This is a genomic window from Microbulbifer rhizosphaerae (assembly GCF_014191725.1).
GTDB classification, from domain to species: Bacteria; Pseudomonadota; Gammaproteobacteria; order Pseudomonadales; family Cellvibrionaceae; genus Microbulbifer; species Microbulbifer rhizosphaerae.
The window spans coordinates 257,406-315,076 of the sequence record NZ_JACHWZ010000002.1 but is presented as its reverse complement, the minus strand read 5'-3'; the positions used below and the strand labels follow the sequence as shown (position 1 = coordinate 315,076).

At 59.0% G+C, this 57,671-nt stretch carries 37 protein-coding genes and 1 pseudogene (2 of these 38 cut by a window edge); 12 read left to right on the top strand and 26 right to left on the bottom strand.

All coding sequences use genetic code 11. From position 1 onward, the window contains the following. Both FHS09_RS03085 and FHS09_RS03080 read left to right on the top strand, forming a co-directional pair. A protein-coding gene (locus FHS09_RS03085) for a LysR substrate-binding domain-containing protein (protein WP_183456575.1) crosses the window boundary here: on the top strand, positions 1-122 show its 3' portion. 769 nt of this gene lie to the left of the window's left edge; 122 of the gene's 891 nt are visible here — the last part of the coding sequence; the start codon falls outside the window, past its left edge; its stop codon occupies positions 120-122. Positions 123-331: 209 nt separating this feature from the next. Further along, entirely contained in the window at positions 332-2,551 is a 2,220-nt protein-coding gene (locus FHS09_RS03080) for a S46 family peptidase (RefSeq protein ID WP_183456573.1), read from the top strand. A 77-nt stretch (positions 2,552-2,628) separates the two neighbouring features. Here the strand turns inward: FHS09_RS03080 and FHS09_RS23345 are convergent, their stop codons facing one another. From FHS09_RS23345 to FHS09_RS03025, 11 genes are all read right to left on the bottom strand, one after another. Further along, positions 2,629-2,844 (bottom strand): DUF3299 domain-containing protein, encoded by a 216-nt coding sequence (locus FHS09_RS23345; RefSeq protein WP_183456571.1) that lies wholly within the window; start codon positions 2,842-2,844, stop codon positions 2,629-2,631. 85 nt (positions 2,845-2,929) lie between these two features. Continuing rightward, entirely contained in the window at positions 2,930-4,165 is a 1,236-nt protein-coding gene (locus FHS09_RS03070; RefSeq protein WP_183456569.1) for an MFS transporter, read from the bottom strand. Then, complete coding sequence (locus tag FHS09_RS03065; RefSeq protein ID WP_183456567.1) at positions 4,162-4,959, bottom strand: cyclase family protein; 798 nt, start codon at positions 4,957-4,959, stop codon at positions 4,162-4,164. Before FHS09_RS03065 ends, FHS09_RS03070 begins: the two co-directional genes overlap by 4 nt. Beyond that, positions 4,956-5,972 carry a fumarylacetoacetate hydrolase family protein gene (locus FHS09_RS03060; RefSeq protein WP_183456565.1) on the bottom strand — a complete coding sequence of 339 codons (1,017 nt, stop codon included), beginning with the start codon at positions 5,970-5,972 and terminating at the stop codon, positions 4,956-4,958. Before FHS09_RS03060 ends, FHS09_RS03065 begins: the two co-directional genes overlap by 4 nt. 19 nt (positions 5,973-5,991) lie before the next feature. Beyond that, on the bottom strand, positions 5,992-8,436 hold the full coding sequence (locus tag FHS09_RS03055; RefSeq protein WP_183456563.1) for a TonB-dependent receptor: 2,445 nt from the start codon (positions 8,434-8,436) through the stop codon (positions 5,992-5,994). A 51-nt stretch (positions 8,437-8,487) separates the two neighbouring features. Further along, complete coding sequence (locus FHS09_RS03050) at positions 8,488-9,132, bottom strand: TetR/AcrR family transcriptional regulator (protein WP_183456561.1); 645 nt, start codon at positions 9,130-9,132, stop codon at positions 8,488-8,490. A gap of 725 nt (positions 9,133-9,857) precedes the next feature. Then, positions 9,858-11,711 carry a DUF885 domain-containing protein gene (locus FHS09_RS03045; protein ID WP_183456559.1) on the bottom strand — a complete coding sequence of 618 codons (1,854 nt, stop codon included), beginning with the start codon at positions 11,709-11,711 and terminating at the stop codon, positions 9,858-9,860. 83 nt (positions 11,712-11,794) lie between these two features. Further along, positions 11,795-13,738 carry a 1-deoxy-D-xylulose-5-phosphate synthase gene (gene dxs, locus FHS09_RS03040; RefSeq protein WP_183456557.1) on the bottom strand — a complete coding sequence of 648 codons (1,944 nt, stop codon included), beginning with the start codon at positions 13,736-13,738 and terminating at the stop codon, positions 11,795-11,797. A gap of 217 nt (positions 13,739-13,955) precedes the next feature. Next, positions 13,956-14,861 (bottom strand): (2E,6E)-farnesyl diphosphate synthase, encoded by a 906-nt coding sequence (gene ispA / locus FHS09_RS03035; RefSeq protein ID WP_343057389.1) that lies wholly within the window; start codon positions 14,859-14,861, stop codon positions 13,956-13,958. Then, the gene (locus FHS09_RS03030) at positions 14,862-15,140 is read right to left on the bottom strand and encodes an exodeoxyribonuclease VII small subunit (protein WP_425487757.1); all 279 of its coding nucleotides are present in this window, start codon (positions 15,138-15,140) and stop codon (positions 14,862-14,864) included. A gap of 34 nt (positions 15,141-15,174) precedes the next feature. Further along, positions 15,175-16,620: a DUF7133 domain-containing protein gene (locus FHS09_RS03025; protein WP_343057388.1), complete on the bottom strand. Its 1,446-nt coding sequence runs from the start codon at positions 16,618-16,620 to the stop codon at positions 15,175-15,177. A gap of 802 nt (positions 16,621-17,422) precedes the next feature. Between FHS09_RS03025 and FHS09_RS03020 the strand changes: the two genes are divergently transcribed. Continuing rightward, complete coding sequence (locus tag FHS09_RS03020) at positions 17,423-17,995, top strand: HNH endonuclease (protein WP_183456552.1); 573 nt, start codon at positions 17,423-17,425, stop codon at positions 17,993-17,995. A gap of 31 nt (positions 17,996-18,026) precedes the next feature. Here the strand turns inward: FHS09_RS03020 and FHS09_RS03015 are convergent, their stop codons facing one another. Beyond that, on the bottom strand, positions 18,027-19,046 hold the full coding sequence (locus FHS09_RS03015; protein ID WP_183456550.1) for a D-alanine--D-alanine ligase: 1,020 nt from the start codon (positions 19,044-19,046) through the stop codon (positions 18,027-18,029). A 93-nt stretch (positions 19,047-19,139) separates the two neighbouring features. Then, positions 19,140-19,994 carry a penicillin-insensitive murein endopeptidase gene (mepA, locus tag FHS09_RS03010; protein ID WP_183456548.1) on the bottom strand — a complete coding sequence of 285 codons (855 nt, stop codon included), beginning with the start codon at positions 19,992-19,994 and terminating at the stop codon, positions 19,140-19,142. Positions 19,995-20,134: 140 nt separating this feature from the next. On the opposite strand from mepA, the gene FHS09_RS03005 reads away from it, so the two are divergent. Both FHS09_RS03005 and FHS09_RS03000 read left to right on the top strand, forming a co-directional pair. Further along, a complete protein-coding gene (locus FHS09_RS03005) occupies positions 20,135-20,950 on the top strand; it encodes an SH3 domain-containing protein (protein ID WP_183456546.1) in 816 nt (271 codons plus the stop codon). A 687-nt stretch (positions 20,951-21,637) separates the two neighbouring features. Next, positions 21,638-24,100 (top strand): exo-alpha-sialidase, encoded by a 2,463-nt coding sequence (locus FHS09_RS03000; protein ID WP_183456544.1) that lies wholly within the window; start codon positions 21,638-21,640, stop codon positions 24,098-24,100. Here the strand turns inward: FHS09_RS03000 and FHS09_RS02995 are convergent. Further along, entirely contained in the window at positions 24,066-24,476 is a 411-nt protein-coding gene (locus tag FHS09_RS02995) for a hypothetical protein (RefSeq protein WP_183456543.1), read from the bottom strand. The genes FHS09_RS03000 and FHS09_RS02995 overlap by 35 nt on opposite strands. 613 nt (positions 24,477-25,089) lie before the next feature. Between FHS09_RS02995 and FHS09_RS02990 the strand changes: the two genes are divergently transcribed. From FHS09_RS02990 to FHS09_RS02970, 5 genes are all read left to right on the top strand, one after another. Beyond that, complete coding sequence (locus FHS09_RS02990; protein ID WP_183456541.1) at positions 25,090-25,947, top strand: M23 family metallopeptidase; 858 nt, start codon at positions 25,090-25,092, stop codon at positions 25,945-25,947. A gap of 142 nt (positions 25,948-26,089) precedes the next feature. After that, positions 26,090-28,441, top strand: a complete 2,352-nt coding sequence (locus FHS09_RS02985) for a metallophosphoesterase (RefSeq protein WP_183456539.1) — start codon at positions 26,090-26,092, stop codon at positions 28,439-28,441. Positions 28,442-28,929: 488 nt separating this feature from the next. Next, complete coding sequence (locus tag FHS09_RS02980) at positions 28,930-30,591, top strand: N-acetylmuramoyl-L-alanine amidase (RefSeq protein ID WP_221191761.1); 1,662 nt, start codon at positions 28,930-28,932, stop codon at positions 30,589-30,591. 207 nt (positions 30,592-30,798) lie between these two features. Further along, complete coding sequence (locus tag FHS09_RS02975) at positions 30,799-32,133, top strand: helveticin J family class III bacteriocin (protein ID WP_183456536.1); 1,335 nt, start codon at positions 30,799-30,801, stop codon at positions 32,131-32,133. A 107-nt stretch (positions 32,134-32,240) separates the two neighbouring features. After that, complete coding sequence (locus FHS09_RS02970; protein WP_183456534.1) at positions 32,241-33,563, top strand: glycoside hydrolase family 6 protein; 1,323 nt, start codon at positions 32,241-32,243, stop codon at positions 33,561-33,563. 267 nt (positions 33,564-33,830) lie between these two features. On the opposite strand, the gene hisC is transcribed toward FHS09_RS02970, so the two are convergent. The 9 genes from hisC to FHS09_RS02925 form a co-directional block, all read right to left on the bottom strand. Beyond that, positions 33,831-34,904 carry a histidinol-phosphate transaminase gene (hisC, locus tag FHS09_RS02965; RefSeq protein WP_183456533.1) on the bottom strand — a complete coding sequence of 358 codons (1,074 nt, stop codon included), beginning with the start codon at positions 34,902-34,904 and terminating at the stop codon, positions 33,831-33,833. Then, complete coding sequence (locus FHS09_RS02960; RefSeq protein WP_183456531.1) at positions 34,901-35,962, bottom strand: FHA domain-containing protein; 1,062 nt, start codon at positions 35,960-35,962, stop codon at positions 34,901-34,903. Before FHS09_RS02960 ends, hisC begins: the two co-directional genes overlap by 4 nt. Continuing rightward, complete coding sequence (locus FHS09_RS02955; protein ID WP_183456529.1) at positions 35,953-37,233, bottom strand: S1C family serine protease; 1,281 nt, start codon at positions 37,231-37,233, stop codon at positions 35,953-35,955. The genes FHS09_RS02960 and FHS09_RS02955 overlap by 10 nt, the downstream gene beginning before the upstream one ends. A 185-nt stretch (positions 37,234-37,418) precedes the next feature. Further along, positions 37,419-39,203 (bottom strand): PLP-dependent transferase, encoded by a 1,785-nt coding sequence (locus FHS09_RS02950; RefSeq protein WP_183456527.1) that lies wholly within the window; start codon positions 39,201-39,203, stop codon positions 37,419-37,421. Between the two features lie 1,031 nt (positions 39,204-40,234). After that, positions 40,235-40,882, bottom strand: a complete 648-nt coding sequence (locus tag FHS09_RS02945; protein WP_183456525.1) for a DUF4197 domain-containing protein — start codon at positions 40,880-40,882, stop codon at positions 40,235-40,237. 220 nt (positions 40,883-41,102) lie between these two features. After that, positions 41,103-41,351 carry a hypothetical protein gene (locus FHS09_RS02940; protein ID WP_183456523.1) on the bottom strand — a complete coding sequence of 83 codons (249 nt, stop codon included), beginning with the start codon at positions 41,349-41,351 and terminating at the stop codon, positions 41,103-41,105. 64 nt (positions 41,352-41,415) lie between these two features. Then, positions 41,416-43,542: an ATP-binding cassette domain-containing protein gene (locus FHS09_RS02935; protein WP_183456521.1), complete on the bottom strand. Its 2,127-nt coding sequence runs from the start codon at positions 43,540-43,542 to the stop codon at positions 41,416-41,418. Then, complete coding sequence (locus tag FHS09_RS02930) at positions 43,532-46,255, bottom strand: cysteine peptidase family C39 domain-containing protein (RefSeq protein ID WP_183456519.1); 2,724 nt, start codon at positions 46,253-46,255, stop codon at positions 43,532-43,534. Before FHS09_RS02930 ends, FHS09_RS02935 begins: the two co-directional genes overlap by 11 nt. Continuing rightward, a complete protein-coding gene (locus tag FHS09_RS02925; RefSeq protein ID WP_183456517.1) occupies positions 46,256-47,440 on the bottom strand; it encodes an HlyD family secretion protein in 1,185 nt (394 codons plus the stop codon). Between the two features lie 7,180 nt (positions 47,441-54,620). On the opposite strand from FHS09_RS02925, the gene FHS09_RS02920 reads away from it, so the two are divergent. Then, positions 54,621-55,985 (top strand): IS4 family transposase, encoded by a 1,365-nt coding sequence (locus tag FHS09_RS02920; protein ID WP_183456515.1) that lies wholly within the window; start codon positions 54,621-54,623, stop codon positions 55,983-55,985. Between the two features lies 1 nt (position 55,986). Here the strand turns inward: FHS09_RS02920 and FHS09_RS02915 are convergent, their stop codons facing one another. The 3 genes from FHS09_RS02915 to FHS09_RS02905 all read right to left on the bottom strand — a co-directional run bounded on the left by FHS09_RS02915 (position 55,987) and on the right by FHS09_RS02905 (position 57,103). Further along, positions 55,987-56,247 (bottom strand): hypothetical protein, encoded by a 261-nt coding sequence (locus FHS09_RS02915; protein WP_183456513.1) that lies wholly within the window; start codon positions 56,245-56,247, stop codon positions 55,987-55,989. Positions 56,248-56,395: 148 nt separating this feature from the next. Further along, positions 56,396-56,575, bottom strand: coding sequence for a hypothetical protein (locus tag FHS09_RS02910; protein WP_183456512.1), 180 nt, complete (start codon positions 56,573-56,575; stop codon positions 56,396-56,398). A gap of 6 nt (positions 56,576-56,581) precedes the next feature. Beyond that, the gene (locus FHS09_RS02905) at positions 56,582-57,103 is read right to left on the bottom strand and encodes an SMI1/KNR4 family protein (RefSeq protein ID WP_183456510.1); all 522 of its coding nucleotides are present in this window, start codon (positions 57,101-57,103) and stop codon (positions 56,582-56,584) included. A 295-nt stretch (positions 57,104-57,398) separates the two neighbouring features. Here FHS09_RS02905 and FHS09_RS02895 point away from each other — a divergent pair. After that, positions 57,399-57,671: pseudogene (locus FHS09_RS02895) on the top strand (IS3 family transposase) (it continues 1,282 nt past the right edge of the window).

Sequence of the window (57,671 nt, the reverse complement as noted above, 5' to 3'; positions counted from 1 at the left end):
GCGAGGCCGACGACGGCATCTGGGCCCTCTATCCCCATAATCGCCACCTGTCGCCGAAGGTGAGTCTGTTGCTGGATTATTTCAGTGAGTACCTTGGCGATTCGATCGTCCCTGATCAATAAGCTCCCCAATGGTGTGATGTTACTGACGGACCGGCGCTACATAATGATACCTTGTATCATTATGTTGGCAGCAAGGAGAAGGCTGTGGTGTGCTTGCAAAACTGTCGCGAAAAGGTGAAGTGCCGGAGTTCAGTCCGCTCAATTCGCCGGCCAACCCCGTGCATGATTTCGTTGATTCTGGATAAGTGCTTTTAAAAACTGGAGTACCCATGAAAATAAAATATCCCTTCGCCCTGGTGGCTGCGGTCCTGCTCGCCGGCTGCGCCGAGTCCAGCGACCCCGCGCCGGTGGCAACCGATTCCACCGAGGGCATGTGGCAACCGCACCAGTTGCCGGAACTGGCGGATGAGCTGCATCGCCTGGGCCTGGAGCTGGACCCGGCGGGTATGACCAAGCTCACCGACTTCCCGATGAACGCGGTGATCAGCCTGGGCGGCTGCTCCGCCTCATTCGTTTCCGCCAAGGGGCTGGTGGTTACCAACCACCACTGCGCCTACGGCTCTATCTCCTACAACTCCACCGAGGAGCGGGACCTGCTCGCCAACGGCTTTCTCGCTGGCGATCTCAGCGAGGAACTGCCCGCGGCTCCCGGCTCGCGTGTCTATGTGACCGTGGCCATGGATGAGGTGACCGACAGGGTGAACGAGCGCCTGTCCGACGATATGGACGGCGCCGCGCGCTTCAAGGCCATCGAGGACGCGGAGAAATCACTGGTGGCCGAGTGCGAGAAGAACCCGGGCCACCGTTGCGAGGTGTACAGCTACTACGGCGGCCTCGACTACTACCTGATAAAGCAAATGGAAATCCGCGACGTGCGACTGGTGTACGCGCCGGCATCCTCCATCGGCAAGTTCGGCGGCGATATCGACAACTGGATGTGGCCGCGCCACACCGGCGACTACGCCTTCTACCGCGCCTACGTAGGCAAGGATGGCAAACCCGCCGACTACGCCGAAGATAATGTGCCCTATAAACCCAAGCATTACCTGCCGGTGGCGGCGAAGGGACCCGAGGAGGGGGACTTCGTGATGGTGGCCGGCTATCCCGGGCGCACCAACCGCTACCGCACCGCGCAGGAAGTGGAGAGCAATTTCGACTGGTACTACCCCACCATGCAGCGGGTGCTGGCGGAGTGGTCCCGGACCATCGCCGAAGCCACCGACGGCAACAAGGACGCGGAATTGAAGTACGCCAGCCTGGTGGCGGGGCTGAACAATTACGCCAAGAATTTCACCGGCATGATGGAGGGCTACGGGCGCAGCGACCTGCTGGCGCGCAAGCGCAAACTGGAGGTGGACCTGCAGGCCTGGGTGGAGGCGGACGACGCGCGCCGGGGGAAATACCAATCCACCATCGACGACCTGGATGCACTGGTGACCGAGCAGCAGTCCACCCGCGAGCGGGACCTGGTGCTCAACTACATGGACCGCTCCGCCATGCTCGGTGCGGCGCGAAAGCTGTACCGGCTGGCGGTGGAAAGTGAAAAACCGGATGCGGAGCGCGAACCGGGTTACCAAAAGCGGGACCTGACCCGCTTTACCGAGGGCATGCGACGTATCGAGCGCAGCTTCCATCCGGCGGTGGACAGGCAGATATGGATCTACTTCCTTCAGCGCTACCTGGCGCTGCCGGAGGAACAGCGCATTGCCAGCTTCGACGATTTCCTGAAAATCGACGGCGAGGATGCCGACCTGGAGGCGGTGCTCGACAAGATGTATGCGAACACCCGCCTGGGGGAAACGGACGAGCGCCTCGCCTGGATCGGCAAAGCGCCCGCGGGCTTCGCCGACAGTGATGACCCGTTTATCCAACTGGCGGTGGCCGTGCACGAGGACATGCTCGCCCTGGAGCAGCGGGAAAAATCCATGGAAGGACGCTTCGCCGAATTGCGCCCGCAGTACATGGCGCTGCTGATCGATTACTACCGCCAGCAGGGCAAACCGGTCTACCCGGATGCCAACAGCTCCCTGCGCGTCACCTATGGCCTGGTGAAAGGCTACACCCCTCCCGCCGGTACCGTGACTGCGGCGGCGGACGGCAACGACGGTGCGGACAGCTTTGTGCCCTTTACCACCCTGCGCGGCGTGGAAGCCAAATACACCGGCGAGGAACCCTTCGACGCCCCTGAGGCGCTGCTCAGCGCCATCGACAAGCGGGACTTCGGCCGCTACTACGACGAGCGGCTGGATTCGGTGCCGGTGAACTTCCTCAGCACCGTGGATATCACCGGCGGCAACTCCGGCTCGCCCACCATGAACGGCCGCGGTGAACTGGTGGGGCTGGTGTTCGACGGCACCTACGACAGCATCAACGCCGACTGGGACTTCACCGACAGCACCCGTGCCATCCACGTGGACGTGGGTTATATGTTGTGGGTGATGGAACACGTGGATGGCGCCGGGCACCTGGTGCGGGAGATGGGGTTATAGTTTTCGGGACCCGGGTCCCGGGTCCGCGGGGCTGTTTTTATTGGGCGCTGAAGGCTTTTATGGAACGCTGAATACTTTTATGGAACGCTGAAGGCTCCAGCTCCGCAGGCCGGAGGCCCGCCCCCCTGGGAACGCCGAGCCCCAGCTCGGCATGCGGACCGCAGGCAGAAACTCCACCTGCATCCCCTTGGGAAAGCTGGCGTGGATGATCTGGTTCGGTGGCGGTGGCGCAGGTGAAGACAGGCGCCGAAGTAGGGCACCAGGAAGAAGCTTGAGGTGTCCGATGAATGCACCAGTCGCGCAACTGGCGCAAACCCTTTTCGGCAAGAGCCAAGCGCACTTTCTGGGAGCAAGTGGAGATCGGGCTGTGGTAAAGAGTCAGAGGCATGGAACAGTTTCTCCGGCTTGTTGTTGAACTTGGAACCGGGAAAACGCGGGCAGTCGTGTAGCCAGAAAACCCGCCGACGCGAGCAGGATCGCCGCGCCGATCAGGGCGAAACCATAGTCACCGCGGGCGTCGTAGGCCGCGCCCGCCAGCAGCGGACTGGCGGCCAGCCCGATCATGAACATGGCGTATTGCCAACCGTAGATCGCCCCGTAGGCCGTCAGACCGAAATAGCGCGCCACCAGATAGCCGATCAGATCGACCTCCGCGCCCATGGCAAAACCGATGGCGAAGGCGGCAACGACGGCCATTTCCGGCCCTCCCACCGCGAGCGCGATGCAGCCCGCCGCCGCAATACTGAACAGCAGCGTGGCAATACGCGGCGCGAAAAACCGGTCGATCAGCGCACCGGTCACGACCCGCCCCAAAATCACCGACACCCCCAGCACGCCGGCCGTGGTCGCCGCCCGGCTCAGGGTGACGCCGGCATCGGTCAGCATGGGAACGAAGTGCACAATCAGCCCGCCGACGCCGAGCGCGACGCAAAAGAAAAGCGCCGCCAGCAGCCAAAAGGTCGCGGTTTTCCTGGCCTCGACAAGCGTCATGCCGTCGAGTGGCGGCCTCGTCACTTCTCGACTCAGCGGACGCGGACGCTCCCGGATCAGGAGCACGATAACCGGCGTGGCGATCAGTATGACCATCGCCAGGGCTTCATAGCCGCCGCGCCAGCCGTGGGTTTCGATATAGCCGGAGACAAGTCGCGGCGCCAGCGCACCGGTAATGCCGGTGCCTGCGAGGGCGATGCCGAGCGCCAGGCCCCGCGCCTTGTCGAACCACAGGTTGACCAGTCGCGTGAACACCACCGGCGAGGTGCCGGCGGCAAACAGGTGCACGGCGGCATTGATCAACAGAAATTGTGTCAGGTCGGAAGACAGGGTCGATACCCACCAGAACCCGCTGGCGAGCCCGAGCAGGGAAACCCCCGCGACGCGTCGCACACCGAAGTGATCGGCGAGCCGGCCGAGCAGCGGTGCCGTCACCGCCAGCGTCAGGGCGCCGATCAGGGGCACGGCGGAAAGCCCGGTTCTGGACCAGCCGAAATCGGCCTGCATTGGCTTCATGAACACGCCGAGTGTGTAAAAATACAGCGAGGATATGCCGAAGGACACACCGAGAAAGGCGGCAATGAGTGCCGGTGCCCCCTGCCTTAATTCCGTACGCACACTCATGACCTGTTTTCCTCGACAATGGCGACGGCGCGAATCCAGCCCGCCGAAGCCGCTTTGATCTTGACTGGGAAACAGGCCAGCGTGAAGCCGCTGGATGGCAATTGCTCCAGCCCGTTGAGTTTTTCTATCTGGTAGTAGCCGATAAAGCGTCCGGCCTTGTGGCCTTCCCAGATAACGTCGGGATCACGAGTTTCCGCGAAGCGCTTTGCGGTATAGGAAAAGGGCGCATCCCAGGACCAGGCATCGGTGCCCACCACGCGCACGCCGCGCTCGGTCAGATACAGGGTCGCTTCCCGACCCATGCCACAGCCGGTGTCGACGTAGCCGGGCCCGCCGTAGGCGGCCCCCGCCGCGGTATTGACCAGCACGATGTCGAGCGGTTGCAACTCATGGCCTATGCGCGCAAGTTCATCTTCGACATCGGCGGCGGTGGCCACGTAGCCGTCGGGAAAGTGCCGGAAATCGAGCTTGACCGCGGGGCGCAGAAACCAGTCGAGCGGCGCCTCGTCAATACTCGGCGCGCGCTCACCGCCCGAGGTCGAGTGATAGTGCCAGGGGGCGTCCATGTGCGTGCCGCTATGGGTGGTAAGCTGGACAGTTTCCACGGCCCAGGCTTCACCGTCGGGCAAATCGCTCTGCTTCAGGCCCGGGAAAAACGGCGCCATCTGATGAAAGGATTCTTTATGGGTGACGTAATCGATATTGGGCCGCAGCGGCTCGGGATCGGATACAACGTCATTGCAAATCGGTATGGACAGATCGATGAAGCGGCGGGTCCTGGTTTGGCGGATCATAGTTTCTTCTCTGATTTGGGGAGGTGGGGCGCCAATACCCGGTTGCGGAGGACACCGATGGGCGGAATCTCCAGCTCGACGAGATCGCCATGATCGAGAAAACGCATATGCTCCAGGCCACAGCCATTGCCGACGGTTCCCGAGCCGAAGATTTCGCCGGGATAGAGGGTTTCGCCCCGGCTGACGTGGGCGATCATGTCCTCGAAGGTCCAGTGAATTGAACCTGAGTTCCCATCGGTCCAGGTTTCACCGTTGACCCGCGCGCGCATGGGCAGGTTGTAGGGGTCGCCGATCTCATCGGCGGTGACGATACAGGGCCCCATGACATTGGCGCCGTCAAAGTCCTTGCCTTTGGCCGGCCCCAGGGGGCCACCCATTTCCGCCGCCTGGGCGTCGCGGGCGCTGAAGTCGTTGTAAATGGTGTAGCCGAAAATATATTTTCCGGCCTCTGCCTTGGGGATATCGCGCCCCTGCCGCCCGATCACCACAGCCAGTTCCAGCTCGAAGTCCATCAGGCTGGAATAAGCGGGCCAGTGCAGATCGGTGTCGGTGCCGGCCATGGCGAAGCGGTTGCACTTGTAATAAAGCGGCTGGCGGAACCAGGCGTCCATGGGTTTGGGCGGACCCGCCCGTTCGATTTCGGCGAGGGCTTCGGTATCGCCCCGTGCCTTGGCCTGCAGGCGCATCACACTATGGCCGGCCTGACGCACATGGGTCTCGAAGCCCATAAAATCCCGCAGTTGCATCGGCACCGGCAGTGGCGCGAGCAAGTGTGGCTGTGCTTTCCCGGGGCTGATTTCGATGTGCGCCGCGGCGGGCATAGACTCGACCAGTTCACGCGCCAGATCAAGGGCGGGCGGGCCGGCCTCGATCAGGTTTTGCATGGAGGCATATACCGGGCTGTTGCCGCCGAACCTGGCACGGTGCGCGGCGGCGAGATCGCATATACTGCCGTCGGCGGCGAGCGCGCCCAGGAGCGGCCCCGTGCCACTGTCAAAGGTTACGAGTTTCATGTAGCTCCCTTAACACTAACTAGTGGCGGGATAATGAAAAGGATACGCCTAGAGTGCGTGGTGCATTCAGTGTCGCGTTTGGCAGGTTGAAGAAAGGTACTATCTGGGTGGCGTGGCGATCATCAAAGATATTCCTGGCAAACAGGGCGATCTCCCACTTTTCATCGTCCGGTCCCACCGCGAGCCGCAGGTCCACTTCCTCCCAGCTTTCGCCAATGAATTGATCGAGGTCCTGGTTGGTTTCGGTGAAATGGGTCTCCGACTGCATGCGCAGTGTCGCTTGTCCGCTGATATAGCCAAACGATGTGGGGTACCGATAATCGGCAGAGAAGTTCCCGATCCATTCGGGCGAGCGCGTCATGCGATTGCCGGATACATCCACCGCCGCGGGTGTCTGCAGCGAACCCATGGTGATGGTACCGATGTCGTCGGGAAATCCGAACAGCGTGCCATCGAGGATTTCCGTATCCAACCAGGAGCCATTCAAGGTCAGGGTCAGATTCTCCGTTGCACGCAACAGGCCCTCAAATTCGATACCCCGTGTCCGGGCTTCGGGCACGTTGATGATCGCCACCCCGCCGGTGTTTACCGCCTGGCGAATCTGGAGGTCGTTGTAATCGGACCAGAAGGCACTGATATTCAGCCGCGCGCGTCGGTTGAAGAGCTCGTGCTTCGCGCCGAGTTCATAGTTGGTGATGGTTTCCGAACCCACTTCCAGCGGCCGATCCGGCAGGGTGCCGCCAATGTCGCCGAAGTTGTTGAAACCACCGCTGGTAAATCCGCGGGAGTAGCTGGCGTAATACATGCCCGAGTCCGTCGGCGCGAAGTTCAACACCACGCGCGGCGTGACTTTTTCGAAGCTCGCCTCACAGTCATTGGTCGCGCCCGGACAAGCGACGGTAGTCCCCGCGTCCAGCGGCGGTACCACACTGGTTCTCAAGGTTTGCACCGTATTGGTGACCGTGGCCTCTTTTTCGTCGCGGCTGTAGCGCAGCCCGCCGGTTAACGACCAGGTATCGCTCAGATCGAGTGTTCCATCCGCGAAGACCGCGTAGGAATGGGTCTCCTGCGTGGTATTGAAGCCCAGATCCAGGCCGGCGGCACTGCCAGGCACCAGGGGTGGGATGCCGGGAGCGGCCATGGGCGGGCCGCCCTGTTCGTTGACGATGCGAATGAAGCCGTCAACTTCCTCGTAGGCGTAGTAGAGCCCGGCGGTCCAGCGGAAGGAGCCGCTGTCCGAGGCGAGCCGCAATTCCTGCGACCAGGAGGTGTAATCCTGATCAGAGGTGTTCCAGCCAAGGGAGAAGGCGGAATTGGCGGGGTTGATCAGCCGGCTGTTCTCCCGGTTGTTCGGGGGAGGCATGCCGGTCAGATTGTTCCAGAACTCCGCACCGGGTGTTCCCGGCAGGGCCCCGGTGACCCAGGGTGTCGAGTCCTGGAATCCGCTGACGTTGAAATGGCGGTATCCGGTCACGGACGCAAGCGTCACAGCTTCACTGAGTTGCCAGTCGGCCAGCAGGGTGACGTTTTCCGATTCCGTTTCCGTGTACTGTTTGCCGATAATCTGAACTTCCCGGTCATCGAGAGTCTCTTCGTAATCGGAACGGCGGACGTGTGGGGACCCCTGATAGAGCTGCAGGGGCAGGCCGGGGATCACCGGGCCGAGTTCGAGAGTCGCCAACTGCAGTGTTGCGGGTCGATCCTCGCCGCGCGCGATCTCACCGATCAGGTCGACCGTCACATCGCTGTTTGGCGTAAAACGCAGGGAAACACGACCGGCGGTGCCGCGCCCACCACCGAATTCGCGACCGTCAATGATGTTCTCCGCCCAGTCGCCGCCCGATCGGTGGGAGATGGCGGCGCGCATCGCCAGAACGTCCTCAATGAGCGGTAAGTTCACCGCACCAGAGACCTTTGCGTTGTCGTAGCTGTCGTAGCTGAAGCGTGTATAACCGCTGAATTCGCCGCTCGGCCGCCTGGTGTCGATGAGGAGAGCGCCGGCGGTGGAGTTGCGCCCGTAGAGCGTCCCCTGCGGGCCACGCAGCACCTGGATGTTGTCGACATCCAGAAAATCCGCTACCGATTGTCCGAGCGCGCGGACATAGACGCCGTCGACGTAGACGGCAACGGGCTGTTCGGTCAGCAGGCTGCCGCTGCCGGCGGGACCGCCGATGCCGCGGATGGCGACGGGCGCCAGGCCGTAGCTTACGCTGTCCGAAACCACAAGGCTGGGTACCGCACCGGCCAGATCCTGGATCGAACTGTAGCCGGCCCGGGTTAGCGCATCTCCCTGAATCGCCGAAACCGAGATCGGCACGTCCTGCAGATTTTCCGACCGTTTTTGCGCGGTAACGACAACTTCTTCAATTTCTCTGGCTTGCTGCGCAATGCCGGGCTGGCCCCATAAGACCAGAGTCAGATTACCCGCCAGCCCGATCGCCAGGCTCAGTTGCTTTTTCTTCATCGCTTTCTCTCCATTACGGATTGTTATTATCAAAGCCTCAAGCAAAAACCTTCATCCCAGCTTGCCAATCCCGGCGCCCGACGCCTCGGCCAGGTCGGCAATGCCCGCAACGGTAAACCCGACAATTTGGTCGATCAGGTCTTCGGGTTCTTCCGGCCAGGCGTCGCGGCCACTCATGGTGCGATAGCTGCCGTCAAACGGCGCCGTAATCATCAACATGACGGCAAAACTAAACACCCGCACTACTGCATCAGTCGATATGTTGGGAGCCGTCTCCCGCAGGGCGAGAAGATACTGGTTGCGTATCGGCATCAGCAGTTCGGTGTAAATGCTGTCGGTCAATGAATGGCTTTCCATCACGAAGCGGGCCAGCAGCCTCACATAGGCGTGGGCTTTCTCATCACCGCACAACTCCAGATGCGGCGATATATACCCCCGAATCAGCGCCTCAATGCGCCGCTTGCCTTTCAGATTGGGATCGATGCGGCGCAGGTTCTCAAGCCGCTGCTCGTTCAGGGCTTTCAGGTACCGGCTGATGACCTCCCGATACACCGCTTCCTTATTGCCAAAGTGATAATGAACCAGCGCCGCATTGAGTCCGGCATCGCGGGAGATTTCCCGCAATGACACGCCGTCGTAGCCCTTTTCGGCAAAATGGCGAACTGCGTGGTCGAGGATCAGCGTTTTGGCATCCATAGTCAGGCTCTATCTATTTTGGGTTTGTTATTGCAGGCTTGAATCGCTGGTTTAACTTTCGTGTGACTTTTAAATTTAACCGCTTGATTTAACCATCTGATTTAACTGGTTGATTAAATCCGACTGTAGCAGTTCCGATGCGGTCTGCCAAGAGTATTTGCAAGCAGGATTTTTCGTAGGGTGTCGAGCAGCGAACCTCTCAATAACGCCGCAGGATGAACGGTTACCCCGCGCCATTCACGTGGACGTGGGTTACATGTTTGTGTGTGATGGAGCACGTGGATGGTGCCGAGCACCTGGTGCGGGAGGTGGGGTTATAGTTTTCGGGATCCGGGACCGCGGAGCTGTTTTTATGGAACGCTGAAGGCTTTTATGGAGCGCTGAAGGCTCCAGCTCCGCCATCGGGCCGCAGGCCCGCCCCCTGGGAACGCCGAGCTCCAGCTCGGCATGCGGACCGCAGGTCCGCCGAGGGCGAATACAAGGTTCGTCCTACAATGCGCTCTCGTCATTCCGGCATGACGTTCCTACGCCGGTATGACGAGTCGATGAATTCAGTAGGATGGGCAAAGGAGCGAAGCGACGTGCCCATCTTTCGTGGCTTTGATGGGCACGCTTTGCCCATCCTACGAATGCTATTTCTGACGTTTAGTCTTCATAAACGTAAACCCCCTCCACCTGCATACGGTAAGCCGTCGTACCCGGTTCGCTTAAAGGAAGCTTAGGCGTCAGCCTGCGCTGGCCTGGCCCGCCAGAACCGCCTTGGCCGGGGTGCCGGCGGCCTTTGCATTCTGCGCCTCTATCCAGCCGCTCATGCGCGCTTCCAGCACATTCAGCGGCACTGCGCCGCTGGACAGCAGCTGGTCGTGGAAGGCGCGGATATCGAAGCGCTCGCCCAGCCGCTGCTCCGCTTTGGCGCGCAGTTCCTTGATCTTCATTTGGCCCAGTTTGTAGGCCAGGGCCTGGCCTGGCCACACCAGGTAGCGATCGATTTCCACGGTGATGTCGTGCCTGGGCTTGGCGCTGTTGTTCATAAAGAACTCGATGGCCTCTTCGCGGCTCCAGCCCAACTGGTGCATGCCGGTGTCCACCACCAGGCGCACTGCGCGCCACATATCGTAAGTGAGAGCGCCGAACTCGCTGTAGGGGTCCCGGTACAGGCCCAGGTCCTTGCCCAGGCTCTCGGAGTAGAGGCCCCAGCCCTCCACATAGGCGGTGTAGCCGGCGTTGCGGCGCAGCGGGTGCAGGCCTTCCTGCTCCTGGGCCAGGGCGATCTGCAGATGGTGGCCGGGCATGGCCTCGTGCACCGTCAGTGCTTCCATCTCCCATTTCGGGCGGCTGGGCAGGTTGTAGGTGTTGGCGAAGAAGATCCCGGCGCGGCCGGCTTCATTGGAGCCGGGCATGTAGTAGGCGGTGGTCTGGGACTTCTCCGAGTAGCTGGGGATCGGTTTTACCCCGTAGGGCAGGCGCGGCAGGGTGCCGAACAGGGCCGGCAGCTCGCCGTCGATGCGCTTGGCGATATCCCGGTAGCCCCGCATCAGTTCTTCTTTGCTGGTGTGGTAGAACTGCGGATCGGTGCGCAGGAATTTGGTGAATTCCTCAAAACTGCCGTCAAAGCCGGTCTTCTCAATGACCGCCTGCATCTGGCCGCGGATGCGCCTCACCTCGGCCAGGCCGATACGGTGGATTTCCTCCGGGCTCAGGGTGGTGGTGGTGTTTTCGCGCACCAGGTGCGCGTACCAGCGCAGGCCGTCGGGCATGCTGGTGAAGGCGGTGTCCACCCTGGCGCCGGGGATATATTCGCGCTCGACGAATTCCGCCATGTTCCGCCAGGCGGACACCAGGTCTCTCTGGTACAGCGCATGGGCCCGCTGTTGCAGGCGGCGTTGCTGGGCGGAGGAGATGCCGGCCGGCATTTCGTTGAAGGCTTTCAGCAGTGGGCTGTCCTTCGGCTCCTCGGGCACCAGGGCGCGGATCTGGCCGGGCAGGTCGCGGAGGGTGATCTGCGGCGGAGTGATTTTCTTTTCCAGGCCCTCGCGCATCAGCGCCTGGGTCTGCTGTACCAGCGCCGGCAGTTTCTCCAGGCGGGTGAGAATGGTTTCGTAGTCGGCGACGGTGCCTTTGGCCATGCTGTTCAGCACACTGGGCACGTTGCGCTGGATGCCGTCCATATGGCTGACCGGCAGCAGGTGGCCCGGGAACTGGAAGCCTTTTACCTCCATCAGCAGGTCCTGGTACAGCAGCTGGTAATCCAGCTGTTTCTCCTCCGGGAGGCTGTTGCGGTCAAGATGGCGGCTGGCGGCCAGCAGGCTGCGGGTCTGTTCCCGGCGGCGCTCGATGCCGTCCATGGAGGTGTCGGTCCAGCGGTTGTCCTGGCCCCGGTAGCCTTCGTAGGTGGCGTTCTCCGGGAAGCTCTCCATGATCCAGCGGTAGCGCAGGTCCTGCAGGGCTTTCAGCTGGGCGCTGGAATCGCTCTTGGGTAGGGCGTCGAAGGCTTTGTCAAAGGCATTCTGCTCCATGGCCGAGGCGCTGGCGGCGAGCAGGGCGGTGGAGAAAAGTAGGGATTTGGCGAGGTTGGTCATGGTGCTCCCCGTGTAATTGGTAAAGCTGAGGCGCGGGCTGTGCCCGCGGTGCGGAGCTGGAGCTCCGCGGTCCCGGGGATGGTCTACAGCAGTTTATGGATTTGGTATTCCGGGTCCCGGGTTCCGGGTTCCGGGGCCCGCTTTTTCAGCCGTCGGCGAATCTGCCTTTCGATGCCCGCTGCGTCCAGGCCGAGGCCGGCGAGCAGGTCTTTGTGCTTGCCGTGCTCAATGGTGCTGTCAGGCAGGCCCAGTTGCAGTACCGGCACCTGGGTGCCGCGGTGGTTCAGGTATTCCGTCACCGCGCTGCCGGCGCCGCCGGCCACGGTGTTCTCTTCCAGGGTGACCAGCAGGTGGTGGCTCGCGCCGAGTTCGTCGATCAACTGCTCGTCCAGTGGCTTGACCCAGCGCATATCCACCACCGTGGCGCCGAGCTTCTCCGCCGCGGCCAGCGCCGGGGTCAGTAGGGTGCCGAAGCTGAGGATGGCCACGCCGGCACCCTCGCGCACCAACTGCCCTTTGCCCAGCGGCAGTTCGGTCATCTGTTCTTCGATCTGCGCCCCGGTGCCGGTACCCCGCGGATAGCGCACCGCTGCCGGCCCGCTGTGCCGGTAGGCGGTGTAGAGCAGTTGGCGGCACTCGTTCTCGTCGCTGGGGGCGGCGATCACCAGGTTCGGCAGGCAGCGGATATAGGTGAGGTCGAAGCTGCCGGCGTGGGTGGGACCGTCCTCGCCCACCAGGCCGGCGCGGTCTATGGCGAAGGTAACGTCCAGGTTCTGGATGGCCACATCGTGCACCAGCTGGTCGTAGCCGCGCTGCAGGAAGGTGGAGTAGATGGCCACCACTGGTTTCTGTCCCTCGCAGGCGAGGCCGGCGGCCAGGGTGACTGCGTGCTGTTCGGCGATGGCCACGTCGTGGAAGCGCTCCGGAAAGCGCTCGGCGAATTCCACCATGCCCGAACCTTCGCACATGGCGGGGGTGATGCCCACCAGCCTGTCGTCCCGCTCGGCGGTGTCGCACAGCCAGCGGCCGAACACCTCCTGGTACTTGGGCGGCTTGCGCTCGCCGCCCCCCTCGCTCGGGGAGGGGGCCACCTGCACCTTGGGCTCTGGTTCCAGCTTGTTCAGCGCATGGTAGCCCACCGGGTCTTCCTCGGCGGGGCCGAAACCCTTGCCCTTGGTGGTGACGATATGCAGAAGCTGCGGCCCGCGCTGACTGCGCAGGTTGCGCAGGGTCTGCACCAGGTCGTGCACATTGTGGCCGTCCAGCGGGCCCACGTAGTTGAAGCCCAGTTCCTCGAACAGGGTGCCCGGGGTGATCATGCCCTTTACATGTTCTTCGGTGCGCCGTGCCAGCTGCCAGGCCTTGGGAATGACGGAGAGTATCTTGCGGCTGCCCTCGCGCATGGACAGGTAGGTTTTGCTGGCCAGGATCTTGGCGAAATAGGTGGCCAGGCCCCCGACGTTTTTCGAGATGGACATGCGGTTGTCATTCAGCACTACCAGCATGTCTTTGCCGGTGTGGGCGGCGTGGTTCAGCGCCTCGAAAGCCATGCCGGCGGTCATGGCGCCGTCGCCGATCACCGCGACGACCCTGCGGTCGTCCGCAGAGCCCAGCGCCATGCCCAGGGCGGCGCTGATGGAGGTGCTGGAGTGGCCCACGCCAAAGGTATCGTAGGGGCTCTCGCTGCGTTTGGGAAAGCCGGACAGGCCGCCCTGCTGGCGCATGCTGAGCATCTGCTCGCGGCGCCCGGTGAGAATCTTGTGGGGATAGGTCTGGTGGCCCACATCCCACACCAGCCGGTCTTCCGGGGTGTTGTAGATGTAGTGCAGGGCGATGGTCAGTTCCACGACCCCCAGGCCGGCGCCGAAGTGACCACCGGTCTGGCCGACGCAGTACAGCAGGTACTCGCGCAGCTGGCTGGCCAGTTCCGGCAGTTGGCGCTCGTCCAGGGCGCGCAGCTGCGCCGGTTCGTCGATGGCGTCGAGCAGTGGCGTCTGCGGGCGTGTGCGTGGGATTTCGTCGAACATCAAACGTATCAATTGCAACGGATAGGTAAGAGGGGGATTGTATGCCTGTGGCGGGGAGATTGCATCCTGTGGGGGACTCGGGACTCGGGACTCGGGACTCGGGACTCGGGACTCGGGACTCGGGACTCGGGACTCGGGTTGTGGGAGCCTGCCTCGCAGGCGATGGGGCGAGCCCCCGGCCACTCCGCTTCGCCAGCAGGGCTGGCTCCCACAGGAATTAGTGACTGCGTTGGACTATGTAGTCGGCCAGCTGTCGCAGCAGGTCGCTGTCGCCATCCACTTCGGCCAGGGTGTCCAGTGCCTCCCGGTGCAGGCCCTCAAGCTTGGCGCGGGCGCCGTCCAGGCCCAGCAGGGAGACGTAGGTGGGTTTGTTGCGCGCGGCGTCGGCGCCTTGGGTCTTGCCCAGGGTGGCGGTGTCGGCGGTTACGTCGAGAATGTCGTCCTGTACCTGAAACGCCAGGCCGATGGCCTCGGCATAGCGGCTGACCGCCGCCAGCCGGGCTTCGTCGGCACCGCCGAGCAGGGCGCCGATGCGCGCGCTGGCGCGGATCAGGGCGCCGGTCTTGAGGCGGTGCATCTGTTCGAGCCGGGGCAGGTCGAGGCGCTTGTCCACCGAGTCCAGGTCGATGGCCTGGCCCGCTACCATGCCCCGGCTGCCGGCGGCACAGGCCAGTTCGCGGATCAGGCGCAGTTTGAGTTCGGCGGCCGCTTCGCTTTGCAGCAGTAATTCGAAAGCCAGGGTGTGCAGGGCGTCGCCGGCGAGGATGGCGGTGGCTTCGTCGAACTGGATATGGCAGGTGGGCCGGCCCCGGCGCAGGTCGTCGTCGTCCATGGCCGGCAGGTCGTCGTGTACCAGGGAGTAGGCGTGGATGCACTCCAGGGCCGCCGCGGCCGTGTCGCAGCTTTCTGCGGAGAAGCTATCCGCAAAGCTGTGGGCGCAGGCATAGACCAGTGCCGGGCGCAGGCGCTTGCCCGGCCCCAGAGCGGCGTAGCCCATGGCGGCGAAGAGTTTTTCCGCACCGGAGGTGGCCGGGGCCAGCGCCGTCTGCAGGCGGGCCTCCACACGTTCGGCACTCCATCGCAGGAAGTTCGACAGTTCCGCGGGAAAGGATGTGTCGGACACTCAGGCTTCTTCCTCTTCGCCCGCGGTATCCTCGTCGAAGGGCAGTTCGCGGATGCTGCCGCTCTCCTCCATCAGGACCTTGACCTTCTGCTCGGCGCTGGCCAGTTTCTGCTGGCACTCGCGGGTGAGCTTTACCCCGCGTTCGAAATCCGCCAGGGCCTCCTCCAGGGGCAAGTCGCCCGCTTCCAGGCGCTCCACCAGTTCTTCCAGTTCTTCCAGTGCCTGCTCAAAGGTTGCCGGCTTCTTTTTTACCGCCATGGGATATTCGCTCCAACTCAATGCGCGGCAACCTTAGCCGCTGGCGCATAAGGGGTCAATTGCTCGCCTCCAGGGACAGCAGATAGTGGGCCAGGGCGCGCTTCTGCGCGCTGCTTAAGCCGTAGTTGGGCATGGGCGGCGTGGGAGCGTCGAAGTAACTCGCCAGGCTCTGCAGAGTGTATTTTTTTGCCAGATTTTTCAGCACCAACTGTTCAGCGTGGCATTGGGCGCAATTGTGTTGCCGATACAGTTCCTCGCCCCGCTGCGCCGCGCCGCTGTCGATGGCCAGGGGCTTGTGGGGGGCTTTTATCCGCGGTTTCCGCTCCACGGCGGCGGAGGCATTTTGCGATCCGGTAGTGACGCGGTAGACGGCGCCGGCGTAATCATCGGAGATATAGATGTTGCCGTTGGCGTCCTCGGCGATGGCCACGGGTCGGCCGCTGACTTCGTCGCGCTTGCGATCCAGGAAGCCCCAGAGGAAATCCCGCTGTTCGATGTTGCCGCGGTCGTCCCAGTGCAGGGAGACCACCTTGTAGCCGTCCTTGGTGCTGCGGTTCCAGGAGCCGTGCAGGGCCACCAGCGCCGCGTCACGATAGTCCCGGGGCTGTGCCGGGCTGCGCAGGAAGCGGATGCCCAGCGCGGCGTTGTGGGCGGGGAAGTTGTGCACCGGCGGGCGCGAGTTCTCGATCTTGCGCTGGATTTCCTCGCCGGCGTCGGCACTCCCCTCTCCGCCTTTGGTGAAATGGGGGTCCGGGACCCGGTCGCCGTTGGCGTAGGGCCAGCCGTAAAAAACACCTTTTTCCACCAGGTTCAGCTCGTCGGGTGGAAAGTCGTCTCCCAGCCAGTCGCGGCCGTTGTCGGTGGCATAGAGACCTCCGTCCATCGGGGACCAGTCGAAGCCCACGCTGTTGCGCAGGCCGGTGGCGTAGATTTCCAGGTCGCTGCCGTCGGGTTTGAAGCGCATGATGGTGGCGCGCTGCGGGTCCTTCTCCTCGCAGACGTTGCAGGTGGAACCACTGGAAAGATAGACCCAGCCATCCGGTCCCATGGCGATGGTCTTGGTCCAGTGATTGCCCTCGTCCCCGAGGCCGCTGACGATTTTCTGGTAGCTGCCGGCCAGGCGGCCGTCGGAGTGGTCGAAAGGGACGCGACCGACGCCGTTGCTCTCGGCGATATACAGCCAGTCCTCATGCAGGAACAGGCCGTGGGGGCGGCGCAGGTCGTCGATGAGTACCCGTTGGCCGTCGCTGCGGCCGTCCCCGTCGCGGTCCGCCCGGAGCAGGCTCACCTGTCCGCGCCGGGGTTGGGAAACGATTACGTCGCCACGGCGGGTGACGGTCAGCCAGCGGGCGTTGGACACAGTGTCGGCAAAAAGCTCCACGCGAAAACCGGCGGGAGTGTGTAACCGTCTGTCCACCGTTTGGGGATCAGTTTCAGCGCCCCCTGTCAGTTGTTTCCAGGGCACGCTGACGCCCGGCGCGAAGAATATAATGGTGGACACGCCAGCGCCCAACGCTACAAGAAAAATAAGCGTATATTTCAACAGGCTTTTCACGATTTGAGATTGATCTCGTAATATTTGTGGCTATAGTTGTCGCTCTTCCCATGCCGCGCCAGTTTTACCACAACAGGCGCCTCCCGTCTCCGCCGCTTATCCCCCATGGGATATATCGCAGGCTTGTGAGATATCTCGCACAAAAAATTCAGCCGATTGCCTCTACTTTTTTTTCCGTCCCTGACCATAATGAAAGTGCAGGGATGCAAAGGGACTGCAAACCGCGGCAAAGGATAAAAGGATTGTGCCGCTCGCCCGAGGGACACGGGCACCATCCTGTGAGACGCACCGTTCGGGCGGGATTGCCCGGACGGTGTTTTATTTGGGCAACGATTTGCCGCATCCCTACGGCTCGACCTTCGGTCAGCCGAGGGTGCCAATCCGCGTCCTGTGGACTTTTCCCTGACCCTTCTTCGAGCAGCCTCCGGCTGCACAAAACGGCGGAACCGCCGTTTTGTTATTTTTTTACCTGTTTCACCGGGGCAATTCCTGTCTGGAAAATGTAACAATTTTCCGCTTTAATCAGTGCAATCCGGCCATATTTTTCCTCTGAGCCGGTGGAGGATGATGCATTCAGTAAGTCAGCTCTGCATATACCTGCCCTGATACAGCCCCCACACCGCTGGCGGGTATGCTGTTCGACACTCGTGAATTTCTACAGAAGGCCCTGCCGGATTGCCGGCAGGGCCTTTGTTTTTGGGCGAACAGAAGATTCGCCCCCAGGGTTTCAAGAAGGGGAGATGAGCCGATGCAAGCGAGAATTCTGCGCCTGAATCTGGCGGGGCAGCCGCTGGAGTGGTTGAGTTGGGAGGAGGCCGCCTGCCTGTATGTGCGGGAATTGGTGACCTGGTCCCTCGGTGGGGTGGTGCTCACTGTGCGCGGTGGCATCAACCGCCTCGGCGAACGATCCAGTCTGGATCTGGCAGCGATTATCGCCTGCGGCGGCGAGCGCATGGCGCGGCCGCGCCGACGCCCGCCACTGACCAATAGCGCGCTCTTTTCCCGCGATCTGCACACCTGTCTGTACTGTGGCAACGGATTCCCCAAGCGGGAGCTGACCCGCGATCACGTGCAGCCGGTATCCCGCGGCGGCCGTGATGTCTGGGAGAACGTGGTTACGGCTTGCCGGCGCTGTAACCAGCACAAGGGCAACCGGTTGCTGCAGGAGATCGATCTGGAATTGCTGGCACTGCCCTTCTGCCCCAATGCCGCCGAATACCTGGCGCTGATCAACAACGAGCGGATTCGCGGCGACCAGATGGAGTTTTTGCGCGGACAGTTTTCCCGCCGGCGCCAGGAGGGGTGGTTGCAGGCGGGCTGATCAATGACCAATGATTAATGTTTGTCATTGGTTATTGATCATTGGTCTTCATCGCTTTGTGGATCAAACTGCTCAGGTAGTGGGAAAAGTCGTGGCCGGCGTTTTCCATCATTTTGGGGAACATGGAAATGGACGTCATGCCGGGAAAGGTGTTGACCTCGTTGAGGTAGATATCGCCTTCCTCGGTGAGAAAGAAATCGATACGTGACAGGTCCTTCAACTGCAGGCCGATAAAAGCGCGGCAGGAGGCCTCCCTGATCCAGCCCCGCTGCGCGTCGCTCAACCCCTGTGCCTCCACATGGGTGACCGCGCGGCTGGCGTCGTTGTATTTCTCCTCATAGCTGTAGAAGGCGTCCTCCGGCGGGCACACTTCCCCCGGCGGGGTGATCACCAGTTCGCCGTCGTAGGGGTAGACCGCGACTTCAAGTTCGCGCACGCGCAGGCATTTCTCCACCAGCACATAGGGGGAATAGCGGAAGGCTTCATCCAGCGCCCGCTCCAGTTCCTCCGTCGAGCTCACCTTATAGCAGCCCACTGACGACCCCTGATTGGAGGCCTTGACGAACACCTGTCCCCACTCCTGCAGTGCCATGGTGGCCTTGGCGGTTTCCTCCGCCTCACTGCTGCACAGGAACTGATAGGGCGTGTTGTCCACCCCCAGGGCGCTGAGCCAGAGTTTGGTGGTGATCTTGTTGAAGCAGATCTTGCTCGCCTCGGGCCCGCAGCCGTAGTAGGGAATGCCGAACAGGCCCAACTGGGATTGCAGGTCGCCGGTTTCACCGGGGTAACCGTGAATCGAGGGGATCACGTAGTGCACCGGCTGGGTTGTGCCGTCTTCTCTATACAGCTGGCGGTCCTGGTGCAACTGGTAGATTTCGCCGTCGCTGCCTGTGAGGCGTCCGTTGGCGTCCATCTCTACACGAGTCAGGGCGATATCCGGTACCACGGCCAGACGATGCTGGATAAAGTCCGCGGTGCGCAGGGAGACTTCATGCTCGCTGCCGCCACCGCCGCAGATCAAAAGGGTGTTGATGGGGATTGGGGAATTCATACCTTTCTCGTCTTGTAAGGTGCGCCGCGCACGGTTTTGGCGTGCGCTCTCAACGGCGCGCGCGGCCCATCCCAATGATAAATCAGTTTCTTCTCAGGGGGCCGCAAGCACGCGCTCGCACTGCCGAGGCATGGGCGGTTTCTCCGGTTCTTTTCCCGGCTCTTTCGGCGGCGGCGTCTCGCCCCGCAGCAGTGTGTAGAACTCGTCGCTGAACCACCAGTCCAGGTCGTCGCCACAGGGGTCGCCCCGCACCGGCCGCTGGGGTTTGCAATATTCATCGCCCTCGGGGCAGGTCAGGCGCACATGGAAATGATAGTTGTGTTCCCACCAGGGGCGCACCTTGCGCAGCCACTCGTTGTCATCGCCGGCGATGCTGCACAGCTTTCGCTTGATGGTGGGGTGGACGAAGATGCGCTCCACCCGCGCGTCTTCCGAAGCCAGGCGCAGTATCCGCGGAACCCTGTCGTCCCAGTTCTTTTCGATCAGCCGGTGATTGCGGGCGTCCGCGAGCGGTTTGGCGGAGATATTGTCCCGCTCCCAGGGGCTCAGCGGGCGCTCGGCGGCGCGCCAGTCCTGGGAGTACCAGATGTCGATGTCCAGCCCCATCTGGTGGCTGCGGTGGCCGGAGCTGAAGGGCCCGCCTCGGGCCATGGACATATCGCCGATCTGCACGCGGCCCAGGCCGTTGTTCGCAACCCGGGCGGAAAAATCCTTGAGGAACTGGATGGTAGCCGGGTGGCCGTAGTGCCGGTCGCGGCCTGTGCGCACCAGTTGGAAGCCCTTGCCGCGCAGGGGCATCTGTTCGGCGCCGCTCAGGCAGCCGTTGGTGTAGGTGCCGATGCTGGCGGAGACCTGGGAGGAGGGGCGTGAGACTTTTTCCCAGGGGTTGGCGGTGGCGCCGGAGGCCAGCGCGGTGGTCAAAAGGATAGCGGCGAGGGATCGATACATTGGTACTCTAACTGCAACTTCATGGGGGTGCGCGGTGCGCACCGTTCGGGTTTGGCGGTGCACTGGGCGCACCTCGTGCCTCTTTCGAGTCCCGATAATTATAGGGGGTTCCCTTCTCTGCCCGTGAACCGGGTATCTCCGTGCAGGCGGCCGTCTCTGAGGCGATGCCGATGGAGGTGCGCAGGTACTCCGATGCGCCGTTTGTTGAAGTGGTGCAGGATATCGCGCCGGTGCAGTTCCGCCTAGGGCTGCGGCACCATCGTGACTGTGAAAAGCGTGATAGAGTGAAAAGACTGTTCACTGAAAGTGAAGGCTTGGTCATGTCGCGTCTACCCCCGATCGTTCCGGCTGTTCTCATCTCATGCTGGGCGGCAACCGCCGCCTTCGCCCAGCCCATCCACACCGATCCACGCTATTACCGGGTTACCGGGGTGGCGGCGGACGACGTTCTCAATATCAGGTCGGCGCCGACTGCAAGCGCGGAGATCGTTGGTAAGTTCGAACCGGGCGCACAGCCTGTGGAGGTTCTCGACACCGACAAGGGCTGGGCCCGGGTGATCATTGGCGAGGGCATGGGTTGGGCCTCTGCCGATTATCTCGAACCCATCCAGATGTCGCCGATTGGTGACTCGACGCTCCCCGCGGGGCTCTTGTGCGCTGGCACCGAGCCGTTCTGGAGTCTCCATATTGACCGGGAATCGGTCACCTACAGTGCCGCCGGCGCTGAGGACCGTGTCATGAGCGTCGTCAAAGCGGACGGCTTCGCCGGTGCTGGACCGGGTACAAACTTTGTCATCGCCTCGGGGGAGGGTAGCAGTATCACCGCCGTGGTTTCCAACCAGCGCTGTTCGGATGGGATGAGCGATCGCGACTATCCGCGTCGGATCGATGTGGTGCTTTCCGGTGCCGACGGTGTGACCGGGCTGACAGGGTGTTGTCGTGTGCCGGTGAATTAGAGGTCCGGGCACTCGTTCAGATCGGGGCACCATGCCGCTTGGTCGTGTGCAGTGTTTGCTGTGGGGCCTGCCCCGCAGGCGAAAAGACGGCGCTAAACGGCAATGCCGTTATTCGCCAGCAGGGCTGGCTCCCACTGGCGGGTCCCATCCTCAAGAGTACTAAGACTGGTTCTGCAAACTCCGAAACTTGAGTAAGAAAGTATAAGCTCCTCCCTTGTCCAGGCTTGCCTTGGCTCCATCCACCCCTGCCGCCTGAAACTTACCCGTTTCCTCCCGCGCCTTATGGCCCCCGCCGGTTGAAATAGTCGCCATTCGCCCAATTCACGAACGGATTGCAAAGTCACTCCTTTCCGGAGAGGTGGCGGGTAAAGACACAAAAAGAATTGCTGTGCAAAAAAATCGGCAGATCCACTCTAGAGGGAATAAAATATTTATTTTTGAATAAATTATGCCATTTATGCATTGATTTACGAAATAAATTATTCTACGGTATGGCTGCAAATGTCTGGCTGCATCAAGAAGTAAGGCGGTAACCAGGAGGGGATGCAATCCGCCACAACTTCGCCGAAAGAGCGAGATTACTGCATCGCGCCGCGCAGGTCGGTCAAGCAATTGCAACACGCTCGGCCGATGTGCAATCCGTAGGTGCCAGTAGGGCACATCTCCAAAAATAATAAGGAGAACACCATGTTACGAATCACCATGTTACGAACCACTATGCTGGGAGCACTGGCGGCCGGTTTGATGTCATTGCCGGCTGCCGCCGCAATCCACAAGAGCCCGTCCAATTGCGGCGAGACCTTCAATGCCAACAACTGGATTGGCCCGCCCAGCCGCGACCACTGTCCGTTCGGTTCGATCGACTGGCAGAGCTTCGGCGGCGATGCGATCAACAGTGAGCCCGTGCGGGCCACTGCGGACGGCACTGCCTACGCCCACAACGCGGGCAGCGCCAACTATGGCCGCTCCCGCACGCGGTACGCGCACCTGTCGACCCAGGTGCGCAGCCCCGGCCAGTCGATGTCGGTCAGCCGCGGCACCCAGATCGGCACGGTTGGCTCGACCGGCGGCGCCAGCGCGCCGCACCTGCACTATGAGCAGAGGTTCGCCAACGGCACGGTGGAAACCTCGCCGACTGTTGAGGGCGTCACCGTTTCTCAGGGCCAGAAGAAGCCCATCACCTGCTCGAACAATTGCGACGGCGGAGGTAACCCCTACACGCTGACCGATGTCGGAGATAACCCCTACACGCCGACCGATGTGTGCGGAAGCGGCTTCAGCGTGATCAACTCGCACGGGCTCAGCGGCGGGACTGTCTACCTGCTGTGGAACGGCAGCAGCGGCCAGAACTGCGTGGTGACAATAAAGACCTCCAACACCGACTCACCGTCATCGGTATCGGCGTCCCTGCAAGTCAAGGGCGGCACCAAGGTGACCGACTCCGGCAGCTTCAACTATTACGCCGGACCGGTCAAAGAGTCCGTGTCGAACCAATGCGTGAAATGGGGCGGCTCGGTCGGGAGCAGTTCTTGGGAGAGTCCGTTCGAACATTGCCGCAGTAACATCACCACTAAAGATTGGGGCAACTTGTACCAGTGGAATACGAGGGGGAGTGCATCCGTAAGTGGGGGAATTTTGACATTGCAGTCTACGGGTAATGTATCTAATGTCCATAAGATCAATTTTAATATACCTCAAACCTACCGGTTGGCTTTCAGGGCAAAAGTGACTGATTATGGATCTATTAACAATGACGCTACCTTGGGAATCAAAGTTGTAGACGGTAAATACAGATTGATGTTCAAAAGACAAGCCGATGGTATCTATTGTATCACGGCGGACAGTAATGGCTGGAAGAAGATTGTCTCGGACTCGGCATCCACTGCCTGGACGGAATACAGAATTGATGTCAGCGAGGGTGAGGCCTCGTTCCAATACAAGCCGGACGGCGGGAGCTGGAGTGATTGGCATACCGTTTCATTAGCTGAAAACACGAATGCAGACAGGCTTGAACACTGGACAAATTCAAATTCATCAACTGTAAAATTTGATTGGACAAAAATTATTGTGGATGATTATTCCACTGCAAATTCCCCGTATGTATTCCATAGAACCTATCCGGTTATTAACGGAGGGAATCAAAATGTTTCTGATTTTATCGTAATACCGGGAACACCAACTACAATAAGGAACTTATATAGGGATAGCCTTACCAATGGGGAATTCAGGATGTATTGGACGGAGTCTACGGATGACGGCTTTACATGGTCTACCCCGGTGCGAGCTGCTTTTGCAGGAGAGGATGACGATGCAAACAATATTTTCAGGACGTCACAGGGAACCATCATCAGACAGAGAAGATCAATCTATCCGGATAATAAAAAAGAGATATGGATTGAACGGTCCAGCAACAATGGAGCAACTTTTTCCGGACGTATAACGCTTGGCTATTTTATTAATCCGATGCCCGGGAAAATTATGCAAACCAGTACAGGCAGAATATTCATATGCACTGCGTCTGGTAACGGAAAAGGTGATGGAGATGAAGGCGCCAGGATCTTTTATAGCGATGACGATGGCCAAACGTGGACCATGACGTACCATTTTAACGCGGTACAATTAAATGTGTCTTTTGGGGAAGTGGACATTATTGAATTGCCTAACGGAGACATACGGGCTTATGGAAGATCATATTCAGGCCACTTGTATACCTCCGTATCGACAGATGCCGGTACTGTGACAGGTGCTTCTACCTGGACTGCACCGGTTGCCTCCTCTTTACAGTCGCCGAATAATTCATTCGCGTTGGAGGAGGATCCATACAATGAAGGGACATATTATATGGTATGGACACATAATACAGTCGGTGGTTCTCCATGGGCCAACAGGAACAATATTGCATTGGCGAAGAGTGCGGACGGAATAAACTGGTCCTGGGTGGATTTTATCTCTCGTACGCCGCTCAATTATCCGAAAGGCTGGTTTAAATATAATAATACAAACATGGAGATAACCCCGACTGCTTTGCTGATCTCAGCGCAGAGGGATGAGGATAATACAGGGGAAAAGGACTTTAAATTACATTACTGGAGGGTAAACAAAGCTGCTATAAAGACTAAGGGCCGTTTTCCGAAGGTTCCAAATCCATAGGAATCCTGTTGCCGATTGAAGTGGAAGATACTAATGGGCTGCCGGCAACGAAATGCTTGCCGACAGCCCACTTTAGATGGATGTCTTGATCGAGATTTTTCTTGATGGTTGCCGCTACTCTTGTGGATATGGTGATAAACATTCGCGGATTTAATTTATAGCGTTCATCCCGAATCATCGTCGCATGAATGGGCGGATCGAAATAGGTACGTTGATGGCACACGTCCGTGTTTCGATACATACAAACGGCGTGGGCAATGACCTGGAAGCGCGCGGCAAAATGCTTCTCGGTGCCCGCTCGCCGGCCAGACCTTTGCCAATGCGCCCATGACCGCGGTGCATGCCCTCGCCTATCCCCTCGGGCGACCACTTCCATATCCCCCATCCCCCGCAGCCGCGAGTCAATATGCGGAACTGGCGCCTATCAGCATGGGCGACGATTTCCACTCCGGTTCCGGCGAGGAAGTCACCACATAGTTGATCGGATGAGTCGAAAAACTGATAGAAAAAAACCGTTGAATTGCCCAACCTCCTCGTGACTGCAGGGTGTCGGAAGGCGCCCTGAAACGATTTCCCGATGGGGCTGCGCACTTGGTTGAAATGGCCGTCATACGCTGGTTCGCGGACGGATTGCAGGGTGTTCTATTCCGGAAAAATGGCGGGTAAAGACACAGAAGGGATCACTAATAGTGCAAAAAATCGGCAGCAGTTCACTTCCGGGGAATAAAGCATTCAAAATGTGAATAAATTATGCTTTTTTCTATTGTCGTTTTTGATAAATTATTCTACGGTGTTCCTGCAAATGGCTGACTGCGTCAAGAAGTAAGGTGGTAAACAGAGATGCAGATCCGCCACAACTTCGCCGGGAGAGCAAAATTGCTGCATCACGCCGCGCACGTCGGTCAAGCAATTGCAATGCGCTCGGCCGGCGTGCAATCCGCAGGTGCCAATACGGCACATCTCCAAAAAATAAGGAAAAGGAGAACACCATGTTACGAACCACCCTACTGGGAGCACTGGCAGCCGGTTTTATGTCGATGTTATTGACGACTGCCGCTACTGCAGCAACCCATAAGAGCCCATTCAATTGCGGCAAGACCTTCAACGCCAACAACTGGACGCCGGGCCACAATCCGAGCGGTTCGATCGACTGGCAGAACTATGGCAGCGATGCGATCAACGGTGAACCCGTGCGGGCCACGGCGGGCGGCACCGCCTACTTCAAAAACGCGGGCAGCACCAGCTATGGCCGCTGGGTCGAGATTCGCCACGACGACGGCACCCGCACGCGGTACGCGCACCTGTCGACCCAGGTGCGCAGCCCCGGCCAGTCGATGTCGGTCAGCCGCGGCACCCAGATCGGCACGGTCGGCTCGACCGGCGGTTCCAGTGCGCCGCACCTGCACTATGAGCAGAGGTTCGCCAACGGCGCGGTGGACACCTCACCGACCGTCGAGGGCGTTACCGTCTATCGGGGCCAGAAGAAGGCCATCACCAGCTCGAACAACTGCGGCGGCGGAGACAACCCCTACACGCCGGACGAGGTGTGCGGGAACGGCTTCAGCGCGATCGACTCCCACGGGCTCAGCGGTGGGAGGGTCTACCTGCTGTGGAACGGAAGCAGCGGCCAGAATTGCGTGGTGACGATAAAGTCCTCCAAGGTCGGCTCACCGTCATCGGTGTCGGCGTCCTTGCAAATCGAGGGCGAGAGCAAGGTCACCGACTCTGGCGATTTCAGCTATTACGCCGGACCGATCAAGGGGGCCGCGGCGAACCAATGCGTGAAGTGGGGCGGCTCGGTCGGGAGCAGCTCTTGGGAGAGCCGTTTCGGGCATTGCGGCAGTTAGGCCTGTACCGCAGGGAAACAGGCGTGGCGGGGCATCGTCCCCGCCGCATCCTTCCAGAACTCGGCACCTCGCGCAGTCAATTGTTCAGTCTGGGCGCAGGTGAATCGCAGGCCACCGTGCATAACCAGCAGACAAGTTCTATATGAAATCTATTAAATTTCTATTTCCAGATATCTGTATATTCCTGTTATTTGCAGCAAGTGCGATTTGCGCACACGCCTCTGAAGACTTTTCTATCGTGCTGCTTCCGGATACACAAAACTATGCCGAAAAACCCTCATACGGCGTTTACCGGCATCAAACCCAATGGATCGTTAACCAAAAGCAGGCGCGCAATATCCAGTTCGTCGCGCACCTGGGCGACATTACCCAACACGATGTCATGGAACAATGGCAGGTTGCGGATCAGGCGCACGCCCTCCTGGATAACGCCCAGATACCGTTCAGTATGACCCCGGGCAATCACGATTTCTATCCGAGCAAGGCAATACACGCAAGACAATCCATGTTCGTCAATTACTTTGGCCCACAGCGATATGCCGGCAAGTCCTGGTATGGGGGTGCATTTAATTCCACCAACGAAAACAACTATATGTATTTCAGTGCCAATGGAATGGATTTTCTGGTGGTCAGCCTGGAATTTGCGCCGCGTAAGGATGTGGTAACCTGGGCAAACAAGGTCATTCAACATCACCCCAATCACCGCGTTATTGTGGCCACACATTGCTATCAAAATTCCTATGGCGATCACACAACGGGTTGGGCTGATCACTACAATGTGGAAGGCCGGGAAGGGATCGACCTATGGGAAGAACTCTTGCAGCGTCACAGCAATATTTTCTTAATGGTCAGCGGTCATATTCAAGGCACATCTTACAACAAGAGGGTCGGTCAGAACGGCAATGTGGTTCATGAGATATTAACTGACTTTCAATCTGAGCCTGTACTTGGCAATGGGACTGCCCTCGGCAATGGCTGGTTGCGGATGCTCACGTTCAAACCTGATGAAAATAAAATCAGCGTAGAAACGCTGAGTGTGGAAGCTGGTAATACCAGTATTTTCTCCGGGGGAAGGCCGCAGTTTTACCTGAATTACAATAGAATTTCCAACCCCACTGCCGACAGACACAATAAAATGAATTTTGATCTGTCGTATGATATGCAAACCATTCCCGGCTATTCCTATAGTATAGGCGACCCGCAATACAAAGATCGCAAAGCCCACACCAGTCTTCAGGGGAACCATGTTCGCCCGCAAATAGTCTCCCTGGAGAATGGAAATTCAATTGTGGTGTGGCAGGACGACCGCGACAACAACGGCTATTATCAGATCCATGCGCGCGCCTTCGACAGTGACGGCAATGCTCTGTTCAATGATATTACCGTAAACTATACTGCCAGCGGACAACAACTCAGCCCTTCGGTGGCCTCGGATGAGAACGGTAATTTTGTTGTTGTCTGGGAAGATGACCAGGACAATAACGGAAATTATCAAATATATGTGCGCGGCTTCCATGCAAATGGAAGTGAACGGTTTTCTGACATGGCGGTAAGCGGTATCTCCGCGGGGCAACAACGCGCGCCGGCGATAGCCATGGATGCAAGTGGTAATTTCGTTGTTGCGTGGCAGGACGACAGGGACGGCAATGGTTATTTCCAGATCAAGGCGAAAGGTTTTAGTCCTGAAGGAGGTCAGCGGTTTTCAGACCGCACGGTGAACTCGGTAGCTGCCGGTCAGCAGTATAACCCTGCTGTCGCCATGGGGGAGGATGGAGATTTTGTGGTTGTTTGGGAAGACGACCAGGAAAATGATGATAACTTCACTATCCTCGGCCGTGGTTTCAATCCGTCGGGCACCGAACGTATCAGCGACTTTAACGTTAACAGCGTTACCACTGGTGATCAAGGCGCGCCCGATATAGCCATGGACTCTTTCGGACGCTTTATCGTGGCCTGGGAAGATGACAAGGACGGCAACGGCTATTACCAGATCTATGCCCGGGCCTTTAATGCCGACGGCAGAGAGCGGCTTCACGACTTCACGGTCAATTCCACCGCTGACGGGCAACAGCGGGCCCCGGGTGTAGGCGTGGATGCCGTGGGTAATTTTGTCATTGCGTTTGAGGATGATAATGACGGAAACGATTACAACCAGATTTACGCACGCTCGTTCAACAGCAGCGGGTCCCAGCACAAAGCTGACTTTACCGTTAATAGTGACGGCACCGGACATCAATATCGGCCCGCAGTAGAGCTTAAGGGTTCCAATATAACGGTAACCTGGGAGGATGATATGGACGGTGACGGCGGATATGCTGTACTGATGAGAAATTTTCCGTGGCAAGAAAGCGGGATGGCAAAAGTCGCCACGGACAGCGAACCGTTAAGCAACTACACCGTTTCAGATCAGCAAGACGTGCTAACCGGAAAGGAATTGATAGCGGTTTACCCTGATTCCCCGGGAGGAGATTATAAAAATCCAAGCAGGCAGTAAATATCGGGAGTAAAGGGGGCGAGAGCTCCCTTTTGCCCCGCTCGTGTTGGCAATCGTTCCCGATGCCTGTCTCGTCCAATAAATCTCGGCATTTTCCTGCTTTGCCCGAGCTTTGATTTTCCGAGGACAGTCGCCTGTCTTCGACGCCTTGCCGCAATTCCGCGATGCAGCCGCGCGTTTGTTGAAATAGCCGCCATCCGCTCCAATGCAATGAATAAAATATTCAAAATGTGAATAAATTATGCTTTTCGGCATTGTCATTGCTTATAAATTATTCTACGGTGCTTGCTGATGGCGGACTGCGTCAAGAAGTAAGGCGGTAACAGGAGAATGCAGATCCGTCACAACTTCGCTGGGAGAGTAAAACTGTTGTGTCACGCCGTACGCGCCAATATGCAGGCGTCGGTCAAGCAGTTGCAACGCGCTCGGCCGGCGTGTAATCCGTGCCAGTACGGCACGTCTCCAAAAATAAGGATAAGGAGAACACCATGTTACGAAACACTATGCTGGGAGCGCTGGCGGCCGGTTTGATGTCATTGACGGCTGCTGCATCGGCGCAGGAGATGAATCGCGAATTGGCCGAGATGGCGGCGCTCGAGGAACAGCAACTCGTCGAAGCGCGTGCCGCCTACCCGCAGTATTTTGCCGAAGCCTACGCGCGGTACCCGGAAATTCCACGCGGCATACTGGAAGCAATTGCCTGGTCCAAAAGCCGGTGGCAGCATCTGGTGCCGGCGGAGAAACAGGAGCCACATCACCGTATGCCATCGGCCTACGGCGTGATGGGTTTGTATGGCGGCGATGGCTTTGTCGATCAGGTCGGCGAGGCCGCGCGCCTGCTCCTGGTCGATCGGGCCGCGATCATCGCCGATCCGCGGATGAACATTCTCGCCGCCGCGGCGCTGTTGGCCGATGAAATCTACTGGCAAGCCGCGGTGATCAAAACCCCGGAAGACATGGCGCCGATACTGGCACGCTTTGCCGGTTTTCCTTCCGAGAAAGAAAAATCTGCAGTTGATGACTTCGCCCGTGACAGCTTCGCTTTCGATGTGCTGCTGTCGCTGGAGCGCGGCGTCAAGGACAAAGGCGCCGTGGTGCCGAAAATTCCAGTGGCCTGGAAACAGGCGTTTGACCGCAGCACGCTGGTAAGAATGCGAGCGCCATTCGTGCGCCTGGATGTGAGCCGCGACCATATCGAGGCCAGCGGTGCCACCATTGACCCGACAACCGGTATCGTGAAGCGCGACACCGAGGGCGAGTTGGCGGTACAAAGCACCGACTACGGCCCGGCAATCTGGAACCCGGCCCATACATCCAATTTTACCGCCACGCGCAACAGCGCGGTCAGCGCGGTGACCATTCATACCACCGATGGCAACTACGCCGGCGCTATTTCCTGGTTCAAGGACCCTGAGGCCGACGTCAGCGCGCATTACGTCATCCGTTCGTCCGATGGCCAGGTGACCCAGATGGTGCGCGAGGCACACCGCGCCTGGCACGTCCGCGGTGGTCACAACGACTACACCATAGGCATCGAGCATGAAGCCTTTGTGGACAATAGTGCCTGGTATACCAGCGCCATGTACCGTTCGTCGGCCGCGTTGGTGCGAAACCTGTGCAGCAAGTACAGCGGTATCAGTTGTTCGTCGGCCTACGACGGCCCGTCGCATAGAGGTGTCGTGGTGCTGCCCACCAGTATTCGCATCAAAGGTCACCAGCACTACAGCGGTAATAATCATGTCGACCCCGGCATTTACTGGAACTGGTCTAGTTACCACAGCCTACTCAATGGCGGTGACGGTGGCGGCGATGGTGGCGGCGGTGGCAATCCCTACACGCCGGCGGAAGCGTGCGGGAGCGGCTTCAATGTGATCAACTCGCACACGCTCAGCGGGGGGAAAATCTACCTGCTATGGAACGGAAGCAGCGGCCAGAACTGCGTAGTGACAATGAAGAGCTCCGACATCGGCTCGCCGTCATCGGTATCGGCGTCACTGCAGGTCGAGGGCGGCACCAAGACGACCGACTCCGGCAATTTCAGCTATTACGCTGGACCGATCAAGCAGTCCGCGTCGAACGACTGCGTGAAATGGGGCGGCTCGGTCGGGAACAGTTCCTGGGAGAGTCCGTTCGAACATTGCGGTAGTTAGCGCCGCAGGGAAACAGGTGCGGTGGGCGAGGCTCCACCGCGCCCCGTCCGGGCGGTTCGCTCAGCCCACTTTCCAGGTCCACCCATCGTTATCTGTCATCGTATAACGGGTGGGAATCTATGAGAAAACCCGTACATTAGCGTCCTCTTCTGGCGGTGAGAATACTGGTGTCCGGTTTTTTATTTCATCAAACTGTAGGCATCGATTATGATTCAAGTTCAAACGTTGGGTCGTATCAAAAAGCAATTAAATATACCCACATATGCTGTTCTTATAGCGCTTATTTCGGCAATGGCTGCGTTGCCCGTTTTTGCGGCCACTCCTGAGAATACTGTAAACGCTTCGGCAACACTCGCATACAATCTCAAAGGACTTAAGCACAACGTAGTTGTTCAGAAAGCTTACATCGCTTCAAAGTATATATACGTAACTCAGCGCTCCAGGGGTACATGCTATCTTTCAAGGCTGCTTATAAACGGAAATAACGCGACATACGTTGATGAAATGGCCATTACCAATGCGGGCCATTGCCAAACGCTTGATATGTATTCATACAACGGAAGTTATTACTTTTATTTCAGTTCAAAAGCGGATCCTTCAACAAGGTATTACTGGTCACTCCAGGTGGCAAGACTTAAATACTCTCCAGGTGCTACATATAATTATACGGATCTTCATCGGTTCACCTATATGAATTACGCCAATGAGACCGGTACAAGATTGGGGACGACATATCGTGTTACTGGCGGCGGAAACAGTAAATATACTGTTTTCCGTATACAAACCAAGGAAAGAACCGTAACCTGGTCAATTTATGATACGGCAGCATTAAACCAGCTTCTTGACAAAAATAAAATGGTGCGAATGGACAGCGCGGCAGCGAAAAGGGCTTCCATTACCAGTTTTACGCAGTCGGAAAGTAATATAGTCAGACCAAACGGATCTTTCCAGGGGCTTGATATGCTCGGCAATACGAAAATATTTACATCAGGCGGCGGGGAAGGCGACACTCCTCGGATTGCCAGGATGTCAAACGCAGGAGCCTACAAGACCCTTGTGAATATTAAAAATGTGGGATCTCGTGAAATTGAGGGAGTACAGACAAAAAATGGGAACGTATATTTTACTATCGTTACAGATCCGGTAAATAAAAGAAGCACACAGAAAATTTACTACGTTCCTGAGAGCATATTCAGTTCCGGTGGCGGTAGCGGCGACAACCCCTATTCGCCGACTGAGATATGCGGGAACGGCTTCAGCGTGATCAACTCGCACACACTTAGCGGCGGGATTATCTACCTGCTGTGGAGCGGAAGCAGCGGCCAGAACTGCGTAGTGACAATGAAGACCTCCAACACTGGCTTACCGTCAGCTGTGTCGGCGTCCCTGCAAGTTGAGGGCGGCACCAAGACGACCGACTCCGGCAATTTCAGCTTTTATGCCGGACCGGTCAAGAAGTCCGCATCGAATGAATGCGTGAAATGGGGCGGCTCGGTTGGGAGCAGTTCCTGGGAGAGTCTGTTCGAACATTGTGGCAGTTAGCGGCGCAGGGGAAACACCGATGCATTCCTGTCCAACTTATCCCGGTTGAGATGTGAGGCGGGAGGTACTGGTTTGTAAGGCTACGATATATGAACACAGGTGAATAAATGAAAATTTCTATTTTATTGTTAATTTTCCTCAGCGTATTCGCAGGAAAATCTTATTCAAACGACATCGCCGCCCCACAGGCAGCCGGGGAGTTCTACACCGACCCCGGCTCCAATGCCTACAAGTGGGTGGGGTTGAACGGCGGCAGCGCCAACGCCGAGACCATCAGGACCCATATCGCCGAACAGGCCGGCGGCAAGTGGTACGGTACCCAGCACGACCAGCCGTGGGATGTGCAGCCGGTAGGGGACTACGTCTCCGACGCCGCGGCGGCCGGACAGGTCCCGATCCTGGTGGCCTACAACATGTACCAGCGCGACTGCGGCGGCGAGTCCAATGGCGGTGCGAGTTCGAAGCAATCCTATAAGGCCTGGATCGACGACTTCGCTTCCGCCATCGGCGATCGCGAGGCCCTCGTTGTCCTCGAACCAGACGCCCTCACCCAATACCTGGTGTGCGGCAACATCGACAAGCCCGCCCGCCAGGAGTTGCTGGCCTACGCGGTAAACTCCCTGGCCAGCAAGACGAGCAACGCCCAGGTCTACCTGGACGCGGGCAACGCCGAATGGCCCGGCGACGCTTCCTCCATCGCCGCCGCCCTCCAGGAGGCCGGCGTGAAGAAGATCGACGGCTTCGCCCTCAACGTCTCCAACCACTACGAGACCTACAAATCCCACGACCGGGCCGGGGCCATCAACTACTTCCTCGGCACCAGGGCCGGCTATGTGGTCGACACCAGCCGCAACGGCGCCGGCAAGACCGACACCAGCGAGAACGGCTGGTGCAACCCCAAGGGCGCTATGCTGGGCGAGCACTCCAGGTACACCCCCGACGGCCCGGCCGACGCGGTGCTGTGGCTGAAGGTCCCCGGTGACTCCGACGGCAGCTGCAACTACGGCGAGGGCATCCCCGCCGGACAGTTCAGCGAGAAGCTGGCCATGGCCCTCATTACGGGTGATTACGATGACGGCGATGGCGGTGACGTCGGCAGCGGAGACAACCCCTACTCGCCGACTGAGATATGCGGGAACGGCTTCAGCGTGATTAACTCTCACGCACTTGGCGGCGGGACTATCTACCTGCTGTGGAGCGGAAGCAGCGGCCAGAACTGCGTGGTGACAATGAAGACCTCCAACACTGGCTTACCGTCACCGGTGTCGGCATCCCTGCAAGTCGAGGGCGGTACCCAGACGACCGACTCCGGCAATTTCAGCTATTACGCCGGACCGGTTAAGAAGTCCGCGTCAAACGACTGCGTGAAATGGGGCGGCTCGGTCGGGAGCAGTTCCTGGGAGAGTCCGTTCGAACATTGTGGCGGTTAGCCGTAGGGAAAATGGGGGTGGGGGAGCGAGACTCTGCGATTCCCAATCCCCATTGCTCAATTGTCCGTTTTGAAGAGAACTTGTAGGAGCGGTCCGGCCGGGAGCGGTCCGGCCGGGAGCGGTCCATGCCCGCGATCAGTGTCTGAAAAAACGGAAACCCTGATCGCGGGCATGGCCCGCTCCTACAGCGCATCATCATTTCGAGCGTCGGCATCCAAATCGGCAGTCCTGCCGATTTGTCCCGAGTCTCAATAAATAGGGCCCGGCTTACCCATTCCGTGAGCCTATTATCTCCGCACAGGCGGCCAGCAGCGCGTCCATCTCTCCATCGGTGCCGATGGAGATGCGCAGGTACTCACTGATGCGCGGCTTGTTGAAATAGCGCACCAGGATATCCCGGCGGCGCAGTTCGCGGTACAGGTCTTCCGCGCCGATGCCCCGCGGCCGCGCAAGGATGAAATTGGCTTTGGACGGCACTACCTCAAACTCCAGCCCGGTCAGTGCTGCGACCACGCGTTCGCGGGTGGCGATCACCCGGGCACTGCTGTCCGCCAGCCAGGCGCTGTCCTGCACCGCCGCCAGTGCCACGCGCTGGGCGACGCTGTCGATGGGGTAGGAGTTGAACGAGTTCTTGGTGCGCTCCAGTCCCTCGATGAGGTGCCGCTGTCCCAAGGCATAACCCAGGCGCAGTCCGGCCAGGGCATGGGATTTGGACAGGGTGCGGATCACCAACAGGTTTGGGTGATCGCCGATCAGACGCACCGCACTTTCGCCGCCGAAGTCGATATAGGCTTCGTCGATGGCGACCACCCGCTGGGGCTGCAGCCGCAGCAGCCTTTCGATCTCCTCCAAGGGCAGGTAGCGGCCGGTGGGGGCGTTGGGATTGGGCAGGATTACGCCGGCGGCGGGGCCGGCGTAGTTTTCCACCGCCAGGCTGAAGTCGTCCCGCAGCGGCGGCATGCGGTAGTCGATGCTGTAGAGCTGGCAATAGACCGGGTAGAAGCTGTAGGTGATGTCCGGGAACAGCAGTGGTTCCGGACGGCGAAAGAAGCTGTAGAAGCTGTGCGCCAGCACTTCATCGGAACCGTTGCCCACAAACACCTGGCCGCTGTCGAGGCCGTACTGCCTGGCGATGGCAGTGCACAGCTCGGTGGATTCCGGGTCCGGGTAGCGGCGCAGGGCTTCCGCCAGTTGTTTGTCCGCCAGCGCCTCCAGCGCGCGGGGCGAGGGCGGGTAGGGGTTCTCGTTGGTGTTCAGCTTGATCAGCCGGCCGCGGGGCTGTTCCCCGGGGACATAGGGTTCCAGTTGTGCCAGCTCGGGGCTCCAGAAGGGATTGCTCAAGACTCTGTCTCCGTCTCCTGCCCGGTGGGAGTTTGCTGTTCCGGCGCGTCCTTCACCTCATCCTCCGCCTCGTCCTCATCGCGGGCTTTTTTATCCAGGGGAATATCGAACAGTGCCGGCGAACCGGCGATAAACTGCCCCATGGGCACCGGTTCGCGCCACAACATGTCTTCGTACTTGATCTCGGTGGAGATCTCCGGCAGTGCGCTGAAATCGCGCATCCCGCCGATATCCTCGGCCATTCCCAGGCCGAGAAAGCTCCAGGGCAGCAGCAACGCTACGCCCCAGCGCCAGCGCGGGGACAGGTTCATGGCCAGGAAGCAGGCGCACCAGAGCATGGCGGGCAGCAGTAATGCGAGTACCAAGAGGTCGAGTACGCCCTTCCAACTGCCGAGGGCGTAGTTGAAATCCAGCAGGCCGCCGAACCACTCCCAGGCCGCATACAGCAGGGCTCCGAGGGCGGCGATCGACAGGTGGGTAAAGAATCGCGTCTCGTGCCGCACCACCCGGCCGATAAAGGCCCAGGCCGCCGCGTAAACCAGCAGGCCCACCACGCTGCCCGCCACCAGGTTCGCCGCCAGTGTCCACTCGTAACTGCGCGCATAGCCCAGGTAGCTGATCGCCAGGGTGGAAAGGCCCACGGTGAACAGCAGCGCGAAGGCTGCCGCCGGGTGCGAGAGCCGTCCGAACAGTCTCTCCAGCGAGTGCAGCGGCAGCGCCGGCGACACCCTTGCCTCGCTGTCGGTAAAGCGCAGATGGGTCTTGCCCAGTTGTATCTCGTCGCCGGACTCGATGGCGCGCTCGTTGAAGGCGCCCGACTTTACCGATTTGTCGCGGTTGTTGCCGAGCAGTTGGCTGCCGTTCGCGCTATGCAGGTCCCGCAGAGTGTAGCCACCGTCTTCGTCGCGCACCACCTCCGCGTGGCGGGGGTCGGCGTGGGGGTCGTCGAGGATGACATCGTTATGATAGGCGCGCCCCAGGGTGAAACGCTCGCCGTCCATGCGATAGCGGGCCTGTACCCGCTGGGAACGGTTGAGTTCTTCGATAATCAGTGCCATTGGATCTCGCTCGTGAACTTCTCGGAAAAGGCGGTCGCCGACTCCTCGGTAAATCCGGACAGAGTGAAGTGGCTGACCAGGGCGCGGTCCTTCTGGTCCACGGTGAGGCTCAGGAAGAAAATATCGTACAGGTCCGGGAACTGCTGGTAGCGGCGCACGCAGTAGCTGGTGCGGGCCCGCACCGGCTGCCGGTCGTTATCGGCCTTGGATTTCCCAACTTTGCGCTCCTGGGAGGTAAAGCCCTGGCGGCAGCGGAAGTTGGTGACGTCGTCCTCGCCGGCCATATTGCCGGGGTAAAAGCTGCTCATCTGGCTTTCGTATTCGCTGTAGAAACGCGAGGGCAGCAGGTCGTCCGCCTCCAGCCAGAAAAACTCGTATTCCACCCGGCCGGTGTTGAAATTCTCCGACAGGTAGATCACGTCCTGGCCGGTGCAACCCTTGTCGATGCGCTTGACCGGGTTGTCCTCGTCCTCCTCGGAGTTGCCCCAGCACTGGATGGAGGAGAGTATCTCCCCCACCACCATGGCATCCCCCAGGGGGCGTAGTTTCCACTCTGCCTCCAGTACGGAGTCGATAATTTTCTGCTGGTTGTCGAGCAACTGCCGGTGGGTAGTGGCCTGCAGGTCGACAGGGCGGCCGTCCTGCCGCTGGTAGTGTTCCCGCAGCGCGATCAGCTTTTCCACCGGTACCAGGAAACTGATCTGGTTGCCGGCGGTGGCCACATTGATTCCCACCACCTCCCCTTTGGCGTCGATCACCGGCCCGCCGCTCATGCCGGGATTGATCGAGCCGGAAAAGTGAATGCGGTCGTAGAAACTGCCGGCGGCAATGCCGTTGTAGGTACCCGGCACCAGGGTCATGCCCAGGTCCAGGGGATTGCCCAGGGAGATGATGGTGGTTCCGTGACTGGGGGCGTGCCGGGACAGATTGATATGTTCCGGGCCGGGCTTGTCCTGGCGCAGCAGTGCCAGGTCGTTGACCACATCGATATCCAGCAGCTCCAGCTCGCCCCGGTTGCCGTCCACCGACAGGTACTGCAGGCGATATTTCTCCGGCTTGCGCACTGCCTCCGCCACCACATGGTAATTGGTCGCGACCAGGCCGTCGGCGGAGATCTGGAAGCCGGAACCGATGGCCGCCTTGGAGTTGGAGGACTTTTCGATCAGGCGGATCTGGTAGAGGCTCTCGCGATAGTCGCTGTAGAGCTTTTCGTAACTTTGCGCCGAGGCGAAACCGGTAAAACAGCAGAACAACAGGATAAGCAGGCGCATGCGCAGGGGCTGTCTCTTTTTTGATTAATTTATGGGCAGAAAGGTGGGATGGTAAGTGGTCGCAGGCCAATGATCAATGCCTTGTAGGAGTGGCCGCTGGCCGCGATCTGATTGCACTACGAAGCGAGATCGATCGCGGCCAACGGCCGCTCCTACAGGGGAAGAGAGGAGTTGTCGGGGCTTTCCTACAGGTAATCCGCAATCCGCGGAAACTCCTCCGCCACCTTGCGATGGCAGTCCAGGTAGAAGCGCGCAAACATTCCATCCGCTTCATCCGGCGATATAAAGCCCTCGCTGAACCCCGGGCGCACCGGGTCCAGATGCAGCTTCGCACAGGAGATGAACTGTGCCGCCAACTGGGCCATATTCTCGTCGCCCACGGAGATGCGGATGGTGGTGGGGTGGATATCCGCAGAGCGCAACGCTTGCGGGGACAACTCCGAGTGGGAAGTGAACGCCGGGCAGAGCACCATGGTGTTGGTCTGGCCCAGGCTCACCATCTGCCCGAAGGCCGGCTCCAGGGTGTCGAAGAAGCGTTTGAAGGCTTCGGCGGGAAGTTTGGCCGCCTCCATATCGATACTGAACAGCGGCGTGGGCAGGCCGTAGCGCAGCAGCCGCCGGCGCAGGTCGCTGTTGTCGTGTTCCTCCAGCGCGTGGCTGTTGACGCGGATCTCCGGATGGCTGGCGAAGAAGTGGCTGAGGCAGAGGGTGTTGATGCACTTCTTCAGCATGCGCATCTCCAGGGTGCGCATGCCGTTGTGCACCTCCCAGGCCTTGTCCGCGTCCAGGAAGGCGCCCTTGATGTAGTAGACATCCCAGAACAGGCAGCGGTCCCAGCTCACGCCCTTGGCGCTGTCGCCCTTGGGGATAAACATGCGGTGATTCTCGCCGATCACCACCCCGGCGGTGGTGCCGCCGGTGCCGCCGATATCCTTGGTGTAGGAATGCACCACGAAGTCCGGCCGCTCCGCCTTGTCTTTGCGCCGCAGCGGCCGGTACAGGAAAGGCGTGGCCAGGGTGGAGTCCAGGCTCACCAGGATATCGTGCCGGTGCGCGGCGGCACAGATGCCCGGCACGTCCAGCATGGTCCCGTGGGGGTTGCAGGGGGATTCCAGGTAGGCATGTACCCGCGCGCCGCCGCTGATCTTCTCGGCGCGGGACTTCAACGTATGCTGCAGCAACTGTTCAAACTCCTCCGCGCCGGTGCCGTCGAACCACACCAGCTCAATGGCCATTTTGTCCCGGCGCGCATAGTGATCCACCAGCAACTGGTGCACGCCGCCGTAGATATGCCGCGAGACGATCAGGATATCGCCGCGGGCGAGCTGGTTGGCCAGCAGCGCGTCGATCGCGGCCATACCGGAGTTGAAATTCCACGCCAGGTACTCGCCCGACTCGGGACCGCACTCCAGGTCGACAATGGCGTTGGCCAGGGAGATGGAGGTGGGGTTGAGCAGGCGCGAGTAGATATCGTGGCTGGGCTCGCGGCCGCGGAAGGCGTCGTCCACCCACTCGGTGCAGGCATAAATATAGGTGGCGGTGCGCGCAATCACGGGAGTGGCGGAGAAGATCGCCGGGATGTTGTCGAACAGGGGGTAGCCGCCGCGGGTGGCGACATTGAAATCGCCGCTCCCCTGCAGACTCTGGAAGCTGGCGCGCAGGGGGTTTTGCAGGGTGTCCAGCAGCTTGGCCAGTTGGAAGCTCATAAAGCGTTTGGCGTTGAACCAGGCGACTTTGTCGGAGCGGTCCAGTTTCTGCAGTGTGGCCGCGCTCTGGGCCCACAACTCGCTCAGGTTGCCCTGGGCGCGGTAGAGCAGTTCAGCGGTGTCAAGCAGCAGGCGGCCGTGCTCCGAACTCGGGTCAATGGAAAAATGCTGCAGCTGCTCGCGGGCCAGCTCCGCGGTGGTCGTCGCATTACTGCTGTTGCGCCGGGGGGAGAGAACTTTTGCATCTTGCAGATTGCTATCCATATTTGTCCTCAAAAATGGTTGTTTATTGTTATAGTTTTAACTGTAACAGTTGAAACCTTTTTGTGCATCCCCCTCCTCTGGCTGCGCAATTGACCGCAGCGAATTACAGGTTTGATCAAAAATCCATCAAACCTGTAATGGCGTGTAATGGCGTGTGATCGACCTGTTATCGGTTTATCCGTAGAGTAGTCGCCAGTGTTGAGGAGCGGCGGTTTACCCGGTGGTTATAGGGGGAATCGGTCTAAGGAAAGACACTCTTCAACACCGGATCCGAAGGACCGGACGCCGTGCCGAGAGAGGCACGGCGCGGTAGGAAGCCATTCAGCGCTAGCTGGATTGCCAGGTCGGGCTGGGTATACACAGAGCCTACGTCTGCCCAGTGTGAGGAAGGGCCTGGCCGGGGCACGGATGCTCCATTTTCGCTCTTGATAGTGTTGTTGTAACCGTCTGATGGTTGGGACCATCATTTGTTGCCGGCAGTGGGTTTTCGCTGCCGGCATTTTTCATTCGGGCCATCCATGGCCCTCACCCTTCGGGCAGCCTTCGGCTGTGCAAAACGGCTGTCCTGCCGTTTTGTCATTCGAGCCGCCATCCTTGGCTCGGAACGCCGAACCGCTCATCCTGCGGGCAGCCTTCGGCTGTGCAAAACGGCTGTCCTGCCGTTTTGTCATTCGGGCCGCCATCCCTGGCTCGGAACGCCAAACCGCTCATCCTTCGGGCAGCCTTCGGCTGTGCAAAACGGCTGTCCTGCCGTTTTGTCATTCGGGCAATGGCTCGCCACATCCCTGTGGCTCGGCCTTCGGCCAGCTGAAGCTGCCCAAATCCGTATCCTGCGGATTTGTCCCTGGCCCTCACCCTGCCGGGCAGCCTTCAGTTGTGCGAAACGGAGTCCTGCCGTTTTGTCGTTGTGAGGTGGGAGTTGAATAGCGCTAAATTAAGGGGCGGCAGGGCAATTTTTGTAGGATGGGCAAAGCGGAGTCCTCCTGTGGGAGCCTGCTTGCAGGCGAATTGAGGGCTCTGGGTTACTCCTTCTATCTCGCTCCAAACACCTGCCCGATCAGCACACTGCCCCGAGCAACGGGGTCTCTCCGGATTAATGCCTCCTCCTCGCCAATACGGCTGAAAAGCGTGGCCATGCTGCTGTCGATCACATGGCGTTCCAGGTCCATACCGGGCTTGTTGGCGATGGGCAATTTATCGTAGACCGCAAGCATACTCTTGTACTGGTCATAGAAACCGGTCTTGCGCAGGTTGCTTTCCACGATTGGCTGATAGCGCCGGCGCAGCGCGCTTTCGGTCTGGGCCCGGAAGTAGTTTGTGGCGGCGGTATCACCGCCCCGGATAATGCCCAGGGCATCATTGACCGTCATATTGCTAATCGCCTGTTTGAACACCGGTGCGGCTTCGGCCACTGCCTGCTCCGCGCCGCGGTTCATGGCGGTTTCCAGTTGGTCCACATAGCTGCCAAACCCGAACTGGCGCAGGCTGTTGGCCACGGGCCGGGCGGCTGCCGGGAGCTGCAAGTTGAATGCGCCTCTCTGTGACAGCCGACTGCTGGCGCGGTCGGTGCTGGTGTGCAGGGTTTCCTTGATACCGCTGGCGAGCCTGGAATCGGTATCATAGCCCGCGTTCCTGGCCACCTGGTTGCCCACATCGATCCAGGGGGACACGGCATCCATATTCTGACAGCCCGCTAATACTATTATCCCTGCCACTACCCAATATTGCTTCACGATGATCTCCCTCGTTTCCGGTTCGGTAATGCTACCGCGTGCCGAGTGGTGCGTCAGTGACAGAATTCCCGGTTCAGGGGCAGGTCCCTGTCGCTTGTGCCGGCAGTGGCCTGATCACTGCCGGCTAGCCAAAGCCGAGTGGGAGCCTGATCCGTGAAGGGGGAAATCAATATTCGCCCGACAATTTTGTCAGGCCGGTAAATCGCGAAAGGATTTCCTGAAATTCGGCCTCGCTGATATCGACCAGCTCCACCACGCGTCCGTACAGCATGATGGTCGGGACATTTCTCCCCTTTAATTCCTTTTGGGCTTGTTGCAGGCAATACAGTATCGCCCGCTCTTTCCGGGTGAGTCCGTCTCGCGCGTCGGGGATGTTGTCGTAATCGAGGTTGTCGTAATCGAGGTTGTCGTTCATAGCCAAAATCGAGCGGCAATTGGGTCGCATCCTGCCCGGCAAAAGCCGGGTTCGCAGCCGCGCCTCAGGGATGGGCGATCACCAGCAGGGTGCGCGCGTGTTTTTTTACACAGTCCACCGCCAGGCGCAGGTTCTCCGGGTCCAGCGCGGCGAAGCTTTCGTCCAGTACCACCAGCTCCGCGTTTTGCAGCAGCGCGCGGGCGATATACAGGCGGCTGCGTTCGCCGTGGGAGAGCTGCCAGCCCATCTCGCCCACGGTCTGCAGCATACCGGCGGGCATTTTTTGCAGCAACGGCTCCAGGCCCAGCTCGCGGCAGATGGCGTAGGCCCGCTGGACGCTTTCGTTGCGCGGCGGCCAGCAGTCGCCCATCAGCAGGTTGAACAAAAAGGATTCACCGAGCACGTGGTTTTCGTGGAACTGCGGCGCCGAGGCCACCAGCCGGCGCCACTGGTGCGCGCCCAGGCTGCTTCTGTCGTAACCGTGCAACAGTAGCAGGCCGTCGTCCGGGGTATGCAGGCCGGTGATCAGGTTGGCGAGGGTGGATTTGCCGGAGCCGGAGGTGCCCTGCAGCAGTATGCGGTCGCCGGTGGCGACGTTCAGGCCGCAGTCGCGCAGGGCCGGCCGCTCCTTGTTCGGGTACTTGAAACGCAGTCCCCGGGCATACAGCAATGGCTGCCCGCGTTCCGCCGCCGGCCGGCCGGGAGGAATGGAGGAGGGCGTTTTCACGCGCGCCGTCTCCAGCGCGAACAGCTCGCGCATATTGCGCCAGGCGATCGCCGCGTTCAGGGCGTTGGTGAAGCCGTGCATTCCCTTCAGCACCGCGCGGTAGCCCAGCAGAATGCCGCCCAGGCTGGCGGCGAGGGCGCCGCCCTGGGCCCCGCCGACGAAGGCGGGAATGAGGCCGGCGATACCTAGCACCAGCCAGCTGCGCGGCAGCAGCGCCACCAGCCGGGTCATGGCGTCGTCGGACGCTATCGCGCTCTGCAGGTAACCGCCCAGCTCTCGGTCCTCGCCCCGGTGCCAGTCCGCCGGCGGCTGCTGGGCGAGGCGGGTGCGGTGGCCCACCATCTTCTCGATCAGGCCGTGGGTCAGGGACAGGCGGCGGTCGGTCCAGCGGCTGCGCAGCAGGAATTGCCGCCGACACAGCACGACGGCGAACAGCAAAAAGACCGCGAGGGTCGCCAGGTGGAAAGCGCCGCCGGCGGCGAGGGCGAGCACCGGTACCATCAGGCCCAGCTCCACCACTGCCAGCAGGATCAGGAACCCCCCGTGCAGCGCGTCGGATTCGATATTCTCCGCGTCGAACACCCGGCTCAGCATTTGCCCCGAGCCCATATGGCGGATTTTCCCCGGTGCCATGCGCAGGGCGGCGGTGAGCAGCCGCTTCTTGATCAAGGTGCCGGTCTCCACGGAGACGATGCCCTGCAGGCGGGTGGTGAGCAGGGCGAAGGGAATCTGGGTGAACAGCAACAGCACCCAGGCGGCGAACCAGCCGGGGTCCGCCCTGCCTCCCAGCACCGCGACGCCGATCAGCCACCAGCCCAGCAGGAACAGCAGGTACTGGCAGGCGTGGGAGGCGATCAGCCCGGCCAGTTTCCAGTGCACCCCCTTTTGGCGCATCTGTCGCCAGAGGGGCAAACCGGGGGGCTGGCGCAACAGCCAGCAGGCCCCGATGGATTCGTGGGCCAGGCTCTCGTCGAGCAGCGCCCGCGCGGCCCCGGCGCGGCGTCCCTCGGCGATGCCGGCGTTCTCCAGCAGTTGCTGGATGCGTTGCCGCTGGGGCTTCTCCAGATCGCCGGTCAGTTGCGCAACCACGTCGTGGGTGCAAACCCGGCGGGTTTCCAACTGTGGAGTGAGCAGCCGCAGTCGTCGGCGTCCGCCGCTACACAGGGCCAGAAAGCGGTCCTCCCCGGCAAAGCGCAGGCGCACCAGCGCGGGCGCCGCGGAGGTCAGCAGTTGCACCAGCTCGGTATAGCCGACGCTGACCGCCTCCACCTCCAGGCCGATGCGCTGCGCCCCCCGCTGGATACGGCCGTCGATATCGGCGGCCGGATCGCTCCCGCCGGGCTCTTCCGGGGCGGTTTCCGCGCTGTCCAGCCCGGCCCTGTGCGCCAGGGCCTCCAGGGCCGCCTCCAACTGGTCTTCCGGCCAGCAAAGCTGCTGCAGAGTATCGCCGGATTCAGTCGCCATGGTGAATCTCCTCCCGCGGCGCAGCCGGCGCGGGTGCCGTCTCTTCCAGCCGGCCGTTTTCCATACGCAATTGCCGCCAGTCTCCGCTCTCCCAGCAACTGCGCCACATCTGCTGTTCCGCGGCCAGCAGGCGGGCGTACCGGGAATCCTCCCGGGCGGCCAATTCCGCCGGCGGGCCGTCCTCGACGATGCGGCCGTCGGCGACCACCAGCACCCGCGAGAAGTGCTGGGTCTCGGCGATATCGTGGGTGATGCAGATCAGGGTGGAGTGTCGCCAGAAGCGGCGCACATTGCCCAGCAGGCGTCGGCGTTGGTGGCGGTCCAGGCCGCGGAAGGGTTCGTCGAGAATGGCGCAGCAGGGGTTTTTCCTCCCCAGGGCGCGGCCCAGGCGCACCCGCTGGCCCTCGCCGCCGGAGACCAGCGCGCCGCTTTCGCCCAGGCCGCTCTGCAGTCCCTCGGGGAGATTGGCCACCAGCTCCAGCAGGTCCGCCTGCCGCAACACCGGGTAGAGGGGCGCGGTGCCGTCGCCGCCGTAGCGCAGGTTGTCCAGCAGACTGCGGTTCCACAGTTGCACCGCCGGGTCCACCCAGGCGCAGTGCCGGCGAAACTGCGCCAGCCGCTCGCCCCGCAGCTCCCCGCCGTTCACCAGCACGCGGCCGTCCGCCGTGCGGTGCCAGCCCAGCAGCAGGCCCACCAGGCTGGACTTGCCCGCACCGGACTCGCCGACGACGGCCAGGTGTTCCCCGGGTGCGATATGCAGATCGACATCCTGCAGGATCAGCTGCCCAGCGGCGCGGGCGCTGGCCTTGTAAAAGTGAATTTCCGCGGGCCCGTCCCAGGGCTCCTTTTCGTCATCCTTACCGTCCCCCTTGTCCGCTTGCGGTTCTTCCTCGACGGCGGCCTGCAGCGGTTCCAGCGCGCGCAGCAGGGTGTTGCGCTGCCGCGGGTACTCGCGCATCAGCGCCGCCACCTCCTCGCCCAGTGGCGGCAGGGCGAGTATCCAGTAGACGAGCAGCAGCAGGTAGGGCCCGGCGCCGCCGGTGGAAACGCAACCCAGCACCAGCACCGCCGAAAGCACGGTGTTCACCAGCAGCTGTACCGCCTGGCCGGAGAGCTGGAAGCGCAGGAAGGAGCGGCCGGCGCGGGCCCACTCGGTGAGCAATTGTTCGTGCTCGCGCCGCACGGCGGTTTCCGCCCCGTGGGTGCGGATAGGCACCATCCCCTGCAGTGCATCCATATAGAAGCGGCCCAGGGCGCCGGCGTGGGTCTGCACGCGCATGTCCCGGTCCCTGAGCGCGGGTTGGAATACCAGTGGAATCGCCACCTGCACCGCGGCCATCAGCAGCACCAGCGGCGCGGCGAAAGGGGCCAGCCAGATAATGCCGGCGGCGGTGGCGGCCAGGGAGAACGTTTTGTGCAATATGCTCCCGCCGAGTGCCGGCAGGTCGCGCAGGGCGAACACCCGGTGGCTGCGCTCGCCGGTATCCGAGACGGGTCGGCTGTGGAAAAAGTGGTCGGGTATTCGCGGCAGCTTTTCCAGCAGGCGCATGCGGAAGCGGCTCTCCAGGTGCCTGCCCAGGACCAGTTGCACCCTGGCCGCAGGGTACTGCACCAGCACCAGGGTGAGAGTGAAGGCCAGTGCCAGGCCGATGGCGGCCAGCCGCTGGGGAGTGGTGGCCAGCTCGCCGTGGATGTCGATCAGTCCGCGGAACAGCAGCACCTCCGCCATCAGTCCCAGCACCGAGGCCAGCATGGTCAGCGCCACTACGACGGGGGCCAGCAGGCCGTCGTCGCGCAGCAGTTGCCAGAGTTCGCGCAGCGGGCGCGGCGGCTTTTCGTCGAGGGCTTTGCGCAAATCCTCGGAGTCCGCCTGCGCCCGTTCGCGGCCCAGGTGGCCCTTGACCCGCACCAGCACGGCGCCGCGGAAGGCGAGGGTCGGCTCGCTGTCTTCAATTTCCGCCGCCTGTTCGCCGGGGGGTGTCCGGGGGCGCACGCACCAGTAGTTTTCCGGCACCAGCTGAACTGCGCGGGTGCTGTCTTCGGCAAACTGTCGCACCAGGCCGTCCAGTAGTTGGCCCGCCTCCCGGCCGCGCTTCAGCGCACCGGAGCCGGTCAGGGAGGCGAGCATGCGCACCGCGGCGTCCAGGAAGGCCAGGGGCTGCCAATGTTCGTCGGCCAGGGCCCGGCGGCACAGTTCCCCTTCGAGGTCCGGGGGAATTTTGAGCCCGCGCATCCGCTCCCGCAGCGGGGTGACAAACTCGTCGCCGCCGGCCCACTCGCGCCAGTCCGCCGCGGGCACCTCCATGGTATGGGTGTAGAGTTCGTTCAGGAAGCGGCGGGCGCCGAGCCAGCGCCTGCCGCTGGCCGGGTCCATCACCTGCACCAGGTTGCCGTGGCGGCGCCAGGCCACCACGAAATGGGTGTTGCCGTTGGGCAGGCGCACCACCACCAGGGCGGGCAGGTAGCGGATATCGTCGAGTGGCAGGTGGTCGGCGGGGACCACCACCTGCTCGGCGTCCAGCCCCAACTGCACGGCGATTTCCTCCAGGGTGTCGATGGAGGTGCCGTCCACATCCGTCTGGCAGGCGTCGCGCAGGCGGCCATAATGGGCGCTGACGCCGAAGCCCTCCAGCAGGCATTTGAGGGCCGCGGGGCCGCAGTCCATATTGGAAGTCTGGATGACCTCCGGCGCCAGCCGGCGGGGTTTGCTCATCTACAGCGCTCCGGCGGCCGGTGGGTTGCCGTCTTCGCCGGCCATCCACTCCCCGGCGCGCTGCAACAGCAATTGGTAAGGGGCCTTGCGCGCGGTGACGATTTCCACCGCCGCCGGCAGGTGGTGTTGCACCGGCAGCCCGGGGGGGACGTCCCCGTCGATCACCAGTTGCACCAGCACGCGGCCATCCTGCACCGCCGCGGCCACCCGCTCCACCCGCGCGGAGAGTTCGCCGTAGCGGGTCCAGGCGAAACCGTCCAGGCGCACCCGGGCCCGCTGCCCCGGGTTGATATGCCCCAGTGCGGCGGCGGGCTCGAACTGCGCCTGTACGCGGATTTCTCCCGGCGCCTGGATACTGGCGATCACCGCGCCGGCCTCGAGCATTTGGCCCACGTTAATATCCGCCAGGGAGGCCACCACGCCGCCGATGGGCGCGCGGAGGTGGTATTGATCCGCGGTCAGCGCCTGCTGGCGCATCCGGGTATCCGCCTGCACCAGTTCCTGTTCCGTGGCCGCCAGGCGCCGGGCCAGTTCCGCCCGGGACTGTCGATGGTCCGCTTCCAGTTGCACCAACCGCTCCTCAGCCGCTTTCAGCTCCGCCTCTGTTTCCAGGGTATCCGCGGCCATCTGCTGCTGGCTGCGCTTGGCGGTTAGGTAATCGAGTTGCGCCCCTTGCTGTTTGGCCGCCAAGCTCTCGTAGCGGGCGGTGATATTCGCCTGGATTTCCAGGTTGCTCTCCAGCAGCGCATGGCGTTCGCGCAACAGCGCGAGCTGCTCCCGCTGCGCGGCGCTGTCGCGCTGGAAATTGTTGTCCACCAGTTCCTGTTCGCGCCGCAGGGATTCCAGTTGCTGTTCCAGACTCCGGGCCACCCGGTTTTCACCGGCGATGCCCAGGTCCAGCGCCGAGGTATCGAGCTGCAGCAGGGCATCGCCATCGGCCACGGTATCGCCCAGTTGCCGGTGTATCGCGACTACCCGCCCCGATTGCGGAGCGCTGAGCTGCACGGTATTGCCGAACTGCTGCAACCTGGCTTCGCTGCTGACCTTATAGACGGTGATTCCCGCGATAAAAAACCACAGCCCCCAGGCTGCGAACAGCAGCAGGCCGATAGCAGCGGCCACCGCCTGTAATCGGGTACCGTCGGCCTTAAGGGCGCGGGTGGTGTGTAGAAAGGGCGTACTCATCCGGGTACAACTGGGGTTCCATAGTGAAGCGGCGTTTTTATTCTTCGTCGATTCGCCGGCAAAGGACCGGATTTTAAGTGAGGGGAGGAATTTTTACCAATGCCCTCGCAATAAAAGGCACTGATGGACGAACCTGTAGGAGCGGCCGCTGGCCGCGATCGGCCTGGCTTGCGTAGCGCACGCCGATCGCGGCCAACGGCCGCTCCTACAAGTAGCAGAAAGCTTCGAAAGTTGCCGTTATGGCTTCGGCGGGAATTGGGAGAGTGGGAATTTACGTCCGGCTTTTACTTGAGATTTGGCTTTCATGGCTTTTTTCCTTTTGTCTGGTTTTTGGCTTGGAAGGTCAGTTTTGGACGTCCAATTTCGGGCCGGCTTTTACCTGGGATTTTGTTTTCATGGTGTTTCTCCTTTATCTGGTTGTAACTACTCACCCATTGGGGGACCCGCATTGATTTACCGAAAGCACCTTGTAGGAGCCTGCTTGCAGGCGAACGGCTACGGAGCTCCGTTCTTATTCGCCTGCAAGCAGGCTCCTACAGGGAGTGAGTAGTTACATCTGGTTTACGGTTTATCGTGGATGTCTAGGTCCGGGCCTGCTTTCACTTGAGACTTGGCTTTCATTCGCACCCCTCCGGTTATTCTTGGTTTGAGGTTTGATAGGTTAACCGTGGATCTGCAGTTCCGGGCCGGCTTTTACCTGGGATTTGGTTTTCATAGCGTTCTCCTTTTGTCTGGTTTGCGGTTCGAGAAGTCAATTATTGACCTTCAGTTCCGGACCGGCTTTTATCTGGGATTTTGTTTTCATAGCGTTCTCCTTTTATCTGGTTTGCGGTTGAGATGTCAAAGTTGAATGTCCAGCTCCGGGCCGGCTTTTACCTGAGACTTGGCTTTCATGGCGTCCCTCCTTTTATTTGATTGGTTTGTGGTTTGGATACACACCCGAGCCGCAAGAACCCCTGAAAAACAGAGTCGCTGGCGTACTCATAGCAAAAGACTAACCGCTTTGGCCTGCTGAGTCACTCCCTGTCGACCGTCAAAAACGGAACTGTGTATCTTTTGGGGCCTGCCAATCATGGGGCGTGCGTTCTTTAATTACTTTGCGGTTATGCGCGGCATTTCCGAGCCCCGGATGGCGAGGGCCATTAGGGCAGGCTTCGCTGTGCTCATCAAAGGACCGGATTCTAAGTGAGAGGGGGATTTTTTACCATTGCCAGGCGGAATAATAGCACTGATGGACGAATCTGTAGGAGCGGCCCATGGCCGCGATCGGTGTACGCTACGCTAGCCAGGCCCATCACAGCCATGACCGCTTTTGCTTGGGCGCTATTTTGGTGGAATGGGATCAGTAATAGCGCTCGACCTTGTAGGGATAGAGGCAAATATGCTGGAAAGAGTCTATGGCGGTGTAAGAATGGAGGCAGTGACCCGGCTACTGCCGGGTTACCTTCCAATAGGCTTGGACATCAAGTTTTGGGGGGTTGGATTTTGAGCTCCGGACCGACTTTTACTTGAGATTTGACTTTCATGACATTCCTTCTCTTTCATTTGATTTGTGGCTCGATATGTCAATCATCTCGAACTTCCAGCTCAGGACCAGCTTTTACCTGGGATTTGGCTTTCATGGCATTTTTCCTTTTAACTGGTTTGTAGTTTGAGGGGTCAGTTGGTGTCGTGGATGTCCAGTTCCGGGCCGGCTTTCACTTGGGACTTAGCTTTCATAGCGCTTCTCCTTTATCTGGTTTGCGGTTTGATGAATCAAACGTGGATGTCCAATTCGGGACCGGCTTTTATCTGAGATTTGGCTTTCATGGCGCCTCTCCTTCTACTTGGTTTGAGGTTTGGATACATCATACCTGAGCCGCCAGAACCTGAAAATCGAGTCGCAGGCGTACTCACCGCAAAAGACTAACCGCTTTGGCTTGCTGAGTCACTCCTGTCGATCGTCAAAATGGACCTGTGTATCTTTTACGGCCCCTGTTAAAGAGCGCGCTCATCGCTAAAGATACATACTTTTTACTCAGCCCGCCGCCAATCGCGGCGTTTCCGAGCCTTGGGCGGCGAAGTGCTCGTCCGATGTCGGGGCCATTGATGGGCACGCTTCGCTCATCCTGCAGAAAGTCGGTTGTAGCTGCGAGTGGTCAAAACCTTGCCGAACTTGTAATGGTGTGTAATTTGCGTGTGATCGACCTGTTATCGGTAAAGGCATTGATGCACCACCCCGTAAGAGCGGCCCATGGCCGCGATCTGCCTGGCAGCTCGCGGCCATGGGTCGCTCCTGCTCAGAGAATTGGAAAGCTTTGATTGTTCAATAAGGGATGGTCGCATCCCCTGGTACCGATGGATTGGTCGCTTTTACTTGGGAGCTGTTTCGCTGGGATGGGAGCAGTAATAGCACTCGCCCTTTGGGAAAGGGTATCCGGAAAGACTATGGAGGCTGGAGGATGGGGCTGAGGCGATCCGGCAGCTGCCGGGTCGCCCCTTCGATAGCCGGTCTGAAGCACTGCTTACGCTGGAGGATCTATTTTTAACTTCGGGCCAGCTTTTACCTGGGATTTGATTTTCATGCTTTGACTTCCAGTTCCGGACCGGCTTTTACCTGAGATTTGGTTTTCACGGCGTTTCTCCTCTTATCTGGTTTACGGTTTGAGGAGTCAACCGTGGATGTCCAGTTCCGGGCCAGCCTTTACTTGAGACTTGGTTTTCATGGCATTTCTCCTTTTATCTGGTTTGTAGTTTGAGGGGGTCAGTCGGTGTCGTGGATGTCCAGATCCGGGCCGGCTTTTACCTGCGACTTGGTTTTCAAGGCGTCTCTCCTTCTACCTGATTTGTGGTTTGAGTCATATCCGAGCCGCCCGGGTTTCTTGGAAGCCGGGCGGCTTGGCGGGTTCACTGCAAGAGATTAATCGCTTTGCCCGGTCGAGTCATCCCTGTCGATCGCCAAAAAAAGAAACTGTGAAATGATCCTCGCTCCTCTTTCAATCAAGCATGGGGAATCATCGGTGGAATTTGCATGTCTTTTGACAAGTTTCCGTCAGGCGCAGCGTTTCCGGGCTTCGGATGTGAGACATGTCCATCGTCCTGTGCCGGAATGCTGGAGACCGATCGCGGCCAGCGGCCGCTCCTACAGAGAGATTAAGCGGCAGGTTCTGGTTAAAAACTCGCCAAACCTGTAATGGCGTGTAATGGCGTGTGATCGACCTGTTATCGGTTTATCCGTAGAGTAGTGCCCAGGGTTGAGGAGCGGCGTTGCCACCCGGTTGTTAAGGGCCGTCTATGGATGGACACTCCTCAGCGCTTTATCCGATAGACCGGATACCGTGCCGCGTGCGGCGCGGCTCGGGCAGGAAGCCGTTCAGCGCCAGCTGAATTGCCAGGCCAACTGGGTATACACAGAGCCTACGTCTGCCCAGCTTGGGAACGGGCCTGGCCGCGGGGCACGGATGCTCCCTTCGCTCTTGATAGTGTTGTTGTAACCGTCCGATGGTTGGGACCATCAACTGTGCCGGCAGTAGATTGCTTACTGCCGGCTTTTTTACTTCCGACTGGCCAAGGGTTTCCTCAACCTTCCTCATCCGATCAGTGCAAGACTCCAGAATAAGTGTCCGACTTTGCACCGGCTCTATATCCCAGCGAACTCGTCATAAGCCGTGGCATCCACGCCCGAAAGATGGGCACGTCCTGTGCAGGGCTTACGCCAGTTGTTGTCTACTACTTCCCGTCGGGGCAGCAGGGATTCCGGTTGCTGTTTCGGGCTCCGGGCTATCCGGTTCTCTCCGGCAATGGGGGGATTTTTTACCATTGCTCTCCGAAATAAAGGCATTGATGCATCACCCTGTAGGAGCGGCCCATGGCCGCGATCGGCGTGCGCTAAGCAAGCCTGGCCGATCGTGGCCATGGACGCTTCTACTGGGCGCTATTTCGGTGGGAAGGAAGCAAATATGCTGGAAAGTCTAGGGCAGAGTCAGAATGGAGGCAGTGACCCGGCAACTGCCGGGTTACCTTTCAATAGCCGGTTTGGACGTCAAGTTTTGGGCCGGCTTTTACCTGGGATTTGACGTTCATGCTTTGACTTCCAGTTCCGGGCCTGCTTTCACCAGAGATTTGGTTTTCACGGCATCTCTCCTTTTTATCCAGTTCGAGGTTTGATGAATCAAACGTGGATCTGCAGTTCCGGGCCGGCTTTTACTTGGGATTTGGTCTTCATGAGATTCTCCTCTTATATCTGGTTTACGGTTTATCGTGGACCTTTAGTTCAGGGCCTGCTTTCACCTGAGTTTTGGCATTCACGGAATTTCTCCTTTTGTCTGGTTTGTGATTTGATAGATCAATCTTGAACCTGCAGCTCTGGGCCGGCTTTTACCTGGGATTTGGCTTTCATTGCCGTCTCTCCTGTTATTTGTGGTTTAAGGGGTTAACCGTGGATCTCCAGTTCCGGGCCTGCTTTCACCTGGGACTTGGCTTTCACGGCATTTCTCCTTTTGTCTGGTTTGCGGTTGAGAGTTAATCGTCCTGGATCTGCAGATCCGGGCCGACTTTTATCTGAGATCTGGCTTTCATGGCATTTTCTTTTTTTCTGGTTCGATAGGTTAATTATTGACCTGAAGTTCCGGGCCGGCTTTTACCTGGGATTTGATTTTCATAGCATTCTCCTTTTATCTGGTTTGTGGCTTGAGAGTTAATCGTCTTGGATTTCCAGTTGCGGACCGGCTTTTACCTGGGACTTGGCTTTCATGGCATCCCTCCTTTTATTTGGTTGGTTTGTGGTTTGGATACACACCCGAGCCGCCAGCACCTCTGAAAACGGGGCTGCCAGCGTGCCCATCGCAAAAGACTAACCGCTTTGGCCTGCTGAGTCACTCCCGTTGATCGTCAAAAACGAGAACTGTGTATCTTTTGGGCCCTGTCAATAACGCGGCGCGCGTTCTTTAATTACTTTGTGATTGTGCGCGGCGTTTCCGAGCCCCGGATGGCGAGGGCCATTGGAGGCACGCTTTGCTGTGCTCATCAAAGGACCGGATTCTAAGTGAGAGGGAGATTTTTTACCAATACCCGACGGAATAAAAGCACTGAGGGACGAATCTGTAGGAGCGGCCCATGGCCGCGATCGGTGTACGCTACGCCAGCCAGGCCCATCACAGCCACGACCGCTTTTGCTTGGGTGCTATTTCGGTGGATGGGAGCAGTAATGGCGCTCGACCTTGTAGGGAAAGAGGCAAGCTGGAAAGTCTATAGCGGTGTGAGATGGAGGAAGTGACCCGGCAACTGCCGAGTTACCCATTCAATAGCCGGTTTGGACGTCAAGTTTTGGGTTGGATTTTGATCTCCGGACCGGCTTTTATCTGAGATTTGGTTTTCATGCCACTTCCTCTTTTATCCGGTTGCAGTTTAATGGGTCAATCTTGGATCTGCAGTTCCGGGCCTGCCTTCACTTGGGACCTGGCTTTCATGGCATTTATCCTTTTGTCTGGTTTGCGGCTTGAGTTAATCGTCTTGGATATCCAGATCCGGGCCAGCTTTAACCTGGGATTTGGTTTTCATGGGATTTCTCCTTTTATCTGCTTGGGGTTTGAGAGGTCATTCTGGTTGGATCTTCAGTTTTGGGCCAGCTTTTATCTGAGACTTGGCTTTCACAGCACTTCTCCTTTTTGCGGTTTGGAGATCAGCCGTGGATCTGTAGTTCCGGACCGGCTTTTACTTGAGATTTGGCTTTCATAGCGTTTTTCCTATTATGTTTGGTTTGGATGATAGATACCTGAGCTGCCTGCGCTCCCTGAGAACCGAGGTTGCTGGCGTGCTCACCACAAAAGATTACCCGCTTTGGCCGGCCGAGTCATCCTGCCAGCCGCAAAAAAACGTAACTGTGAAATGGTCCCCTGTGACACCTTGTCAATCAGGGATACGCCATCACCGGCGGGTGCGGCGTGCTTGGTTAATCCAATCATCGCCAAGCGCAGGGTTTCCGGGTAGCTCAGCACCACCAGTTCGGCGCCCTGCAGCGCGCGGTCGATATACAGATGGTTCCTTGGTAGGTTGGGCAGGGCGAAGCGTGTGGATCATCCTGTGGCGGGGCTATTGATGGGCACGCTTCGCTTTGCCCATCCTACAAAAGATCGGTCGCCGGCTTTGAGTGATTAAAAAGCCGCCAAACCTGTAATGACGTGTAATGGCGTGTGATCGACCTGTTATCGGTTTATCCGTAGAGTAGCGCTTGGGTTGAGGAGTACGGCGTCGCTCGGTTGTTCAGGCGGCGGGTCTAGGGACAGACACTCTTCGACACCGCATCCGATGGACCGGATAACGTGCCCCTTGCGGCGCGGTTCGGGCAGGAAGCCATTCAGCGTCAGCTGAATTGCCAGGCCAACTGGGTATACACAGAGCCTACGTCTGCCCAGTATGGGAATGGGCCTGGCCGCGGGGCAGGATGCTCCCTTCGCTCTTGATAGTGTTGTTGTAACCGTCCGATGGTTGAGACCATCATTTTGAGCCGGCAGTAACTCGGTTGCTGCCGGCCTTTTTACTTCCGGATAAGCCGAGGCTCTGGCGGAGTAGGGCGCCTGCGCGGATTGAAGATATATCCTGTTCTGCCATCGGTAAGTCACGGGGTAGAAATTCGCCGTCCTGGTTCAGGTCGGAGTCGAGCATGTCAAAGACTTTCCGCTCGTTCATCACCAGCAGAGCCGGAACCTCTCCCTTCAGGTGTTCATCGAGATAGGCGGTGAGGATGTTCTCGCCGTTTTCCCGGTTGCGCTGCAGGGCACGGTGGCTGGCGTGCTGCGCAGAAGGCGCTGGGTGGGGTTGACTTCCTTGGCCTACTTGGCGAGGTCGACGCCGGCGTTTCAGAGTCCATTGGAAAGCGCAGTGTAGATCGGGCGCAGTTGCCGCAGGGTTTCCGGATCAACTGCGCGTAAGAGGCTCAGGGAAAGTTCGGTCGCAGTACTTCGCGCATCTCTTTTAGCTTGCTTGGCACTATTTTCCAGCGGTTCGGATTGTCAAATTCAAAGTCTATTTTTATTTTCTCAGTTTCATTTTCCAGTTGAATGAGTATTTGGCAGAATTCATGTCCGTACTGAATGGCACTAAGTTAAGGCGTAACTCATTGATTTAAAACGAAAAACGGGTGATTTTTGCGATATAATGTCAGTCGCCAAACAAAACAAAAATCGCAACAACCACCCGTTTCATGGATAGTACCCGCAAGCTCCGCCACGCTCAACAGCAATCCATTACTCGCTGTGCCTCCAGCACTGATTTCAGCCAGATCGGTTCAGCGCTCCAGCACAAGTCCTTGTTTCAGATCATCGAAGAAGAGCAACCGGAGCACCGTGAGCGAGTTTTTACTCCAACTGTCACCTTGGGAGCATTCCTCTCCCAAGCGCTCGACGCAGACGCCTCCTGCCAGTCAGTCGTCAACAAAATCGCTGTTGACCGCCTACACGAGTGGGTGAGTGCGGTAAATACCAGTGCTTACTGCCAAGCACGCCAGCGCCTGCCGCTCAACATGGTAGTTCGCCTGACTCGCCAACTGGGAGGCATGATTGATGATAATACGCCCCAACAATGGCGCTGGCATGGACGCCCGGTCAAGTTGGTGGATGGCACCACGGTTTCTATGCCGGACACCGCCGAGAACCAAGCTCGATTTCCACAGCAGGCTACACAGGAGCCCGGTTTAGGCTTTCCTATTGCGCGCTTGGTGGGCATCATTGCCTACGGCAGTGGAGCTTTGCTCAACGTGGCCTATGCGCCCTTTCAAGGTAAAGGAACTGGAGAGCATAGCCTTCTGCGAGAGATACTGGATACCTTTACCGAGGGCGACATCGTCGTTGCCGATCGTTATTACGCCTCCTACTTCCTGATTGCAGAATTGCAGTCACGCGGCGTTGATGTCGTCATGCAACAACACGCGGGGCGCCGGACGGACTTCCGCAAAGGGCGAAGCCTTGGCTCCAAGGATCATGTTGTTGAATGGCGCAAGCCTGCAAGGCCCAAATGGATGGACCCGAGTTGGTATGAACTGTTGCCCGATAGCCTGTCTATCAGGGAGTTGCAGGTCGACAAAAAGGTACTGGTTACCACGCTGTTATCGGACAAAACGGCACCACGTAAGCAGTTGGGCGACCTGTACAAGGACCGCTGGCAGATCGAACTCAATCTGAGAGAGATAAAAACCACACTGGGAATGGACGTTCTGCGCTGTAAGACTCCGGAGATGGTAATCAAGGAGATCTGGGTGCACCTTCTGGCCTACAACCTGGTTCGTTGGCTAATGAACCGCTCGGCAACGCTGGCAGGTATATTGCCAAAGGAAATCAGCTTCAAGCATACGCTGCAACTCTGGCGGGTGTTTGTGAGTGGCCCGAGAAGAAATGACGCCGATCTGGATAGCCTTTGCGGCCTTATCGCCGGTATTGCCGTTGGCAAAAGGCCGGGCAGAGTAGAGCCGCGCCGCGTAAAGAGAAGGCCAAAACCCTACGGGCTGCTGAGCGAGCCAAGGTCAGTTGCTAGGGAGAAAATCCGGAAGTGTGGCCACCCCAAGAAAGCTTAACTTAGTGCCATTCATGTCCGTACTCTCTGGCGATTTCATTTATAAGATCTACAATGGTGTCATCCAGCACTAAAGGCTTATCTTCTATTTCCGAAGTTGCAGGAATTGCCTTTTCGTCCCTGTAAAGAAACCCAGGGTTTGACGCGCTTCCCTCTGCAACATCGAAAACAAAGGAAAGGCTATCCCATTCGTTTTCGACAACATCTTCACATTGCAGAACCAGTTTACCAATATTCTTAATTTTATCATTTGATATATTCACGCGGCTGTTTTGGTTGTGATAGGTTTGGCTTTAATTTTTTTGCATTTTTTTATAGTGTATTGGAGATATTTTCCAGCGGTCAGGATTGTCAAATTCAAAATCAATCTTAATTTTTCCATTGACCTTAGTCGCTGGTCGAATGCTATCATTATTGTATAAAAAGCCATAGTTTGCCATAGTTTGCCATGTGGCCATCTGTTACATCAAAAACAAATGAAATTTCCTGCCATTCATGCTCAACAACTTTTTTGTATTGCAAAATAAAGTTGCCAATTTCCTGAATGTGGCTATCTTTGACGTCAATAAGTAGGTTTGTAGTAAATTGCATTTTCTCTTAAAATTCTAGGAAAGATCCTGATTCATCGATGTCTTTTTTTATTTCATGCTGTTCATCATCTTTCTTTAATGAACTGAAGAATTCAATAATATTATTGGATATTTCATATGCTGAATATTCTTCAGTTTTGGCTTCATGATACCAAAAATATACTTTTCCAGTTTTACATGATAAGCATATTTGGTCGCCTCCAGATGATTCCCCGATAGTGATTAAATTGGAAGGGATCTGTTCATTATACATATTATTTTTATCAATGAGGTTTGAATTTCCCCTTAATCCATACAGTATTTCAAGAGACAGAAAACCATTTTCCGAATCAACAGGTGTTTCTTGAATTGGTTTAAATGTGGCTCCGTTATTGAAAACTATTGGCCCTTTGAATTCCTCAAGAACGGTCGAGTATTCAGGTGGAAATTTAAAGTCCAGTTCAGATTGTACATTTTCTATAGCGAAAGTTTTCTTTGAGCTCTCTAATAACTCTCTGGCTCCAAGGCCATCAAATGTTATAGTATCCATTAAAATCCTCCTCGGAGATCTGAGGCCGATCCGATATGTGGTATATTTCCATGCAGTTTGGTTGGTATAAACTGTATTGTCTGGTTGTCGAGATGATGAGGTGTGACGCCAATTTCTTTTAGGTAGTTTTTAGCTGCATTCTTACTGGCCAGCCCTTTCTTGGGCGATGATCTGCCGGAGGGCCATGCGTATCTTTTGCAGCAGTTGGGATTGCTGTTCGGCCCCTCTGTGTCAGGATAGTTGTCGCCTCTACTGAACCGAAGAAGCCAAGACAGGGGGCGGTAAAGAGGAGCAAATGCCCCGTTATTCCACAGAACGCAAAGCCTCAGTGCTGAAGAAGCTGCTGCCGCCGGAGAACCGGCCCATCCCGGAGATCGCGGCGGAAGAAGGCATCAGCGAAGGCACCCTGTACAATTGGCGCCAGCAAGCCAAAGAGAAGGGTATACCGGTGCCGGGCAGTGGTAAACAGAGCGAAGATTGGTCGGCGGAAGCCAAGTTCGCGGTCGTCGTTGAAACCGCCAGCCTCAGCGAAGCCGCGCTGAGTGAATATTGTCGCAGCAAGGGGCTG

Coding starts and splice junctions, on each gene's coding strand:
- FHS09_RS03065 (WP_183456567.1), bottom strand. CDS start 4,959: ATGATCCGCCAAACCAGGACCCGCCGCTTCATCGATCTGTCCATACCG.
- FHS09_RS02930 (WP_183456519.1), bottom strand. CDS start 46,255: ATGAGCAAACCCCGCCGGCTGGCGCCGGAGGTCATCCAGACTTCCAAT.
- FHS09_RS03070 (WP_183456569.1), bottom strand. CDS start 4,165: ATGAGTGTGCGTACGGAATTAAGGCAGGGGGCACCGGCACTCATTGCC.
- FHS09_RS03045 (WP_183456559.1), bottom strand. CDS start 11,711: ATGACCAACCTCGCCAAATCCCTACTTTTCTCCACCGCCCTGCTCGCC.
- FHS09_RS03000 (WP_183456544.1), top strand. CDS start 21,638: ATGTTACGAATCACCATGTTACGAACCACTATGCTGGGAGCACTGGCG.
- FHS09_RS03015 (WP_183456550.1), bottom strand. CDS start 19,046: ATGAATTCCCCAATCCCCATCAACACCCTTTTGATCTGCGGCGGTGGC.
- FHS09_RS02950 (WP_183456527.1), bottom strand. CDS start 39,203: ATGGATAGCAATCTGCAAGATGCAAAAGTTCTCTCCCCCCGGCGCAAC.
- FHS09_RS02990 (WP_183456541.1), top strand. CDS start 25,090: ATGTTACGAACCACCCTACTGGGAGCACTGGCAGCCGGTTTTATGTCG.
- FHS09_RS03060 (WP_183456565.1), bottom strand. CDS start 5,972: ATGAAACTCGTAACCTTTGACAGTGGCACGGGGCCGCTCCTGGGCGCG.
- FHS09_RS02905 (WP_183456510.1), bottom strand. CDS start 57,103: ATGGATACTATAACATTTGATGGCCTTGGAGCCAGAGAGTTATTAGAG.
- mepA (WP_183456548.1), bottom strand. CDS start 19,994: ATGTATCGATCCCTCGCCGCTATCCTTTTGACCACCGCGCTGGCCTCC.
- dxs (WP_183456557.1), bottom strand. CDS start 13,738: ATGTTCGACGAAATCCCACGCACACGCCCGCAGACGCCACTGCTCGAC.
- FHS09_RS02955 (WP_183456529.1), bottom strand. CDS start 37,233: ATGCGCCTGCTTATCCTGTTGTTCTGCTGTTTTACCGGTTTCGCCTCG.
- FHS09_RS02945 (WP_183456525.1), bottom strand. CDS start 40,882: ATGGATGCCGTGTCCCCCTGGATCGATGTGGGCAACCAGGTGGCCAGG.
- FHS09_RS02935 (WP_183456521.1), bottom strand. CDS start 43,542: ATGGCGACTGAATCCGGCGATACTCTGCAGCAGCTTTGCTGGCCGGAA.
- FHS09_RS03050 (WP_183456561.1), bottom strand. CDS start 9,132: ATGGATGCCAAAACGCTGATCCTCGACCACGCAGTTCGCCATTTTGCC.
- FHS09_RS02970 (WP_183456534.1), top strand. CDS start 32,241: ATGAAAATTTCTATTTTATTGTTAATTTTCCTCAGCGTATTCGCAGGA.
- FHS09_RS02910 (WP_183456512.1), bottom strand. CDS start 56,575: ATGCAATTTACTACAAACCTACTTATTGACGTCAAAGATAGCCACATT.
- FHS09_RS03055 (WP_183456563.1), bottom strand. CDS start 8,436: ATGAAGAAAAAGCAACTGAGCCTGGCGATCGGGCTGGCGGGTAATCTG.
- FHS09_RS03080 (WP_183456573.1), top strand. CDS start 332: ATGAAAATAAAATATCCCTTCGCCCTGGTGGCTGCGGTCCTGCTCGCC.
- FHS09_RS02975 (WP_183456536.1), top strand. CDS start 30,799: ATGATTCAAGTTCAAACGTTGGGTCGTATCAAAAAGCAATTAAATATA.
- FHS09_RS02985 (WP_183456539.1), top strand. CDS start 26,090: ATGAAATCTATTAAATTTCTATTTCCAGATATCTGTATATTCCTGTTA.
- FHS09_RS02995 (WP_183456543.1), bottom strand. CDS start 24,476: ATGGAAGTGGTCGCCCGAGGGGATAGGCGAGGGCATGCACCGCGGTCA.
- FHS09_RS02980 (WP_221191761.1), top strand. CDS start 28,930: ATGTTACGAAACACTATGCTGGGAGCGCTGGCGGCCGGTTTGATGTCA.
- FHS09_RS02960 (WP_183456531.1), bottom strand. CDS start 35,962: ATGGCACTGATTATCGAAGAACTCAACCGTTCCCAGCGGGTACAGGCC.
- FHS09_RS03020 (WP_183456552.1), top strand. CDS start 17,423: ATGCAAGCGAGAATTCTGCGCCTGAATCTGGCGGGGCAGCCGCTGGAG.
- FHS09_RS02940 (WP_183456523.1), bottom strand. CDS start 41,351: ATGAACGACAACCTCGATTACGACAACCTCGATTACGACAACATCCCC.
- FHS09_RS02925 (WP_183456517.1), bottom strand. CDS start 47,440: ATGAGTACGCCCTTTCTACACACCACCCGCGCCCTTAAGGCCGACGGT.
- FHS09_RS02920 (WP_183456515.1), top strand. CDS start 54,621: ATGGATAGTACCCGCAAGCTCCGCCACGCTCAACAGCAATCCATTACT.